At 64.3% G+C, this 55898-nt stretch carries 51 protein-coding genes; 28 read left to right on the top strand and 23 right to left on the bottom strand.

From position 1 onward, the window contains the following. Positions 1-449 precede the first annotated feature (449 nt). From V3596_RS20945 to V3596_RS20935, 3 genes are all read right to left on the bottom strand, one after another. Positions 450-1454: a zinc metalloprotease gene (locus V3596_RS20945; protein ID WP_334279782.1), complete on the bottom strand. Its 1005-nt coding sequence runs from the start codon at positions 1452-1454 to the stop codon at positions 450-452. A gap of 13 nt (positions 1455-1467) precedes the next feature. Continuing rightward, on the bottom strand, positions 1468-2136 hold the full coding sequence (locus V3596_RS20940; protein WP_334279781.1) for a cupin domain-containing protein: 669 nt from the start codon (positions 2134-2136) through the stop codon (positions 1468-1470). Between the two features lie 90 nt (positions 2137-2226). Next, complete coding sequence (locus V3596_RS20935) at positions 2227-4953, bottom strand: TonB-dependent receptor (protein WP_334279780.1); 2727 nt, start codon at positions 4951-4953, stop codon at positions 2227-2229. Between the two features lie 549 nt (positions 4954-5502). Here V3596_RS20935 and hutC point away from each other — a divergent pair. Next, a complete protein-coding gene (gene hutC / locus V3596_RS20930) occupies positions 5503-6243 on the top strand; it encodes a histidine utilization repressor (protein ID WP_334279779.1) in 741 nt (246 codons plus the stop codon). A gap of 295 nt (positions 6244-6538) precedes the next feature. Here hutC and V3596_RS20925 read toward each other — a convergent pair whose 3' ends face one another. The 12 genes from V3596_RS20925 to V3596_RS20870 all read right to left on the bottom strand — a co-directional run bounded on the left by V3596_RS20925 (position 6539) and on the right by V3596_RS20870 (position 19607). After that, complete coding sequence (locus V3596_RS20925) at positions 6539-7594, bottom strand: DMT family transporter (protein ID WP_334279778.1); 1056 nt, start codon at positions 7592-7594, stop codon at positions 6539-6541. Between the two features lie 11 nt (positions 7595-7605). Beyond that, a complete protein-coding gene (locus V3596_RS20920) occupies positions 7606-7986 on the bottom strand; it encodes a hypothetical protein (protein WP_334279777.1) in 381 nt (126 codons plus the stop codon). 68 nt (positions 7987-8054) lie between these two features. Then, positions 8055-11195 carry an efflux RND transporter permease subunit gene (locus tag V3596_RS20915; RefSeq protein WP_334279776.1) on the bottom strand — a complete coding sequence of 1047 codons (3141 nt, stop codon included), beginning with the start codon at positions 11193-11195 and terminating at the stop codon, positions 8055-8057. A gap of 10 nt (positions 11196-11205) precedes the next feature. Next, positions 11206-12348 carry an efflux RND transporter periplasmic adaptor subunit gene (locus V3596_RS20910; RefSeq protein ID WP_334279775.1) on the bottom strand — a complete coding sequence of 381 codons (1143 nt, stop codon included), beginning with the start codon at positions 12346-12348 and terminating at the stop codon, positions 11206-11208. Next, on the bottom strand, positions 12345-12989 hold the full coding sequence (locus V3596_RS20905) for a hypothetical protein (RefSeq protein ID WP_334279774.1): 645 nt from the start codon (positions 12987-12989) through the stop codon (positions 12345-12347). Before V3596_RS20905 ends, V3596_RS20910 begins: the two co-directional genes overlap by 4 nt. Then, positions 12986-14008, bottom strand: a complete 1023-nt coding sequence (locus V3596_RS20900; protein WP_465165654.1) for a TolC family protein — start codon at positions 14006-14008, stop codon at positions 12986-12988. The genes V3596_RS20905 and V3596_RS20900 overlap by 4 nt, the downstream gene beginning before the upstream one ends. A 355-nt stretch (positions 14009-14363) precedes the next feature. Then, a complete protein-coding gene (locus tag V3596_RS20895) occupies positions 14364-14837 on the bottom strand; it encodes a hypothetical protein (RefSeq protein WP_334279773.1) in 474 nt (157 codons plus the stop codon). 96 nt (positions 14838-14933) lie between these two features. After that, on the bottom strand, positions 14934-15965 hold the full coding sequence (locus tag V3596_RS20890) for a Cj0069 family protein (RefSeq protein ID WP_334279772.1): 1032 nt from the start codon (positions 15963-15965) through the stop codon (positions 14934-14936). 5 nt (positions 15966-15970) lie between these two features. Then, positions 15971-16882 carry a Fe-Mn family superoxide dismutase gene (locus tag V3596_RS20885; RefSeq protein WP_334279771.1) on the bottom strand — a complete coding sequence of 304 codons (912 nt, stop codon included), beginning with the start codon at positions 16880-16882 and terminating at the stop codon, positions 15971-15973. A gap of 17 nt (positions 16883-16899) precedes the next feature. Then, positions 16900-18087 (bottom strand): chromate transporter, encoded by a 1188-nt coding sequence (locus V3596_RS20880; protein WP_334279770.1) that lies wholly within the window; start codon positions 18085-18087, stop codon positions 16900-16902. Continuing rightward, complete coding sequence (locus V3596_RS20875) at positions 18084-19070, bottom strand: chromate resistance protein ChrB domain-containing protein (protein WP_334279769.1); 987 nt, start codon at positions 19068-19070, stop codon at positions 18084-18086. Before V3596_RS20875 ends, V3596_RS20880 begins: the two co-directional genes overlap by 4 nt. 105 nt (positions 19071-19175) lie before the next feature. Beyond that, the gene (locus tag V3596_RS20870; RefSeq protein ID WP_334279837.1) at positions 19176-19607 is read right to left on the bottom strand and encodes a c-type cytochrome; all 432 of its coding nucleotides are present in this window, start codon (positions 19605-19607) and stop codon (positions 19176-19178) included. 281 nt (positions 19608-19888) lie between these two features. On the opposite strand from V3596_RS20870, the gene V3596_RS20865 reads away from it, so the two are divergent. From V3596_RS20865 to V3596_RS20855, 3 genes are all read left to right on the top strand, one after another. Then, on the top strand, positions 19889-20512 hold the full coding sequence (locus tag V3596_RS20865) for a tyrosine-type recombinase/integrase (RefSeq protein ID WP_334279768.1): 624 nt from the start codon (positions 19889-19891) through the stop codon (positions 20510-20512). Between the two features lie 223 nt (positions 20513-20735). Continuing rightward, positions 20736-20999: a DUF1902 domain-containing protein gene (locus V3596_RS20860; protein ID WP_334279767.1), complete on the top strand. Its 264-nt coding sequence runs from the start codon at positions 20736-20738 to the stop codon at positions 20997-20999. 242 nt (positions 21000-21241) lie between these two features. After that, on the top strand, positions 21242-22015 hold the full coding sequence (locus V3596_RS20855) for a thermonuclease family protein (protein ID WP_334279766.1): 774 nt from the start codon (positions 21242-21244) through the stop codon (positions 22013-22015). A 246-nt stretch (positions 22016-22261) separates the two neighbouring features. Here the strand turns inward: V3596_RS20855 and V3596_RS20850 are convergent, their stop codons facing one another. Next, positions 22262-23143, bottom strand: a complete 882-nt coding sequence (locus V3596_RS20850; protein WP_334279765.1) for a hypothetical protein — start codon at positions 23141-23143, stop codon at positions 22262-22264. Between the two features lie 81 nt (positions 23144-23224). Here V3596_RS20850 and V3596_RS20845 point away from each other — a divergent pair, with 81 nt between their 5' ends. The 5 genes from V3596_RS20845 to V3596_RS20825 all read left to right on the top strand — a co-directional run bounded on the left by V3596_RS20845 (position 23225) and on the right by V3596_RS20825 (position 30246). Further along, positions 23225-25063: an ATP-dependent nuclease gene (locus V3596_RS20845; protein ID WP_334279764.1), complete on the top strand. Its 1839-nt coding sequence runs from the start codon at positions 23225-23227 to the stop codon at positions 25061-25063. Then, complete coding sequence (locus V3596_RS20840) at positions 25060-26844, top strand: ATP-dependent helicase (protein ID WP_334279763.1); 1785 nt, start codon at positions 25060-25062, stop codon at positions 26842-26844. Before V3596_RS20845 ends, V3596_RS20840 begins: the two co-directional genes overlap by 4 nt. Before the next feature lie 115 nt (positions 26845-26959). Then, complete coding sequence (locus V3596_RS20835; protein ID WP_334279836.1) at positions 26960-28078, top strand: TonB-dependent receptor plug domain-containing protein; 1119 nt, start codon at positions 26960-26962, stop codon at positions 28076-28078. A gap of 67 nt (positions 28079-28145) precedes the next feature. Beyond that, positions 28146-29147, top strand: a complete 1002-nt coding sequence (locus V3596_RS21770) for a TonB-dependent receptor plug domain-containing protein (protein WP_416384004.1) — start codon at positions 28146-28148, stop codon at positions 29145-29147. A gap of 724 nt (positions 29148-29871) precedes the next feature. Next, positions 29872-30246: a helix-turn-helix domain-containing protein gene (locus V3596_RS20825; RefSeq protein WP_334279762.1), complete on the top strand. Its 375-nt coding sequence runs from the start codon at positions 29872-29874 to the stop codon at positions 30244-30246. Here V3596_RS20825 and V3596_RS20820 read toward each other — a convergent pair. Continuing rightward, positions 30185-30496, bottom strand: a complete 312-nt coding sequence (locus tag V3596_RS20820; RefSeq protein ID WP_334279761.1) for a helix-turn-helix domain-containing protein — start codon at positions 30494-30496, stop codon at positions 30185-30187. The two genes, V3596_RS20825 and V3596_RS20820, sit on opposite strands and share 62 nt — an antisense overlap. A 265-nt stretch (positions 30497-30761) precedes the next feature. Here V3596_RS20820 and V3596_RS20815 point away from each other — a divergent pair, with 265 nt between their 5' ends. Next, entirely contained in the window at positions 30762-31268 is a 507-nt protein-coding gene (locus V3596_RS20815; RefSeq protein ID WP_334279760.1) for a M13-type metalloendopeptidase, read from the top strand. A 30-nt stretch (positions 31269-31298) separates the two neighbouring features. Here V3596_RS20815 and V3596_RS20810 read toward each other — a convergent pair whose 3' ends face one another. Next, positions 31299-31907 (bottom strand): protein phosphatase CheZ, encoded by a 609-nt coding sequence (locus V3596_RS20810; protein WP_334279759.1) that lies wholly within the window; start codon positions 31905-31907, stop codon positions 31299-31301. A 28-nt stretch (positions 31908-31935) separates the two neighbouring features. Further along, a complete protein-coding gene (locus tag V3596_RS20805) occupies positions 31936-32331 on the bottom strand; it encodes a response regulator (protein ID WP_334279758.1) in 396 nt (131 codons plus the stop codon). 189 nt (positions 32332-32520) lie between these two features. Between V3596_RS20805 and V3596_RS20800 the strand changes: the two genes are divergently transcribed. Beyond that, on the top strand, positions 32521-33633 hold the full coding sequence (locus V3596_RS20800) for an ABC transporter substrate-binding protein (protein ID WP_334279757.1): 1113 nt from the start codon (positions 32521-32523) through the stop codon (positions 33631-33633). Between the two features lie 399 nt (positions 33634-34032). Here the strand turns inward: V3596_RS20800 and V3596_RS20795 are convergent, their stop codons facing one another. After that, a complete protein-coding gene (locus V3596_RS20795; RefSeq protein WP_334279756.1) occupies positions 34033-35331 on the bottom strand; it encodes a DUF4397 domain-containing protein in 1299 nt (432 codons plus the stop codon). 155 nt (positions 35332-35486) lie between these two features. Between V3596_RS20795 and V3596_RS20790 the strand changes: the two genes are divergently transcribed. From V3596_RS20790 to V3596_RS20765, 6 genes are all read left to right on the top strand, one after another. After that, a complete protein-coding gene (locus V3596_RS20790; RefSeq protein WP_334279755.1) occupies positions 35487-37541 on the top strand; it encodes an NADPH-dependent 2,4-dienoyl-CoA reductase in 2055 nt (684 codons plus the stop codon). Between the two features lie 261 nt (positions 37542-37802). Next, the gene (locus tag V3596_RS20785; RefSeq protein ID WP_334279754.1) at positions 37803-40094 is read left to right on the top strand and encodes a putative bifunctional diguanylate cyclase/phosphodiesterase; all 2292 of its coding nucleotides are present in this window, start codon (positions 37803-37805) and stop codon (positions 40092-40094) included. Positions 40095-40134: 40 nt separating this feature from the next. Continuing rightward, positions 40135-40821, top strand: coding sequence for an ankyrin repeat domain-containing protein (locus V3596_RS20780; protein WP_334279753.1), 687 nt, complete (start codon positions 40135-40137; stop codon positions 40819-40821). Continuing rightward, the gene (locus V3596_RS20775; RefSeq protein WP_334279752.1) at positions 40821-41279 is read left to right on the top strand and encodes a CYTH domain-containing protein; all 459 of its coding nucleotides are present in this window, start codon (positions 40821-40823) and stop codon (positions 41277-41279) included. Before V3596_RS20780 ends, V3596_RS20775 begins: the two co-directional genes overlap by 1 nt. A gap of 64 nt (positions 41280-41343) precedes the next feature. Further along, positions 41344-42060 carry a protocatechuate 3,4-dioxygenase subunit beta gene (gene pcaH / locus V3596_RS20770; protein ID WP_334279751.1) on the top strand — a complete coding sequence of 239 codons (717 nt, stop codon included), beginning with the start codon at positions 41344-41346 and terminating at the stop codon, positions 42058-42060. Then, positions 42057-42584, top strand: a complete 528-nt coding sequence (locus V3596_RS20765) for a dioxygenase family protein (protein ID WP_334279750.1) — start codon at positions 42057-42059, stop codon at positions 42582-42584. The genes pcaH and V3596_RS20765 overlap by 4 nt, the downstream gene beginning before the upstream one ends. Positions 42585-42597: 13 nt before the next feature. Here V3596_RS20765 and V3596_RS20760 read toward each other — a convergent pair whose 3' ends face one another. Further along, positions 42598-42825: a hypothetical protein gene (locus tag V3596_RS20760; protein ID WP_334279749.1), complete on the bottom strand. Its 228-nt coding sequence runs from the start codon at positions 42823-42825 to the stop codon at positions 42598-42600. A 146-nt stretch (positions 42826-42971) separates the two neighbouring features. After that, positions 42972-43460: an Lrp/AsnC ligand binding domain-containing protein gene (locus V3596_RS20755; protein ID WP_334279748.1), complete on the bottom strand. Its 489-nt coding sequence runs from the start codon at positions 43458-43460 to the stop codon at positions 42972-42974. A gap of 100 nt (positions 43461-43560) precedes the next feature. On the opposite strand from V3596_RS20755, the gene V3596_RS20750 reads away from it, so the two are divergent. The 3 genes from V3596_RS20750 to V3596_RS20740 all read left to right on the top strand — a co-directional run bounded on the left by V3596_RS20750 (position 43561) and on the right by V3596_RS20740 (position 48724). After that, on the top strand, positions 43561-47157 hold the full coding sequence (locus V3596_RS20750; protein WP_416384003.1) for an L-glutamate gamma-semialdehyde dehydrogenase: 3597 nt from the start codon (positions 43561-43563) through the stop codon (positions 47155-47157). Between the two features lie 41 nt (positions 47158-47198). After that, positions 47199-48074: a pyrroline-5-carboxylate reductase gene (gene proC, locus V3596_RS20745; protein WP_334279747.1), complete on the top strand. Its 876-nt coding sequence runs from the start codon at positions 47199-47201 to the stop codon at positions 48072-48074. Between the two features lie 92 nt (positions 48075-48166). Next, positions 48167-48724, top strand: coding sequence for a chorismate--pyruvate lyase family protein (locus V3596_RS20740; protein WP_334279746.1), 558 nt, complete (start codon positions 48167-48169; stop codon positions 48722-48724). Positions 48725-48796: 72 nt separating this feature from the next. On the opposite strand, the gene V3596_RS20735 is transcribed toward V3596_RS20740, so the two are convergent. Then, on the bottom strand, positions 48797-49972 hold the full coding sequence (locus tag V3596_RS20735) for an integron integrase (RefSeq protein WP_465165653.1): 1176 nt from the start codon (positions 49970-49972) through the stop codon (positions 48797-48799). A gap of 237 nt (positions 49973-50209) precedes the next feature. On the opposite strand from V3596_RS20735, the gene V3596_RS20730 reads away from it, so the two are divergent. From V3596_RS20730 to V3596_RS20695, 8 genes are all read left to right on the top strand, one after another. Next, positions 50210-50692, top strand: a complete 483-nt coding sequence (locus V3596_RS20730; protein WP_334279745.1) for an SMI1/KNR4 family protein — start codon at positions 50210-50212, stop codon at positions 50690-50692. Positions 50693-50801: 109 nt separating this feature from the next. After that, on the top strand, positions 50802-51233 hold the full coding sequence (locus tag V3596_RS20725) for a hypothetical protein (RefSeq protein ID WP_334279744.1): 432 nt from the start codon (positions 50802-50804) through the stop codon (positions 51231-51233). Between the two features lie 96 nt (positions 51234-51329). Then, positions 51330-51608 carry a barstar family protein gene (locus V3596_RS20720; RefSeq protein WP_334279743.1) on the top strand — a complete coding sequence of 93 codons (279 nt, stop codon included), beginning with the start codon at positions 51330-51332 and terminating at the stop codon, positions 51606-51608. A gap of 142 nt (positions 51609-51750) precedes the next feature. Next, the gene (locus tag V3596_RS20715; protein ID WP_334279742.1) at positions 51751-52251 is read left to right on the top strand and encodes an HNH endonuclease; all 501 of its coding nucleotides are present in this window, start codon (positions 51751-51753) and stop codon (positions 52249-52251) included. A gap of 80 nt (positions 52252-52331) precedes the next feature. Next, on the top strand, positions 52332-52586 hold the full coding sequence (locus tag V3596_RS20710) for a hypothetical protein (RefSeq protein WP_334279741.1): 255 nt from the start codon (positions 52332-52334) through the stop codon (positions 52584-52586). A 131-nt stretch (positions 52587-52717) separates the two neighbouring features. Continuing rightward, positions 52718-53176, top strand: coding sequence for a DUF1801 domain-containing protein (locus V3596_RS20705; RefSeq protein ID WP_334279717.1), 459 nt, complete (start codon positions 52718-52720; stop codon positions 53174-53176). Between the two features lie 876 nt (positions 53177-54052). After that, positions 54053-54376 carry a hypothetical protein gene (locus V3596_RS20700; protein ID WP_334279740.1) on the top strand — a complete coding sequence of 108 codons (324 nt, stop codon included), beginning with the start codon at positions 54053-54055 and terminating at the stop codon, positions 54374-54376. An 85-nt stretch (positions 54377-54461) separates the two neighbouring features. Further along, positions 54462-54755, top strand: coding sequence for a hypothetical protein (locus tag V3596_RS20695; protein WP_334279739.1), 294 nt, complete (start codon positions 54462-54464; stop codon positions 54753-54755). Positions 54756-55898: the final 1143 nt, after the last annotated feature.

Below are 55898 nucleotides of genomic sequence, written 5' to 3'. Positions count from 1 at the left end.
CTCCCGAGACCCGGAACTGGGGTGGTTCTGTCGTCAGTGGCGGAGGCTTCCGCGAGGCCCTGGCTCTACATGCGAGTCGATAGACTGGCCGCGGCATCTCGGGGAGAACAACATGAAGAGGTCCTGGCAGATGGCCACGGCAGGCGAGTCCTTCGCGGCGGCGCAGTTCGCGCGCTGCGGGTGAGACGTGTCCATCCAGTACGACGCCAACCAGCCGGAGTACGACCTCGTCGCCGTCGATGGCTAGGCGGGCCAGAGCCCGGCAGTGGATTCGATTGGGGTTGGGCGTCGGCAGTCAAGCGAGCCACGCGCATAGCGTCGCGGCGGCACCTCGCACTACCAATGACTTCATATCGGATTCCCGTCGATGTCGTTGCTATTCAGGCTGGCCACCCCGCTCGAGGGCGTGGCCGACCGGGAAGGCCGCAGGCGGCCATCCCTCTTCTTCGTCACCAGTTCTCGCCGATCTTTGGCTGGCCTCCGAAGCGGATGACCTTGTCACCATAGAGCGCGTCGTAGTAGTGGCCCCCTTCCTTGTAGTCGGGGTTCCATTGCTTCTTGCCGTCGCTGCCCAGCCGATAGACGAATGGCGACATGTGCAGGCGCTCAAGATGCCAGCGCCCTTCGGCGCCGCCGGGAATGTCTTCCCCCTGACCGTAGAGCATCAGGCCGCCCTCGGCATAGACCTCGTGTGCGGGATCGGTCGTCTTGTACTCGTGGCTGACGTTCATCACCTTGTGCCCGATCTCGTGTGCCACCGTCCTTCGATAGCGATCCGGACGGGACAGGTTGGTGATGGTGATGACGCCACGCAGCGCCGCCGGCATGGTGTTGTGGTACGAGTAGGTCGGGAACGAGAGGCCGCCGGTCCGCACCATCTTGATCGTCCAGTTCCGCCCTTCCGAGACCTCGAGGAACGGAAAAAAAACATCCTGCAAGGCGACTAGGTAGATCGTGCGCGTGTTGTCCTTGTCCGGCTCCACGATGCTCTCGAAAGCATTGCGCGCCAGATCAGTCAGTTGCGACGGGTGACGCCGCATCGACTCGTAGGAATTGGCGTACTCGGTCTCTGGAACCCGGGGTATCTCGTTCGCCTGGATCGAGAGGAAGCTCGGGTTCACCGCACCCGTCTTGACCCAGAGCAGATTGAGCTGGACTCCTGCGGGCCTGAAGATCTCCTTGGCCGACTGGATGCTCTCCATCATGCGCGGCAAGGTCATCTTATTGAACGCCGGGTCGAAGTTCGAAGGGTAGTAAACCGCAACGTCGATGGTCGGCTTGCCCGGCACCAGATCCTTGTTGAAGGCGGCAATGTCGATCGCCTCGACACGCTTCCAGGCCACGGGCTTGGAAGCGGCCCCACCGGAGGGTGCTTGGGCCGCTCCCTGCGCACTGGCCAGGTCCAGCGCCAGGGCGGCGGCCAAGGCCGCAAGAAGGTGGTATGACTTCTTCATGAGCAGCTGCCCCTCACTTCTTGATGCTCTTCAGAACGGCGTCGAAATTCGGGTTGACGCTACGTGCAAAGACCACGGCCGGATGATCGGGCTTGAGCTCGCTGAAGTAGAACGGGATGCCGCTCTTGCGCTCCTTCTCGAGCTGGACCGCCATGGTCTTGAGGCCGCTGTTGAAGTTCTCATAGCTGGTGGTCTTGCCCTTGAGCTTCACGACGAGCAGCAAGGCACCTTCGCCGAACGGAGCCTCCCAGCCTGTAGGCATGTTGTCGCCGAAGCGGAACAGTGAACCCGCTTCCATGACCTGGCGCTTGCCCTCGCTGGCCAGAACCCACTTGCCGCGCACTGTGTAGATGATGCTGCCCAGATCGTGGGGATGCTCGCCCAGGAACATGCCGGGCTTCAGCTCGATGAAGAAGGCGCGCGTCTGCTCGGCGAACAGCAGCGGGCCGAACAGGCCTTCATGTGTCAAGACGCCTGAGGACTTGACCGCGTTTTCGATATTGGGAATGACCTCGACGTTCTTGGCCAGTTGAACGTATTCGGGGACAGCAGCCGTGGCCGGCACCGTCTTCTTCTCGAGAATGGCCGCCTTGTTTTTGTCGTCCTTGTGTTTGTGGTCGTCGCCGTGAGCGAGAGCGCCCAAGGGCAGAAGAAGTGCCAGGAGAGAGACTGCGAGCTTCATGGGTTGTCCTTTGGATGACAGGGTGTGATGAGTGGCGGCACCTGGTCGTCGACGCGCCGCCGCAGGGATGGAATCGGAGAGGTTCGACGCTTACCAGCGATAGCCGGCGCGGAGGTGCCAGCGACGGCCTTGCAGGTCGTAGGTCATGGTGTCGGTGTTGGCGTCGGTGTACGACTTGACGAACGGCGCCTTCTTGTCGAACAGGTTGTCGATACCGACTGACAGCTCGAGCTTCTTGTCGAACGCGTACTTCACTTGCGCCGAGTGGTACATGATGGCGGGGACCTTGGCACCGATGTCGGTGGGCGCAGCATTGATGTCGTCCGCGCTGCCGATGTACTGGACCGTGTAGGACCCTGACCAGGGGCCGAGCGCCGACGTCAGGGAGACTAGCGAGCGCCACTTCGCGTAACTGCCTCGGCCACCGGTGATCTTGCCCGTGTAGTCGATGGCGGCTGCGCCCGGGAACGGGACCACCTGATAGTTCTTCAGCCGAGAGACTTCGGCGTTCAGGGTGTTCGTGGCCGCACCGGTGCGGAACTCGTACAGCGCGCCGATGTCGAAGCCCGAGATCCGTTCGTCAGCCGCATTGACCGGCTGCGAAGACAGGAAGTCGATCTCGCCGGTCGTCTTGTTGCGGGTGAAGTTCGCCGGGGTGCAGAACAGGTGGCTCAGACCTTGAGAGTTGTAGCAGGTTGCCAGCTTGGTTGAGCCGGCCACGCTCTGGATCGCATTGCTGATCTTGATGCTGTAGTAGTCGAGAGTCAGCGTCAGCGACTTGAGCGGCGTCCAGACGATGCCAGCGGTGACCGTCTTGGCGTCCTCCGGTTCGAGCTTGGAATTGCCACCGGTCGTCGTCAGCACCGTGTTGCCCAACTGCTTGTAGCCGGCCGGAACGCCGGAGGCCTGGCAGTTCTGCGCCACGATAGAGGAAGCAGGTAGGTTGCTCCAGTTATTGCACGGATCGCTCGTCGTCAGGTTGCCCTGCGAGATGCCGCCGTAGAGCTCCGGGATGTTCGGAGCGCGGAATGCCGTCGAGAAGTTCGAGCGCATCTTCAGGCCCGGCATCACTTGCCAATCGAGGCCGGCCTTGTAGGTGCTCTTCGAGTCGAACTGACTGTAGTCGGAGAAACGCGCTGCGGTATTGAAGATCAGCGAGTCGACCATCGGCAGGCGCTTGAGCAGCGGCACCGAGAACTCTGCGTAGACTTCCTTCGCTTCGTACTTTCCTGCGATCGGGTCCTGGCGAATCGTGTTGGCCGCACCGATCACGGTGAGGTTGTCCGGATTGAGCCAGCCCGCCTCACGCCGAACCTCGACGCCAGAGGCAAAGCCGATCGGACCGGCCGGCAACTCGAACAGCTCGCCGCTGATGTTGGCGCTGACGCTCTTCTGGTCGTTGCCACCGCTGTCGACGGTGGTGGCCATGATGTACTTCAGCACGGCGGGCGTGATGTTGCCGTAGCCGAGGTAGTTGGCGCAGGGGATGGCTGCCCCGGCGGCTGTGCTGCATTTGGTTCGATCCAGCGTCAGGTCCACACGGTCGTTGTTGGCAACATTGGTCGTGTTCTGGCTGCCCTTGGTCCGGCCCCAGTTCACTGCCACCGACCAGTCCCACTGCTTGCCGATGTTGCCCTTCAGCCCCGACACGAAGCGGAAGGTATCCACCTCCTGCGACATGATCCGCGGTCCGGCCTCCTCAAGCCGCCGACGCTCGAGGGTCAAGTTCTGGCCCGTCGGGTTGGTGGGATGCGTGGCAGAGATGGTGATAGGCCGGTACTGACCCAGGGAGCCGGGAGTTGCAAGCTGGTCCGAGGCCCGGTGCGAGAACAGCACCTCCGTGAAGAGCTGCGTGTCCTGGCTGAGGTTCAAGGTACCGAAGGTGCTCAGGCCGATGCGCTTGATCGGATTCACGGCATTGAGCATCGGGTTGCCGTTGTACCCATGCTTGGCAGCCGAATAGAGCTCGTAGGTAGCGGGGTTGCTGGGTGGCAGGGCCTGGCTGAAGTTCACGCGCTGACCATTGGCCAGCAGCGCACGGCCGCCTATCGTTGCCGAGCTGCCCACGCAGTCGAGCTTGCCTGCCGTCTCGCCGAGGCCACACGGCGCGCGCGTCGCCATGTTGATGGCATCACCCTCTGCGTAGTTAACCGAGGTCATCAGCGAGCCGGCGCTGCCCTGGATGCCCCAGGCCAGGCTGGCCGAAGACTCGGCACCATCGCCGCGTGAGGTCTGGCCATAGCGCACAGAAGCCTCGCCGCCGCTCATTGCGTTCTTGGTGATGATGTTGACGACACCGGCGACAGCATCAGCGCCGTACACCGCTGAGGCGCCATCCTTGAGCACTTCGATGCGTTCGATCATCGCAACGGGGATCATGTTCAGGTCCACCGAGCTGTTGGCGCCATTGCCGCCGTTGACAACTCGACGACCATTCAGCAGCACGAGCGTGCGATTGACGCCAAGGCCGCGTAGATTGACTTGCGACGTGCCCCAGCCTCCATTCGTCCAATAGGCGCTTGTCTGGTTGCCCGCCGTGCCGGCGGAAGCTGGCAGGCGCTGCAGCAGGATCTCAGCGGAAATCGCACCTGTGCGTTGGATGGCCTCGGCATCGATGACCGTGACGGGACCAACTCCCGAGATCTGTGCCTGCCTGAGGCTGATGCGACTGCCCGTGATCTGGACTCGCTCCAGCGCCGATCCAGGTGCGGCGCCTGAATCTGTGGTCGCCCCTTGTTCGTTCTGCTGCGCCTGTGCACCTGCGCAAAGCAGGAACACTCCGGTGGCAATCGCGGTCTTGGTAATTCTTCTCGACATGATCGATCAACCTTCCAAAAATGTTGTCCACGGCCCGTCATCGCAACGATGGGCCACTGCTACCGAACACTTACCCGATCACCTGCACTTCGCCGCTTCGGCATGCGACGCGCGCCTGCTCCTGACTCATTAGCAATTCACATACCAGACTATCCAGAGGTACCCAGCAATCAAAGCCCGAGCGGCTTGATCGAGGCCCACGTGGGGACATGTCGGTTCGATCAGTACGACGCCTCGATGCCCTCCGGAATCGAAGACGAGTCGCGCGCAAAAACCATGCGGTACATGGTTCGAATGTCGCCGCTCTCGCATCCGCGCACCCGATGGCGCGGCGCCCTCAATCTGCAGGGGACAACGATTTGATGGACGTTGGCCGAGTGGGACATACATGCTTCTTGGAAGAAGCCTCTTGGAGTTACCAATCTACTTGACTAGACAGGTATATGCAAGCGTATACAAGTGGTTTTTTTGGACTTGTGGTAACCGCGCGCGATCGTTTGTTCGCATGGCGACTCGAAGCCACATGCCGTGCCGCACTAAGATCTGCCGATGCCGCGCAAAGACACCACTACAGCCGCCCGTACATCGCTTCCAACTGCGCCGTACGTTCGCGTAAAGAGGTTCCTCAAGGAAGGCCTCGCCGCCGGACGCTGGCCCACTGGAACACTGATGCCTTCCGAGTCTGAGCTGGTGGCGCAGTTCGAGGTCAGCCGAATGACGGTGACACGCGCAGTGCGCGAATTGCAGGCTGAGGGGCTGATTGATCGCGTTCAGGGAATTGGCACCTTCGCCGCTCAACTTTCCCGGGTGTCGTCGACATTGACGATCCGCGACCTCCACGAGGAAATCCTCTCGCGCGGTCATCGGCACAGGGCCGAAATTCACCTCGCAAAGAGGGAACGCGCCAGCGCTGCCGTAGCCACGCGGCTCGGCATCCAAACGGGATCGACTGTCTTCCATACGCTGATGGTGCATTTCGAGAACGACGTGCCCCTCCAATGCGAGGATCGGTACGTCAATCCGGCATGTGCACCTGACTACCTGAGTGTCGACTTCACGCAGGTCACGCCCACGAACTACCTTCTGCAGGTTGCACCACTCTGGGAGGCCCAGTACTCGATCGAGGCGGGTCTGCCCAGCGAGCAAGAGGCTCAGTTGCTGCGACTGAGGCATGACGAGCCTTGCCTCGTCATCGTGCGCAGCACGGAGCGGGGCGGCGTGCCGATCACGATTGCGCGCCTTGTGCATCCGGGCTCGCGCTACATGCTGAGCGGTCAATTCAAGCCTTGAAGGAGGCGCTGAGCGCGCTAGCGCTCGCGCGCACGGCGCTTGCGCTTCGGACGCCTTGCGGCCTCCCTTGAGACGCCGCGCCGACGCGCCCGCCGCCTCGCAAATTCGCTCCAAATGCCGATAGCAACTGCGACCACGAGCAGGCCTATCAGCACCCACCCCATGAAGGCTCGCAGCGTCGACACATCGTTTAGCAAGGTCGATGATTCGTACCCTTGCGGCATGGCTGAAACAGGCATCTCGCAAGCCTTTCAACGACGCATTGCATTGATCCATCGCGGGGTGAGCCATGGTGCTAGTGCCGGTGTGTATGGTGTGCGTCCGGCATATGGGCATGGGAATGCCGGACCGGTGCATGCCGATGCCGATGGCTGTGCGAGCCAGTCGGCATCGGGTCGTGGACATGGTCGTGATGTCCGTCGTCGTGACGGTGCGCATGCTCATGCTCGACGGCCTCATGCTCATGCTCGTGCGCATGGGATTCCGCCAGATGCAGCAGTACGCCCATCAGCATCAGGCTGCCGCCGATGACCATGCCCAGGGTCACCAAGCGGTCTCCCATCGGAATAGCGATCAACGCGCCCACGAACGGAGCAAACGCGAACACCGACCCGGTGCGCCCCGCACCGAATGCGCGCTGGGCAAGCAAGTACAAGCGCAGACTCAGCCCGTATCCGCTGGCGCCGATGGCCAGCAGCGCAGCCGCGGTGGCCGGCGAAGGCAGGGGCTCGCCCGCGAACAGCGCGAGGCAGAAGGTTGCCGCAGCACCAAGCGCCGATTTCGCCATCACGACCTGGGCAGGGTCCCGCTCAGCCAGCGCCCGCGAGAGGCTGTTGTCCATGCCCCAGGCGGCCGTTGCCAGTCCGACAGCTATCATTCCTTGGACGCGCGTTCCGCCGAGGGAGCCCTGATCCAGCACCAGGGTGACCCCGCCAACGAGCAATGCCAGCATGGCCAACCAAACCCGCCTGTCCATGACTTCGCCATAGAGGCGCCAGGCCAGCAAAGCGGTGAACAGCGCCTCCAGCGTCAGCATCAGCGAGGCGCCGGCACCACTGGTGCGCTGAAGCCCCCAGGCCAGGGCAACCGGTCCGACCACGGCACCGAAGGCGGCCACCCACATCAGGCGCGGCCAGTCACCTCGATGCAGCCGCGCCTCCTGCTCGACTGGTCGACGCAGGAGCAGGCCAATGACAGCAGCGCCGAAATACAGCAGCGAGGCGGTCGTGAACGCGCCCAGCCCACGGCCGAAGTACTGGACGAACGGCGTGCTCGCTCCGAAGAGCATGGCTGCCAGCAAGGCCAGCACCCCACCACGTACGGCGGGTGCACGGAGGCTGATGCTGCTCATGGCCTAGCCGATCACTTGAGGTTGAATCGCACCGTGACCGTCCTGCCTTCGACGTTGTTCAGTACGGCCACCACCTTCGAGCCTGCCGGAATCGACACACCGAGGGCGCGCAGCTTGTTGTCGTTGGCCGCCTTGACGTCGACTTCGGTCTTCTTGCTACCGCTCAGCACCGTCAGCTTGCCGGAGATGCCGGCCGAGGACATCGGCTGGTCGTGGTCCACCAGGTAGATCGTGGCGCCATCGGACTCGACGACGAATTCAAAATTCACGTCGTTGGCGACTTGCACGATGCCGCCGTGCAGTGGCTTGCCGGCGCCATGGGCCATCGCCTGGTTGAGGGTCAGCGCTCCGATGGTCAGGGCGGCGATCTGGATCAGTTGCTTCATCTTCATCGTTTCAGTCTCCATTCGAGGTGCGGTGCGCTTGGGGGCGGCACCGCCAGGCCCTTCGGTTCCGGGGATCAGAAGGCTTCGCGGGCTTGTGGTTCCGCGACGGCTTCGTCGGACTCGCGCAGCAGCCGTTCGGTCGGCTTGCGACCGAACAGCCAATACAGGAGCGGCGTCAAGAGCGTGTCGAGCAACGTCGAACTGACCAACCCGCCAAAGATGACCACCGCCACCGGATGCAGGATTTCCTTACCCGGCGCATCGCCGGCCAGCAACAACGGCGTCAGCGCGAAGGCCGCCACCAGCGCGGTCATCAGCACAGGCGTCAGGCGCTCCAAGGAGCCGCGCACCACCATCGCCTGGCTGAAGGTTTCTCCTTCGAACCGGCACAGGTTGATGTAGTGGCTGATCTTGAGGATGCCGTTGCGCGTGGCAATGCCTGCCAAGGTGATGAAGCCGACCATCGTGGCCACCGACAGCGTGACACCTGACAGCCACATCGCCACCACGCTGCCGATCAGAGCCAGCGGGATGTTGGCCATGATGACGCCGGCCAGCACCGCCGAGCGATAGCGCGAATACAGGACAAGGAACATCATGGCCAGCGAGATCAGCGACAAACCGATGATCTGGCTGGTGGCCTGCTCCTGAGCCTGGAACTGCCCCTCCAGACTGATGAAGCTACCTGTTGGCAAGGGCGTATCGGCAATGATCTTGCGGATGTCGGCGACGACCCGGCCCATGTCCGAGCCGTCGGTGTTGGCATAGACCACGATGCGCCGGCGCCCGTTCTCGCGCCCGATCTGATTCGGACCATCAGCCTCTTCGACGGTGGCAAAGCTAGACACCGGCAGGCGCCCCGCCGGCGTGTCCACCAGCGTGCGCGCCAGGTCCTGTGGGCTGCGCTGGTCATCAGGCAGGCGAAGCACCAGTTCGTAGCGGCGCGGGCCATCCACGATCTGCGCGCCGTGAGCTCCGTCCGTAAGGGCCTGCAGCATGCGGACGGCCTCCCCGGGCGGCAGGCCGGTCTGGGCAAGCCGATCCTGGTCGATGCGAACCATGATCTGCGGGATCAGGACCTGCTTCTCGACCGTCAGGTCCACCAGCCCATTCACGGCAGCCAGCTTGCCGCGCATTTGCTCGGCCAGACCGCGCAAGGTATCGGTGTCGTCGCCGTAGATCTTCAGCGCGATCTGCGCGCGCACGCCGGAAAGCAGATGATCCAAGCGGTGAGAGATCGGCTGGCCTATGGCCACCTGGGCTGGCAGCGAGGCGAGCTGCGCGCGGATCTGCGCCATCACGGCCTCGCGGTCGACCGGCTTGCCGTTACGGCGCAGGTCGACGTCGATCTCCGCCGAGTGCACGCCCTCGGCATGCTCATCCAGCTCGGCACGTCCGGTACGTCTGCCCACCTGCGTGACCTCAGGCACCTGTCCGATCAGTTGCTCGGCCAACGATCCCATCCGGTTCGCCTCGGACAACGAGGTACCCGGGTTAAACATCAGCGACAGCACCAGCGAGCCTTCGTTGAAGGCCGGAAGGAAGGCCCGAGCAAAGAAGGGAACGCTGACGGCAGCCAGGACCACCGCCACGACGGACGTGCCGATCAGCAGTCTGGCGCGCGGAAAGGACCAGGTCAGCAGGCGCGCGTCCCAGGCCTTGAGCTTTGCGACCAGCGGGCTGTCGCCATGGTCCAGTCGCTTCATTCCGGGAAGCAGGTAGGTACACAGCACCGGTGTGACTGTCATGGACACCAGCATCGAGGCCAGGATGGACACGATGTACGCGATGCCCAGCGGGGCGAACAGGCGTCCCTCGATGCCGGGCAAGGCAAATAGCGGCACGAACACCAGCACGACGATGACAGTTGCGTAGACGATGCCTGAGCGCACTTCAACGCTGGCCTGGCGCACGACTTCCAGCAGCGGTCGCGGTGCTGACAGCAGCCGGTTCTCCTTCAAGCGCCGCAAGATATTCTCGACGTCGACCACTGCGTCATCTACCAGCTCACCGATGGCGATGGCGAGACCGCCCAGGGTCATGACGTTGATCGACTGATCCAGCAGGCGGAACACCAGGGCCGTTACGGCCAGTGACAGAGGAATGGCCAGCAACGAGATCAGCGTGGTCCGAGCCGAGAGCAAGAAAGCGAATAGCACGATGGCCACCATGACGGCACCATCGCGCAAGGCTTCGGTGACGTTGCCGATCGAGGCCTGGATGAAGTCGGCCTGACGGAACAGCACCTTGGGGGCGGCCAGGCCTTTGGGCAGGCCGGCCTTGAGCTCGCCGAGCGCCTGCTCGATCTGCTGGGTCAGCTTGACCGTGTCTGCGGCCGGTTGCTTCTGCACGCTGACGATGACCGCAGGGGCTCCCTTGTAGCCGGCATCGCCACGTTTGAGCGCGGCGGCGAAACGTACCTGGGCGACTTGCTGCAACAGGACCGGACGACCATCCTTCCAGCCGACGGCCATACCCTGCAGGTGCTCAAGCCGGTTGGTCCGGCCAAGATGCCGAATCAGGTACTCGCGACTGTTGAGATCGATGAAGCCGCCGCCGGCATTGCCTGCGAAGCCGCGCAGCGCCTGTTCGACCTGGCTCAGCGTGATGCCCAGTTGCGCCATGCGGGCAGGGTCGGGTTCGACGCGCAGCTGACGCACCTCGCCACCGATAGGAATGACCTGCGACACGCCGGCGATGCCGAGGAGTCGCGGCCGCAGCACGAAATCGGCGTACTCGCGCGCCTGCATCGGCGAGGCAGCACCCTCACCCACTTGCAGGGGCAGCGCGATCAGCATCACCTCGCCCATGATCGATGAGACGGGCCCCATGACGGGCGTGATATCCCCTGGCAGCTGCCCACGAAGCTGAGCCAATCGCTCGCCGACCAGCTGGCGGTTGCGATAGATGTCGGTGCCCCAGTCGAATTCGGCGTAGACGACCGACAGGCCGACGCCGGAGGTGGAGCGGACACGGGTCACACCCGGCATGCCGTTGAGCGCCGTCTCGATCGGGAAGCTGACGAGCTGTTCGACCTCTTCGGGCGCCATGCCGCCGGCCTCGGTGAGGATGGTGACCAGCGGCTTGTTGAGGTCAGGGAAGACATCGACCGGTGTCCGCCACGCCGTGATGGCCCCGTAGGCCAGCAGTAGCGCCGCGAACGCCAGCACGAAGAGCCGGTTGTGCAGGCTGTATCTAACGATCCAGTTGAACATGCGGCACCTCTCAGCGGATCTGCGCCACGAGGGCTGCGCCCTGGACAACCACACGGTTGTCCGCGGCCAGGCCCTGCGTCACAAGAACCGTGGCACTGTCCAGTGCCTGGACCTGCACGGGTTGGGGCACGTATCGCTCGACGCCGGCCTTGATCCAGACCACCGGCTCGTTGGCCGGGCTGCGGACCACGGCGGCGGCCGGCAGCACAATGCCCTTGCGCCGCTCCTGCAGCGCGGCAATCAGCATCACCGGTTGGCCGAGGGCAAGTGGCGTTGCACCAAGCTCCACCGACACCTTGAAGCTGAGTGGCAACACGCCGTCGCGCAATGCACGCGCCGCGCCGACCAGCTTGAGCTTGACGCCGGCCATGCCAGCCAGCTTCGCATCGGTGAGCCGGCTACCCAGGGCCACGTCGGGCGTCGTGGCCTCGATCATCAGCCGCGTCGGATCGACGATCTCGACCAGCACGTCGCGGGGATCCACGATCTGGCCAGCCTTAAGATCAGACCGGGCAATTACGCCGGATATCGGTGCGCGCAGGGCCTCTCGTGCATCCAGGCTAGCAGTGATGCTCTGCTCACGGGTTGATAGCGACTGTAGATCGATGCGTGCGGCCTCGATGTCCTTGCGAGGCACCGTGCCCTCCAGCGATTCCAGGCGCCGCACACGCTGCTCAGCCAGCTCACGGGCGGCCTTCAGCTCGGCGCGCTGCGATTGCTGGCTGGCCATCGCATAGGGTTCTGCATGGTGACGCACCCAGGCCAGCACGTCGCCCTGACGCACAGCCTGGCCTGCCACCGGCAGGCCCTTGGGACCCGGTTCAATCCGGCCTCCGTGTGCGGACTGGATCTGGCCGCTGGCATTGGGATCGGCGACCACGCGTGCTGGCAGTTGCACGGTCGCGGCTGCCTCAGACTCGGGTACGAGCTGCGTGCGCAGTCCCATCCGGCGCTGCGCCAGCTTGGGTACGTTGACGCTGCCGTCCGGCAGACGCGCCAGGCCGCCTGCGCTGGGCGCGCTGGCCTGGTCCAGATGCTCACCGTTGGGCCCGTGGGCGCCTGGGCCGGCCCAGGTCGTGGAAACAGCGGTACAGGCAGCCAGCGTCAGCAACGCGGCGACCCAGCCGGGGGTACGAGTTGCCGCGGGCTTCATGCCAGGCCTCCATTGCTTTGATTGCCGAACGAGGACGTCGTCCTTCTGCGATGCCAGATCAGGCCGCCGAGCGCCGCCAGAGCTGCGCCAGCTCCGAGGGCCCAGCGCCCCCAGGGGCGGCCATGGTCCTCGGCGTGGTCATCGTGTTCGCCATGCCCATGCGCATGGGCCTCGGCACTGACCGGCTCGGTCACTCGAAGCACACCATCCAGTAGGTCGGTGTCCTCACCCGCCATCACGGTGATGACCAGCGCGTGTTCGCCTGGCGTCGACAGCTTCTTGAGAAAGGCCTCGTCATCGACGGAGAAGTCGCCGACGTCGGCATGGAACTTCGCCTTGGCTTTGGTGCCGCCGGTTTCGACCTCGACCTCGGCCTTGAGCAGCGGCTCATTGGTCGCAAAGCGGTCGATCAGGATGGACAGCTCGCCGCCCGCCAGCGTGCCGACCAGCTCGAACAGCTCGGACTTGGCTTCGATTCGAGGGCTTGCCTTGCCACCGGACAAGGTGGAGGACGGCGTATCGAGATGCTCCCCGTTGGGGCCATGGGCACCTGGGCCGGCCAGTGACGGCGCAACACTGATGACGAACGAACTCGCAAGCGCGAGCGGCAGAAGGATTTGATGCTTGGATTGGCGATTCATGGAATGAGTCCCAGAGCTTGTTGGAGTCGCGCCGCCGCCAGCTGCAGCCCAGCCTGCTGGCGTGCGCTGGCCGCCTCGGCATCTGCTGAAGCGCCTACCGCGCGCAGCAGGTCAGGCAAGGGCGTTTCGCCAGCCTCGAAGGACTTGGCGATGAGTCGGGCACGTTCAGCGAGAAGGGAGGCTCGCTCCCGTTCGAGCTTGGCTTGCATGTCGCTGGCCTGCTGATGTGCCGCCGCCAGCGAGAGTTCCGTTGCGAGCTGATCGCGCGTGCGCAGGGCCTGCCTGCGGGCGGTCTCGAGATCGGCCAAGGCCGCGGCGATCCGGGGCTGGCGGTGAGCCTCGCCGCCAAACGGCATGCGCAGCCCGACGACGACGCTGTTCTGCGCGCCCACGCCCTGACCCGGGCGTTCCTGTCGAACCCCGATCGACAACTCGGGCCCTTCCGTACGCTGGGCCTGTGCGAACTCGACCCGGCGCTGCCAGAGGTCGACCGCAGACTGAGCGAGTGACAGCTCCGGATGGACTTCGGGCACCTCAGGAGGCGCCTGGAGTACATCCTCTGCGCCGGGCAGTTGCTCCAGGCCGGTCAGCAGGCGCCAGGCCGCATGCTGAGCCGACGAGGATTGGCTCGCCGAGCGCAGCTGTGACTGTGCCGACAGGAGCTCGGCTTTGGCTGCCAGTGCATCGGCGGGAGCGAGATCGCCGGCCTTGACCCGGCGCTCCACATCCGCCGCAAGTTGCTGCAAGTTGGCGACATGCCGCTCCACCTGTTTGAGCTCGGCATCGGCCAGCTTGGCGGCGCCGGCCGCTTCACGAAGCTGTCCGGCCAGTCGCAGCAGCGCTGCTTGCTCAGCAGCCCGCGCCCAGCGCGATTCCGCCTCGGTAGCCTGGCCGCCTGCGGCGCGCGCCCCGAAATTCCAGAGCGGCAGCGCCACACCCAGTTCGGTCTCGCGCCTGCCCGAAGGCGAGCCGGACCGGCCTTCGCGTTGACTGAGCGATACCGACGCGGGCGCCGACAACCAGCTCTGCGCAAGCAATTGCTCGGCCCGGGCTCGGCCGTATCTGCCTTGCGATTCGGCTGCGGCTACGGACCGCTGCCAAGCCGCATCAAGGGCTTGTTTGATGGTGAAGCCCACAGCGGCGCTTGAGGCCGTTGCAGAGCCCTGTGCCAGCGCCATGGGGGCACTGAAAGCCAGGCACAGCGCGCCGGCCGCCACGCGGCGAACGACGTGCCATGGCCTTGGCCATGGAAAGTGACTCATGATGATCGAACGTTGGATGCGCCACGGCCGCTGGCTCAGATCAGCCAGCGCGGTCGGTGAGGCGCAGGGGCGACGACAAGCCAGGCGTCAAGGCGCCAGGCACACGGCAGGATCAGGCCGTGAGTCGAGGAGGTCGTTCGAGACCGTCCAGGAAGGGGAGCGGCAAAAAGGCCTGCAACACCGATTCAGGCTGCATGGACACAGGCGCCTGCAGTTCAATGGTCGGCAGGAATACCAGGGCCGGCGGGAAAACGCAGGCATCTGCGCTCAGGTGGCCGGTGGAAGCAGCTGATTCATCCTGATGCCAACCGTCGGCACCCCCATGTTCGTCATGGTGGTGAGAGGTGCCCTCGAAATGCATGAGGGCATGCTCATGGTCGTCGGTCTGCGCCATCACCACGCCAGCGCCAGCATAGGCGAGTGACTGCCAGCACATGCAAAGCGTGAGGATGAAGGCGACGAGCCGGCGAAACATAGTGATCGAGTGTATGCGAATACCCGCCTGTATAGACAAGTAAGAATAAACCCAGGGGGTGAATGCGCAATCGAGCACTGCTACCTCTAGCGTGCAGGGAGCGCCTTGCATGTGTCCCGCCGTCGATGTAATTGTTCTCACCGGTTTGCCGGCGGCACAGTGACGAAAGAGCACGCGCGGCGCCACGCAAAGAGGCCAGCATCGCGTTCAAATTCCGCCATGCGGGCTCGGTGTGGGTGCCAGATCCAGGAACTTCTTCACAGCGCCCACCAGTGGTTCGATCGCCGACGGCGGGAATGGAGACACGCTGCTCACGTTGATCTCGCAGAGCATGAAGCTATCGGCTTGCTCGCCGAACATGAAATCGCAGTCCCATAGCATGGGCAGCCGGTCGTGCGTCACGCTGGTCGCCAGCCGCAACTGATCAATCCAACCACCCTCGAGCAAGCCTTTCAGTGCCCCGAACCGAGGGAAGTCTGCCGGGTAGTACACGCGTGGCCCCGGCGCAGTGTGGGTGGGATGCAGTGCATTGATCGCTTGATAACCGAAGCCACCGACTCGGTCTTGCACGAGGTACGCGCGCACCATACCGTCGGCGATGCGCGGTTGCCAGACTTGGTCAATCATGTGGCCGCCTGCCTCGGGCTCGAAGTAAGGTGCCAGCCGCTGAAGCAACTCGGTCATGCCCAGCAACTCCTCGTCGCCACCGCGATGGGCGTGACGCACCTTGCACAGCGGCGAGCCGGCAACGGCCTCCACGCGCCAGATGCCGATGCCGCTGTGACCGCGGTACTGCTTGAGCACGCGCGGGCCTTCCTCGAGCCGCTGCGGAAGTTCCCGCTCAAGCTGGGCGAGGCTGTCCACGCGGTACACGTCGCTACCAAACGGCAGGTCGCGGACGCCCAAGAGGACGTCCTTGGTACCGAGCTTTGCGATGGTGTCCGGGTGGGTGCTGACCTGCACGCCGGCCGCGGCGACATCTCGCAGCATGGCATCCAGCCGGTCACGCCGCCGGCCGGCTTCGATGGGGTTGTTCCAGACCAGCACCAACTTGACGCGGCGCAGTTGCTCCGCCACCTCGTCGGCGAAGTCATCGTGATAGATCGCCGGTTCGGCATTCACCCCCGCCGCGGCGTAGGCCTCGAACAACGCAGCGAAGCGGCTCTCGGCTGGGTCGCTGCGGTCACGGGTGGCGCGGTCACCGGGGTAGAGCAAAGCGACGGTAGGCAGGCGTGCCATGACGTTCACCCGAGAGGCTTGTCAACGACGGCGCGGCCGGCTGCCACCCAGCCGTCGATGCCGCCCGCCAGGAAGCGAGCGTTGCGGCCGGCGGCCCGCAGTCGCATTGCTGTCGAGCGACCTACTTCATGGCCGTACAAGCAGTACACGACCACCGGCTCGCCTGCGGGAAGCTCAGCGGCCCAGTCGCTCACGCTCATCGGATCGCACCAGCGCGCGCCGGGAATCATGGACGCGGCCTGCGCGTAGACGCCTTGGCGCCGCACGTCGAGCACCGTCGCGCCCTGCAGTGCACCGGCATCCGCCGCCAGCGCCTCGCTGGCCCCATGCACCGCCAGCTGATAGCGCTCGTAGACGCCTTCCCAATTGATGTTGCCCATGAAGGCGTCCACATAGGCGCCAGCGGCGGCGCCGTGGTCGAGGTGATAGGCGTGCTCGTACATGTCCAGCGCCAGAATGGGGACGCCGCCGGCGACGGCATGCGTGTGGTCCGCCGCCCACTGGTTCACCAGCGTGCCTTCGCGCGGCTGGAACACCAGCAGCATCCAGCCTGAGCCACCGCCCAGTGCCTTGGCGCAGGCGACGAACTCCTCGCGCCAACGCTCGACGCTGCCGAAGTTGGCATCCAGTGCAAGCTTCATGGCCGGCGCCATCGTGACGCCATCGCCACCCAGGCCCGCGAAGTACAGCTCATGCAGCAGCACCGAGTTGGTGGCAATCAACTCCTCGCGCTTCAGCCCGTTGAGCTGGAACCCGGGAGCTTCACCGAAGGTCAGCTCGCCCAACTGCTTGCGAATGGCGTTCAGCCGTTTGGCAGCGCCGGTGTAATTGTTCTGATGGTGGCTGACGATCATCTTCTCCGACAGGCCATGCAAGCCGGCGGGGTCGAAAGGCAAGGGAATAGTCTGCAGGTCCATGGAAACTCCAGTGCGGTTCAGGTGTGCGCCAGCGGATAGAGAACCAAGCCGGCAACGGCGGCGACCGCCACCACGACGGGTTCGGGCAGCTTCTTGAAGCGCCACAGCACGGCGACCGTGACGAGCGCCAGCGCGGCTGTTGTCACGTCGGTGATGGAGCGCTGGCCGATGACGATGACGGCGCCGGTGATGGCGCCAATGGCGGCCGCCGTCACGCCGTCCACAAAGGCCACGATGCCGGGGCGCTTGCCATGCTTCTTGAAGTACGGCGCTGGCAGGATGGTGAAGAGGTAGCAGGGAATGAAGGTGCCTGCCGCGGCCACGACCGCACCCCAGAATCCGGACACCAGGAAGCCGATGAAGCCTGTTGTGATGACGACCGGCCCGGGCGTGATCATCGCGACGGCGACGGCGTCAACGAACTGCCGATCATTCAGCCAGTGGTACTCCTGTACGACACCGCCATACAGGAAGGGCACGATGGCCAGGCCGCTGCCGAAGACGAAGCTGCCGGCGTAGGCGAAGTAGGCACCGATCTGGCCGAGCTTGTGCCAGTCCAGGTGGTCCATCGCGAAGAAGGCGACCAAGGGAGCTGCCAGGCCATTGACCGTGCCCCTGGATGCCCATTTTGCCCACTTCGGCGGTGCACGCAGGAGCCAGACCAGCACACCGGCGCCAAGAAAGACCCAGATGACCTCGGACTTGGTGATGACCGTCACCGCCGCACTGGCTGCGAAGATGCCCCACAGCAGCTTGTCCTTGCCGATGTTCTTCGTCGTGAGCTTGTAGGCGCTCATCGCGATGATGCCGATGACCGAGGCGCCGACACCGTAGAACACGGCCTGCATCCAGCCGATGCCGCCGAACGCCACGTAGGCCGCGCCGATGGCGACGACCATGAAGAAGGACGGCAGCACGAAGGCAGCGCCCACCAGCGTGGCACCGAGCACGCGGTAGTGCACGTAGCCCAGGTAGATCGCGAGCTGCGCCGCCAACGGTCCCGGCATCAGCTGAGCCAAGGCCATGCCTTCCTTGTACTCGGCCTCGGCAATCCAGGCGCGCTTCTCCACGAGGTCCCGGTACATATAGCCCACCAGCGCCACAGGGCCGCCGAAGCCCCAGGTACCCAAGGCCAGCATGTAACGCACCATCTGCCACAGCGTGTAGCGCGGCAGCGCGGCGGGGGCGTTTTCGGTCTCGTTCATCGGGCCGTGCCCTTGTCTTTGCTGGCAGCGGCATCGCGCTGGAAATGGGCGTACAGCGAGTCGAGCACCTGGCTCATCTCAGCGAGCAAAGCGTCGTCGTCGCCCAGGCGTTCGCGAGCGCCCGACATCACGGCCTCGAAGCCCTTGGCCTCAGGCACCGGGTCGCCGCCCACATCCAGCGCGTGGACGATGGTGGCCAGGCGCATCAGCGCGGGATCCAGCTCCAAGCCGAAGCTGGCCATCAGCGTCTCGAAGCTCACGCGGTTGCCGACGTGCGTGAAGGTGGCGCCGTCGAAGTCAAAGCCCAGCGCTCGCTTGGGGCAGTCCGATGGCTTGGCCAGCCACTGGAAGCGAGCCGCCTTGTCGATGAAGCGCCGGATCAGCCAGGCGCTGGCGACGCGGTCCACCCACAGATGTCGGCGCGTAGCCCACACCCGGCCCTGATATGCGGAAACGTCCAGGCGAGGAATGCCGCCATCGATTTCATGGGGCTCGTCCGGCGACAGCAGGCTGTCGATGCGCTTGGTGAAGTCCGACCAGGCGGCTTCGGCTTCCACGGCGGCCTCGCTGGGGAAGAAGTCGATGGCACGCAGCGCATCGAATTCGCGCTGCAGCTTGCGCTGCAGCCGGGCCATTTCGGTCGCGCCCAGCGCAGCGAGCCCGGCATTCGCCTCTTTCCATGACTGGCGCAGCGCCGCGTAGTCCTCGTGCCGGTCAAAGAGCTGGCTGTAGGCGCTGGCCGCGTCGGCCGTGCGGGGCTGGACGGCCATCAGCCAGGCGCTGCCGCCTTCGCGCAGGCAATCGTCGGCAAGCGCTTGAAGTGCCTGTTCTCGCTCGGGTGAAGCCGGCAGCAGATAGGCACCGTCACGCATGGCTGCACATCCGAGCGCCTTGAGCCCGCGCCAGATTCGCATGCGGGCCGTGGCGCCCGAGCTGGGCAGCGACACGACCAGGAGTAACCAGGAAGCATTCGAATAGTTCATGTAGCGAATAATACATAAATGTATTTATCTCTACATATTGATGACCCTTCTAACCAGAGGGCTTCGGTACGACTCGCCCAGCAATACACGGCGGCCGTCGCAGGGTCAGTCCTTGCGGAAGACCTTGTGGCATCTGCTACAGACGTCGCGCAAGTCGTCGATGGTCGACCTCAGCCGCGGCAGGTTTCCAGACTCCGCGGCCTTGGTCATGGCCCCGGCCCGCGATTGCAATTCGGTTGCCAAGGTCTTGAACCGATCCTCCTCGAACCAGATGTCGTCCTTGGCTCGGGTGTCGCCGCGCTCGCTACCGGGAACAAAGCCTTCCCAAGGCAGGCGGCTGAGAAATTCGACGGCTCGGGCGTCTTCGAGCGACTGGGCTGCGTTGTATGGGCGCCCACCTTCGCTGGTCTGAACGAGTCGATTCACGTAGGTGCTCATCAACGTGAATGCAGACTTGCGATGTTTGATCGCAGATTCGATCTTGCGGTCCTGAGCTTGGGAGGCGACTGCCAGGCACGCGAGTGCGAATGCAAACATCCTTGCACGGCGCCCGGGAAGGCATGCGGATCGAGATCCATTTGTCATCTTTGTGCCCCAATCGAAGGTGGTCATGACTCAGTCGCCCGCCCGCTGGCGGCCGTGAGCTGAGAGTCCTCAGTGTCCACCTTCGGTGAATCGCCGACCCGCGGGTTTGCTGCTCATCCCCTTCATCTGCATTGTTGCCCCCGAGCGCGCGGCCGGCATCAATCCAAGAAAAGCTGGTACGTCAATGGCGATCAGCACATGCTTCGTGGCCCGCAACTCGATGGGAGACCATCATGGGAAACGCAAGCAACGCTGCTCATCGCGAGCCGTGGAACAAGGGAAAGATCGTCGGCCAAAAATTGCCATTCAAGCTCAAGGACATCTGGGCGCTGCGCGTGCGGCTCCAGATGGAGGGTCGGGTGCGCGAGCTCGCTCTATTCAATCTGGGAATCGACAGCAAGCTGCGCGGCTGCGATCTGGTCGCACTCAAGGTTCGGGACGTTTGTCATGGCGAACAGATGGCGACACGCACCGTCGTCATGCAGCACAAGACGCAGAGACCTGTCCAGTTCGAAATCACGCAGGCCACCCGGGATACCTTGCAGGCCTGGATCAAGCAGGCCGGCCTGAAGTCAGATGAGTTTCTGTTCCCGAGCCGACTTCACGGCTCACCTCATCTGGGGACCCGACAGTACGCCCGGATCCTCGGGCATTGGGTCAATGAGCTCGGTCTGGACCGCGCCGACTACGGAACGCACTCGATGCGCAGGACCAAGGCAACGCTGATCTACCGGCGCACAAAGAACCTGAGGGCAGTTCAACTGCTGCTCGGGCACGCCAAGCTGGAATCGACGGTGAGATACCTCGGCATCGAGGTTGATGACGCGCTGGAAATCTCCGAGCAGACAGAGATCTGAGGCAATCGACGGCGGCCTTGCTGGCACCTTGTCCCGGCGGTCGCCCCCGAATACCCCTTTATAGGGAACCGTCAAGCGACTGCTGACCGAGGTACAGCCTTCACTCGACGCCGCGCCATACGAATGACTGCTGAGCGACGATGCGGTCGCTCGGACGGCGGCGAGCGAGTGACTGAGATCAGCCTCAAGCCGCCCGACGCGTCAGCACCCATGAAGACCGCTGATGGCCGATATGAGCCCGCCGGAATTCCATCACGGAATGAACGAGCCGTACTGCATTCGAGCCAATTGGGATGCGGATGCAAGCGTCTGGGTTGCCACATCCGAAGATGTGCCCGGCCTGGTCACCGAAGCCGCTACCGTCGAGGCCTTGAATAGCAAACTCAAGAGTATGGTGCCGGAGTTGCTGTTGGCAAATGACTGCATGCCTGCCAATCGCCAAGTCACCATCGAGTTGCTCGCTCGACGGATTAGCGTCGTCGCGTAATCGGTGTTGGATGTGCTGCAGTCGGTCGAGCCCGCGGTCTGCAATTTGCCGCTTTGCGAGGTTGCCACCATTCGCTGTCAGCGGCCCAATTTCTCTGAACAGCCTGACGCGGCCATGATGCCGAGACCGATTGATGCGAAGTTGCCTCCAGCTGCAAAGGCCTATGAAGATCGGGGCAATGAGGTGCCGTAGCGTTAGCCTGTGCTGCCCAATGCCCTCAACTACCGTTCAGAGGAGATGTGATGTTTGAGCATGTTGCTCGGCGCGCGTTGAACTGCCTGCTGTGGCTTGCTTTGACCGCGCCGGCAGCGGCCGACACGACCCTGCGCGGCCAGGTCGTCAGCGTGGCGGGAGGAGATGTCGTCACAATAGTCGACGATCAGGATCGCGAGCACAAGCTGAGGTTGGCGTTCATCGACGCCCCTGAGCTGGGCCAGCCCTTCGGTGACGAAGCGCAGTCGGCGCTCGCGGCCATGGTGCTCGGCCGAGAGGTTGTCGCCCGGCTTGTCGACGAGGGCGCGGATGGAGCTGCTCAAGCTGAAGTGGTCGAGCCGCATGGTCACTCGGTCAACCTGGAACTGATCAAGCGTGGCCTGGCGTGGCATGACTACTTCGATACACAGGCCAAGTCGGACCGAGACCGGTATCAAGCCGCGTTATCAGCGGCTCAAACGGCGCGGCAGGGCATGTGGGCGCTTGATCGGGTCGAGCTGCCGCGCGACTTCCGCGCCCGAGTTGAACGGTTGCAGCGATGGTGGCTTTACGTCGCGGTCGGGCTCGCCGGCTTCACCATGCTGGGCCTCATCTTCACGAAATGGGACAAGAGAATCACAGGCTGGATTGAACGGCAGGAAGCGCAAACGAGGGCGGAGGGCGAGGCCTATCGTCTGGCGCGCATCCAAGCTGAAGCAGAGCAGGCCGAAAAGGACAGAACCCGCGAGATCGCCAACCGGGAGATGGATCGGCTTGCCGCGATTCGCCAGGCATCGTCTGAGCAAGGACCGCGGCGCAGATAGCTGTTCCGTGCTCGCGCTCGTCGACGTTGGCGGACCGTCTGGCAGGTAGTGACCAGGGCGCTGGTACTGACCTCGTGTAGGCGGCCGCTCTGCAGCGTTGTCGGTCGGCGCTGCGCGCGGCAAGGCCGGTTCGCCGCGCATCGCGGTCATCGCGGCGCCAGCCGGATCAATCCCCGACCGACCGGTTTAATGGCTAGATCCGCCCTGCGATGGTGTCGAAACGCCAGGGCATATGGTCGCTCAGGATCAGCGGACCTCCTGCCCCGCGCGAATGCCATCCATGCTGAAGATCTTTTCCATGGCTTGCTCGGACGACAAGTTGTTCTCGACGAAAGCGCGAAGGCCATCGACCGTCACGACGTCAAGATGGGACAAGCGAACGTACGCCTTCGCCACCTTGCTGCGCATCTCATAGAGGCGATCGATGAAGCACGAGACACGAATTGCCGGTGTTGGTTCAGAGGTTCGATTGCCATCGGCGTCGTACGTGACCATCCATAGGCGACCGTTGGGGACCACGACGAATGGGAAAGCTGCGGACATGAAGTGCGTCCCATAGTCATCGTCGCTTCCGTCCCAATACGCGTTCTCTACAAGCTCGACCATGGAACTCAAGCACTGGCCCCACTTCTCGTACAGCTCGCTGTCGTTACAGGTGATGGTGCCGTCTCCTGCCCGACCAACTTGCGCTGTGCTCTTGCCTACCGGCTGACCTTCCGGATACAAGGTCCAAGCCCCCCTTAGGCTATGACTACTGGCTCTGGGTTTGTCGAGACCTGGCACGTACAAGGAGTCTGAGGGCTTCTCTCTGGAAGTGAAAACGATCTGGTGGTACGCCTCCTGGGCGTGCCGCGGAACGCACGAGATCAGGATGGGGAAGTTCTCCCGGATGTTCTTGCATTCGACCGCCATCCGGACACGCCTGCGGTCGATGGTCTTCTCCGCACGGATGTCGAATTCTCGCGACTTTCCGGTCACCGGGTCCTCGTAGTGCCCTCCATGCTCGCAATCGACTCCCAGCGTGCGAAGCATCTTCAGGACGGACAGTTCGAAGCTGAAGTCCGACACCGAGTTCAGATACTCCAGCAGTTCGCTGGGGCCTACGGGCGCTGCCGAGAGTTTGGCCATGGCGGAATCGTGTAGTGCGACGGCCGACAGTGTCGACTATTAGTGCACCGGCATAGACTTAGCGACCAGGGAGAGAAAAAAATGCACTTGGCAAAGCTGGCGATCAAAAACTTCCGCAAGCTCGCGCACGCGGAGTTGACGTTTCAGTCCGGATTGAACGTCCTGGTCGGTGGCAACAACGTCGGTAAGACAGCTGTCGTCGATGCCCTGAGGGCCTTGTTGGCCGGGCATGACGAACCATTTCCTCGGCTCTGCGAAGACGACGTCCATCGCCCACCTGTCGGCAAGTCCTCTGGCGACATCGTCTTCGAATACGTCTTCAGTGGGCTCGACCTCGACGACGAAGCCGACTTCCTTGCGGCCCTTGTGCCTGATGCCAGTGGGAAGCTTCAGGCGCGCATCACCATCCGCTACTCCGAACCGGACAAAGCTGGCAGGCTGCGTGCAAAGCGCTGGTGCGGAGAGCATGAGGACGTCGGGCTGACGGCCGACATGATGGAGAACCTGCGGGGCGTTTACCTTCCGCCGCTTCGAGACGCATCGCAAGGGCTCAAGCCGGGAAGGACGAGCCAGTTGGCGCGGTTGCTGGAGCTTCTTGCCACTGAACCCGGCAAGGAAGGCATCAACCAGGTCTTGAAGGATCTCGATGTCGAACTCAAGAAGCACGCACCCATCGTCAGTACGCACGATGCGATCAATACGCGCCATCTTTCGATGCTCGGTCAGCAACTGGCACAGGCGCTTGAAGTTGGCCTGAGCGTCAGTGACTTCAGGAGCTTGAAGTCCAGGCTGTCGTTGCTGGTCGACGAGTTCGAGATCGAGCAGAACGGATTGGGCTTCAACAACCTAATTTACATGGCGGTGGTGCTCAGCGAACTCACGAAGAATCCCGAGTCCTGCTACCGCGGCCTCATCGTCGAGGAGCCCGAGGCGCACCTCCATCCGCAACTGCAGGCAGTCTTGCTTCAGTACCTTGAATCGATCAAGGCCGTCAACGGCGAGAAGCCAGTTCAGCTCTTCGTGACAAGCCATTCGCCCAACTTCGCCAGCATCGCGAAGCTGGACAGCCTGGTCTGCCTCGTCGACACGGGCAAGGCCATCGAGACGTTCTTTCCGCGCGACATCGTCTTCGAGAAGGGCAAGCGGGAGAAGCTGGAGCGCTACCTGGACGTGACGCGGGCCGAACTGTTCTTCGCGAGGCGGGTGATCTTCGTGGAGGGCGCTGCTGAACTGATGATGGTCAACACCCTGGCCAAGCGAATCGGGTATGACTTGCGCAAGCATGGGGTGAGCGTGCTCAGCGTGGAGGGGCTCAACTTCGACTCCTTCCTGCCGCTGTTCGGCGAAAAGGCATTGAAGATTCCAGTGTCTGTATTGACGGATGCTGATCCCAAAGCGCCCAAACAGGCGAAGGCCGACCCGGCTGCTCCGGCCGGCGGTGCGGCATCGGGTGCCACTGGAGCCCCGTCCACCTCCGCCCCATCGTCCGTTGAAGATGATGATGATGACGCCGAACCGCTCTACCCTACGCCGGGAGAAACCATCACTGTGTCCGCCAATACGGCCAAGATGAAGGCCCGTGAAGACGCGTTCGTCAAGGTGTTCCACGGCCTCAAGACCTTCGAGTACGACCTAGCACTCGATTCCGACAATCGCAGCGCGATGCTGGCTGCGCTGAAGGATCTGCATCCAAAGATCGCTGTGAGCCTGACCGCAGCCGTCGACGCGGCGGCCGACGACGCCAAGAAGGCTCGCGTGCTTTTCAGCGGCATGTTCGAGCGCAAACAGAACAACGTGCAGAAAGGCAGCTTCGCGCAGTCGTTGGCGCAGGTCATCTCGAAGTCCGAGGTGAAGTTCAACGTGCCGGCCTACTTTGAGGCCGCTATCAAGCACGCCTGCCAGGACGTTCCCAAGCCGTGAGCAAGCCGAAGCTCACGCCCGAACAGCAAGCGGTGGTCGATGCGCCGATGCAGCCGCTATGCGTCATCGCCTGCGCCGGTAGCGGCAAGACCAAGACAGCAGTTCATCGGCTGGTGCAGATGCGTCGCAACATGGGTGCCTCGCGCGGCCGTCTGGCCCTCTTGTCGTTTTCCAACGTGGCCGTTGATACGTTCCGCAAGGGCTACGAGACGCTTGCGGTTGACCTGCCTGCGGGTGTTGGGCGTGATCGGGTCGAGATCGCAACGCTGGATTCGTTCATCACCACCAACGTCCTCCGGTCCCACGGGCATCGGACGATGAAGTCCAAGCACGCCGCGTTCGTGGTGACGGGCAACGAGGCCTTTCTTGACGGCTTCACGTTCAACCCAGGCACATTTCCGATGTCGGTCACGAAGCTGAAAGTCGGACTCGTGGGCGGTGTCGAGCACTTCTTTTACACACAGAACGACACGGCTGTGGTCGTGCCAACGCATGTCGGTCACGCCCTGGCCAAGCGACTTGGCCAGACGGGGGCGTACACCCACGAGCTCGGGCGGTACTGGGCCTACAGGACCTTGAAGGAGCGCCCCGATCTACTCAAGGTGATCGCCCGCCGCTACCCACACCTTCTGATAGACGAAGCGCAGGACATCGGCTCCGTCCACCAAGCGATTGTGGAACTTCTGATTGGCGCTGGCTCCAGCGTCACGTTGATCGGCGACCCCAATCAGGGTATCTATGGCTTCGCGGGCGCTGATGGTGGTTTTCTTCGGGCCTACTTCAAGCGACCCGGCGTCCAACCTCACGAGCTGAAGAAGAACTTCCGTTCCGTTCCGAAAATCGTCAAGCTGGCGAACGGGCTTTGCGGTCGTGACGATGAGACAGATCGCACAGCGCTTGACCGGCCGCATGGCGCCTTCTTCACGGGGTACAAGCGATCCGAGGCCTCCCAATTGCTCACTGCCTTTCAGAGTGCGATGGTCGTCTCGGGCTCGCTGGTCAAGCAGTCTGCGGTGTTGTGCCGCGGGCGGGGTTTGGCAACTGAGGTCCGCGGCGACGACATGCCGGCTGGACAGGGGGCCGTCAAGACGCTGGCGGCTGCCGCGGTATCGCGCGACCGGAAGAAGGATTTTCAAGAAGCATTCCAACGAGTTGCTGTTGCAGTCGTGGCGCTGCTTGACAAGCCGCCTCACGGACTGGTCAGCTACGTCACCCAGGTCGGACCTGCGCCAGCCGCGTTCCCGCGGGCTCGCGAGCTGAGGCGCGTGATCTGGTCCTTCACGCGGGATGCGTCCGCCGGCCTGCCGTCAGCGTCGCTGCCGGCCGACACGCAGTGGCATTCGACGATGGTGAGCAGGACAAAGGCACTGCTGGTTCGCCTTCAGACCGATTTCGGCCTCAAGACGGTGGACAAGGTCGGCCTGAAGCTCAAGAAGACTGGACTACCTGCCACGCCGCTGATGAGCGCCGCCGACCTGGCCGACGAGGCCGCGCGGATCCGCGTGGACACCGTTCACAAGGCCAAAGGAGAAAGTCTCGATGCCGTCCTCTACATGACCTTGAAAGACCACGCCGGAGAGTTGCTCGCCGGCGTGGGCACCGAAGTCGGGCGCATTGGCTACGTCGCAGCTACCCGCGCCCGCGATCTCCTTTGGGTGGCAGTGCCGAAAACCGCCCTGAAGGAACTGCGCCCCTTGCTGCAAGCTAAAGGCTTCGAGGAAGTGGGCGTGGTTCAGTGTTCGACGTCGAATGCGCTTGCCACCCTGCTCGCCAAAGCCTAGGACTGAGGTCACCGGCGAACCCGCCATCCATTCTTTTTGTTGGTTAGCTCCGAATGATTGGGTGGCTGTGATCAGGGGTTTGGTGCCGTAGAGGTCACTCGACCGGTGTGAATGCATACGTCGGACCCAACGGCCGGTTCTGGGGGCGAACGGTCTCGGAACCAGCACTTCGAGCAAGACCTCGGACTATCAGCGGCGCACTTTCCGCTACTTCACCAACTACGACACCGCACTGGGCAGTGCCATCACTGGCCGATTCACGCTCGGCACCGACGTCGTGCTCTACGACTCCTACGAACTGGAGGGGCACAGCCACGACGACGGCACCGAGGATGCCCACGTCACCGCGGCCTCCTGGCGCAACTTCGGCTACTACGGTGTGGCCGAGTTCGGCTACCAGGACCGTCTGTACCTGACCCTGGCCGGCCGCGTGGACCAGAAGCTGCGCAACGTCAGCGCTGAGCATGCCCGTGCCTTCCAGCCTCGCGCCGGGCTTTCCTATGTCTTCGGCGACAGACCGACCACGGTGAAATTGAGGACCCAGTGGGGAACCAGCGCGCGCGTCCCGAACGGTGACCTGTTCGTTGACAGGCCGACCGGCAACACGCAATGGCGCGCTGCGACAAACCTCCAGCCCGAGCAGAAGGTGGGCTGGGACGCCGGCGTCGACGTGGTGTGGGAGAGCTACGGCTCGCTGTCGATTACACGCTTCGATGAAGAGGGGCGCGACCTCGTCATGCCGGTCATCGTCCAGACCGGGCGGCCGGAGATTCGCCAGTACCAGAACATCGGGCGCGTCGGAAACAAGGGCTGGGAAGTCGAGGCACGGTTTGTCCTGGGTCCCGTCGGCCTGCGCGTCAACGCGACCACGGCCGACAACCGCATTCTTGCCATCAGCAATGCCTATCGTCCGGGTCCCATGCAAGTCAATCAGGTCGGCGCACGACGCGCCGATGTGCCTCGGCACGCGGGCGGCATCTCCGCCACCGTGAATGCCTGGCGCGGCACCGTCAGCGTCGTTGGCACTTGGATTGGCCCGCGCAACCCGTCAATCTCCACTCAGGTCCTGCCAACGATGTGGCGGTTGAACCTGCGCGCGGAGCAGGCGTTCAACGAGCAATTCACCCTGTTTGGCCGGATCGACAACGTTCTGAACGACCAAGGTTCAGAGCGCTACTCCTTCGCCATCATGCGCGGCCGCTCGATGGTCATTGGCGTGCGCGCGACCTTCTGATTCCCGTCATCACTTTGCGGCGGGGCCAGCAGGCCCAGCCTCACCCAACATCCTCTTGAAAGCATCTATGAACACCAAGCCAACCCTCTTGAGCTGCGCCATCCAGCTCGCCCTCGCATCGGCCTTCGTCGCTCCGGCAGCCCAGGCACAGAGCACGGATTCCTCCTCGCGCCTGCGCAAGCTGGACAGCGTCACCATCATGGGTCTGCGCAAGCCGCTTGCGGAAGTCGCTGCGCCCGTTGACGTCCTTGACCGTGATGCGCTGCTCGAAGGCGGCGCCACGACGCTGGGAGAGGCGCTGAACGGCCTTCCTGGCGTGCATTCGGACACCTTCGGCGCCGGTGCGAGTCGTCCGGTCATTCGCGGCCAGACTGCGCCGCGCGTGAAGGTGCTGACCGACGGCGTTGCCGTGCTGGATGCATCCGACGTGTCGCCGGATCACGCGGTCACCGTCGATCCGCTGCTGAGCGAGCGCGTCGAAGTGCTGCGAGGTCCCGCGACCCTGCTGTACGGCGGCGGCGCCATCGGCGGCGTGGTCAATGTGCTCGACAACAAGGTGCCTTCGTTCTCCGTCATCGACGGCGAGCAGCTTTCCAGGCTGCTCGCAGTGCCAGTGCGTCGGCCAGCGCGTGGTGACGCTGGAGACCCCGATATAGAGAGGACTCTAGCCAGCTTGCCTCAGCGGCTGTCTGCCCTTCGATGGAACCGGACAGTCGGTCGATATTTTCTGGAAGGACCAGGGGCTGAACGCGATGCCAGATGTTTGCTGCCGACATTGCGTCTTGCAACAACGCGAAGTCGTCGTCGTAGTCGTACGCTACGGTCGTCTGCGGTGCCGATGCTGTCGCCCGGCTTATCAGCCACTCCCCAGCTCGGGTGCCTAACTCCCATGTTGAGCATTTGGATTTTGGTATCTGGCCAAATTGAGCAATCACGGCTTTATGCGCAAAGGCGCTCGCGGCACTATGCCGTTGCATTCCTATTGCGTCATTCGCCAGATCGAGCTCCAGGTATATCTCAGCGCCATCAAGCGAGACCATCGACAGGCTCAGCAGAGCGGGAGAAGTGAGACTGGTGAATTCGGTGTCAAGGAAGACCATCGGAAGCGGGACTCAGGTCGATCTAGTTCAGGTTGGCTGGTGTTACAGCAAGTGGATGATTCAGCTGAGGATCCTGAGCTCAATCAGAGATGGATCCGAGCATTTCAGGTTGCAGTATTTGCGGTTCATGCCCTTCCACGAAATGGGGAAAAAAGTCCGCTCCGTACAGGTCTTCGAGCACAAAGACCTCTTGACCATTGGCTTTTCCGCGCCAGAGAGAGCGCACTGAGCGCGCCGTCCATCGCCTTGACCCGGTCCGCCAGGGCGGCAGCATGCAGATCAAGTCGGTCAGCACTGACGAATGCCGTGACCGAATGCAATCCGCGAGGTCGGAAGCTCTCGAAAAGCACAAAGTGTCCCGCCCGCGGTATGGGTCGGCTTGAGATTCAAACGTTGCAATGAACCAAGGCAACTGAGCGCAAAGGTTGAATTCGCGCCACGCAAGCTTGGGTTGAAACTGTGTTGTGGACTGCACTTTCATGCAAGGCGTGGATCCTGTGAGGAACATGTTCGATGCAGTGTTGGGCGAGTTGAAATGAGTGCGGGCTATAAACGGTATATATGCCGTCTACATTCTTCACCGTGAGACTTCGTGTGTCACAGCTATCGTGCATACACCAGCAGAACTGATGCCTTCAGATGCACTGTTTGCATATCTGAAGCCTTGAGCTACGGTGGAGTCGAAGGTTTCACATGCAAAAGTTCATCCACAGCCGACAGAACGACTTGTTTCTTCAACTTCTGCGAGAACGCCGTACGAGCCTGCGCCTTCGTCAAGCTGATCTTGCTGATCGCCTTGGCCGTGGGCAGGCAGTCGTAAGTCGTGTCGAGCGCGGAGCGCGGCGCTTGGATGTGCTCGAGCTATGGGCCTGGCTGGCGGCGCTGGACTGTGACTTCCTTGCTTTCGTAAGGGAACTCGATCAGCGGCTAAAGACTTGTCCTCTGCCGGACACCAGGTTCAGCGCCGTCCGGCAGAAAGCTGCATTGGCGCGGTCGGTTTCAAGGACTAACGTCGTCGAGCCGTTTGACGTACCTTCTTCGCCATCAGCTGCTCAGCGGCAGCCATGATCTCTGCGCCGCTCACTCCAAGAGCTTTGGATATGCGCAGTAGCAATCCCACCGTAGGTTGGCGCTCTCCGCGCTCAAGCTTGCCGTAGTACGACCGATCAATCCCGGCGATAAGCGCAAATGCGTCCTGAGCATAGGACCGCTCCAATCGCATTGACTGAAACACGGTGCCAAACGCGAGAGCGACCTCTGGGTCGAACGAGGTGGAGCGTTTGGCCGGAATCGCCGTCTTTTCTTTGCGGGCAGTCACGGGCCGCAGAGTGGCTACATTGCAAGCAACTGGCCACGGCATATATGCCTCGCATCGCCAGTTCAAGCCACCCAATGTTGCCAAGTAGTTGGATCGAGACCGCTCAATGTCTCTGGGCGACGCCGTGGAGCCGTGAACGTGGCCCTCACGTTGACCGTCGACCTACGAGACAGCTACTGGGCGGTGTCCATTTCGTCGCGGGCTCGATGGACACAGAGGCTTTCTATTCACCATTTGAAATCAATCACTTAGGGTGTCCATTTTCATGTCACTTGCGTGGGAAATGGTGCACGGCTTCGACGACGAGGGCCGGCAGTTCGATGCCAAGGGCAATCTGAAGGACTGGTGGGGCAAGAAGGACGCCCAGGCCTTCGAGAAGCGGGCCGCCTGCGTGGCCGACCAGTACGCCAGCTACACGGTGGTGGACGACATCAAGATCAACAGCCGGCTGACCCTCGGCGAAGACCTGGCCGACCTCGGCGGCCTGGTGCTGGCCTGGGCCGCCTGGCAGGCGCAGATCGCCGACATGAAGCCCGCCTCACGTGACGGCCTGACGCCGGAGCAGCGCTTCTTCGTCGGCTACGCGCAGTGGGACTGCAACGATGCGCGGCCCGAGGCCTTGCGCGTCAAGGCCAAGACCGACCCGCATTCGCCCGGCCGCTACCGCATCAACGGCGTGGTGGTGAACATGGCCGAGTACGAGCGTGCATTCAACTGCAAGCCGGGCCAGAAGATGGTCAAGCCCGACGCGCAGCGCTGCAAGGTCTGGTGATCCAGGCAGGCTGCGCCGCCCGGCGCAGCCTCAGAACCCCATGCTGGCCAGCAGGTCGTCCACGTCGTCCTGCTTGAAGGCCTTGTCTGGCACCTGCGGGCCGGCCAGGTGTTCGACCTCGGGCGGATGCTCGGGGTCGGCCTTGGACGTTTCGATGAGGATGGCCAGCAGCTGGGCCTCGGTGCGGGTGATGATGTCCACGACCTTCTTGATCACCTGGCCGGAGAGGTCCTGGTAGGTCTGGGTCATCATGATGTCGCTGAGCAGCGTGCTCTGGCCATCGGCGAAATTGGCAGCGCGCTCGGCATAGTCGCCACACTGCTTCAGCATGGCCCGCGCCATGACTTCGCTGATCTCGCCTTCGGAGCGGCGGCGCAAGGTCTCGGCCAGCTCGCGGCCGCGGGCGGCCACGCTGTCGCATTCGGGCATGCCCTTCTCGACGGCTTCCAGCACCTTGTGCGCCGCTTCCTCGGTCAGCTTGCCCACGTAGACCAGGCGGTCGCGGGCATCCGGGATCTCGCGCGTCACCTGCGTCAAGCTGCGGTCGTAGCCCAACTCGCGCAGGGCCTCGTGAAGGGTGCGAGCGAGATGACCGAGCTGTTCAAAGGCGATGGGTTGGAGCGGGATGGGTTGACTCACGACGACCTCGGAAGTGGATGGGATCGGCTCAGCTGGCCAGGCCGCGCTTGAGCATGATGTTGCGCAGCTTCTCGTTCAGCGTTGCGGCGGTGAAGGGCTTGACGATATAGCCATCGGCGCCGGCCTGGGCCGCTTCGACGATGTTTTCCTTGCGTGCCTCGGCCGTGATCAACAGCACCGGTGTCTTGGCGAGCTCGGTATTGGCACGCACCGCCTTGAGCAGCTCCAGCCCGTTCATATTGGGCATGTTCCAGTCGCTGACGATGAAATCGACACGGTTGCTTTCGACCAGCTTGAGCGCCTGCGCGCCATCTTCGGCCTCGAGCACCTGGGTGTGGCCACATTCTTTGAGCAGGCCACTGACGATGCGGCGCATCGTCGAAAAATCGTCGGCAACCAGAAAGGTGAGGGACTGTTGCTGCATGGTGTCTCCTGCGCCTGATTTTCTGCACCCGAGCTTTTGGATTGCTGACGAAACTCAAGTGCTGTCGAACAGCACACGTCTGAAAGGCAGCGTGCGTGAATTTTGCGCGGTTCCGGCGCGCCAGATGCGCAGCGGGCCGGCGGCCGCAGCGCATAGACTCCCTGGATCACCGGCTGATGGGCTTGATCGATGTCACGCAAGTCTCGCTTTGCTCGCCGACTGCTCGCCGCGCTGCTATGCGCTGCCGCCGCACTGGCGGTTTCGGCGCATGAGATCCGCATCGGCAGCTCGGCGGCGCTCAGCGGCCCGGCCGCCGGCCTGGGCCAGCGCTTCCATGCCGGTGCCGCCGCCTATTTCACTCACCTGAACCAGCAAGGCGGCATCGCCGGCTCGCGGCTGGTCGTCGACCTGCTCGACGATGCCTACGAAGCCGACCGCGCCAACGCCAACAGCCGCAAGCTGGTCGAAGACCCGCGCGTGCTGGCCCTGTTCGGCTATGTCGGCACGCCCACCAGCAATATGGCCCTGCCGTACGTGCGGCGCTGGAAGCTGCCCCTCGTTGGCGCATACACCGGCGCCGACGTGCTGCGCGAGCCCTACAACCCGCTGATCTTCAATGTGCGGGCCAGCTATCAGGAAGAAGCCCGGCAGCTGGCCGTGGCCATGAAGGCTTCCGGCGTGCGCACGCTCAACGTCTTCTACCAGGCCGATCTGTTCGGCCGTGCCGGCCTGGAGGCCATGCGTTCGGCGGCCACGGCCGTGGGCATCAAGATCCTCGCCACGGCCACCGTCAAGCGCAATACCGCCCAGGTGGATGCCGAAGCGGCAGCGCTGAGCACGGGCACGCCGGCCGATGCGATCTTCATGGTCAGCACCTATGCCAGCACGGCCGCCTTCGTCCGTGGTGCCCGCGAGAACGGCTTTGGCGGGCGCTTCTACACGTTGTCCTTTGCCGGCCTGGAGCAGCTGCGCAGCGCGCTGGGCAAGGTCCATTCCAAGGGCCTGACCATTGCCCAGGTGGTTCCAGATCCGGAGGACCGCAGCATTCCCGTGGTCGCCGAGTACCAGCAGGCGATGCGGGACGTTGGCGACAAGCAGTTCGACTCGATCAGCCTGGAGGGCTATCTGGCCGCGCGCGTCATGGCCGAGGGCCTGCGCCGGGCCCGACAGCCCCTCAGCCGCGAGAGCGTCGAGCAGGGCCTTGAAGCCATCGGCAGCCTCGACCTGGGCGGCTTCCACGTCCAGTTCGGGCCCGGGCTGCGCAATGGCTCGAGCCTCGTGGAGCTGCGTGTGCTGCCCTGATCGGTGGCTGCGCCCCGGCGCACACAGCCGGGCAAAAAGCTTGCTCGCCGATCTGCGTGGAAGTCGCCAAGCGGCACGTAGCCGTCTTTCATGATGGCTCGAAGATCAGGCCGCTTGGGCACTCTGTTGCGTTCGTGTCCCCCGGCCTTCGGCCTCCTCCTCTACCTCACTCCACAGAGCGCCCAACCGTCCTGATCCGCACCGCCCGTCGCCTGTGTCGAGGCACATGCCCGCTGGCGGCCTGCTCTTCGACCAATCCAAACACCAGAACACGAACGGCCGCAACTTGCCGCAAAGGGACATCCCCGGGAATCGGTGAAGAATCAAAAAAAGCCCCGGGCTTCAGGAGCACGGGGCTTTGTTCTGTGTTGTCGGGGCAGCACGCCCCGAGGTGTCAGATCAGCGTTCGCGACGCAGCGCGCCTTGCGGCTTGGTGGTGCCGCCACCCATCACGAAGACGGTGTAGACGCCGCCTTGCAGCACGGTCAGGCCGGTGACGGAGTAGACCGGGTCGGCCGCGATCGGCGAGGTGACCGCCAGCTGCGAGCTGGTGCTGGCCGGCACGCTCAGCACGCTGGACGTGGCACCCGGCAGGATGTTGCTGGCGATGGCGCTGAAGTCCAGCGTCATGGTCAGGCCGGCAGCCGAAGTGGCCAGGCCGTTGACCAGGCGCATCTTGGCCGTGCCAGCGGTCGTCGGCAGGCGGTTGTCGTCGCTCAGGTTGATCAGCTGGGGTGCAGCCGCGTCGCCGTAGACCATCAGCGTGTAGTCGCCGCCAGCCGCCAGGTTCACGTTGGACACCGGCATGGCCACGCCATTCACCGTGACGTTGATGCCATTGGCACCGGCGGTCAGGGCCTGGTAGTCACCGATGGTCGGTGCCACCGAGCTTTGCAGCAGGGTCTTGGCGCCGGTGGTGGCAGACACGGTGGCATTGTTGCCAACCGCTGCGACGACACGAGCGCGTGCGATCGTGCTGGCGTAGTTGGTCGGGTTGCCTTGCTGCTGCATGAAGATGCCGTTGACCAGCACGCCGCCTTGCGTCGGGGTGAGGACCAGGCTGTGCACCTTGAGCGCTTCCAGGGTGATGGCCGGGATGTCCAGGCGCACGTCGTTGCGGTTGCCCGCGCCGGTGACGCGCACGCGGAAGGTGCCGCTGTTCAGCGACACATAGCCGCTGCTGGCACCGCCGTTGACCGTGCTGGCGGTGGGCGAGGCGTTGTCCAGGCTGTCGGCGGCTGCCGTCAGGTAGACGTCCACGGAGCCAGCGTCAGCGGCCAGGTTCAGCACCAGCAGCTTGGCGGTGCCGGCGGCCGTCGGGGCCTCGACTTCTTCTTCCAGCAGGGTTGTGCGCAGAGCGCCCGACCAGCCGTAGGCGATGATGCTGTACTTCTTGCCACCGGTCAGGGTGGGGGTGAGCGACGCGAGCGTGGTGCCGGTGCCATTGGCTTGCACCTGGCTGGCCGTGTCGCCCGTGTTGATGTCGCCGTAGCTGCCGGCTGCGGCATAGGCCACGCCGGTGTTGAGCTTGCTGCTGCTGCTGGTGATCGCGTAGTCCAGCGAGCTGTAGCCCACGCTGGCGTTGAGCAAACGGACCTGCGCCGTGCTGCTGCTGCTGCCGCCGCCACCGCCACCGCAGGCGGCCAGCAGGCTGCTGCCGATAAGGGCCACGAGTGTGGCCAAACTTCCAAAGCGCATCGCACTCTCTCCTGAAAAATATGGTCGCGATTGGACACGGCCACCGTGTCTGGCCCGCGTCGCAATTTGTGGGACTGTAAAGCATAGAGCGGTCTCCCCAGGTTTCGGCAGGTAAAGCCGAGCTAGCATGGCCGGCGCATATTTGGGAGTCCGCGATGTCCTTTCCCCGCTTGCTCGAGCCCCTGGATCTGGGATTCACCACCCTGAAGAACCGGGTGCTGATGGGCAGCATGCACACCGGCCTGGAAGACGGCCGCAAGCATTTCGAGCGCATGGCGGTGTTCTTCGCCGAACGCGCCCGGGGCGAGGTGGGGCTGATCGTCACCGGCGGCTTCGCGCCGAATATCGAGGGCTGGGCCAAGCCCTTTGCCGGCACGCTGGCCACCTCCGGGGCGGCCCGGCGGCACAAGATCATCACCGACGCGGTGCATGCCGAGGGCGGCAAGATCGCCCTGCAGATCCTGCACACCGGCCGCTACGGCTACCACCCCTTCTGCGTCGCGCCCTCGCGCATCCAGTCGCCGATCTCGCCGTTCACGCCCCGGGAACTGTCCGAGCGCGGCATCGAGCGCCAGATCCGGGCCTTCATCCGCTGTGCCAGGCTGGCCCGTGAGGCCGGCTATGACGGCGTGGAGGTGATGGGCTCAGAGGGCTACTTCATCAACCAGTTCCTGGTGAACCACACCAACCAGCGTACCGATGGCTGGGGCGGCTCCTACGAGAACCGGATGCGCCTGCCGCTGGAAATCCTCGCGCGCATGCGTGAGGCGGTGGGGCCGGATTTCATCATCATCTACCGCCTCTCCATGCTGGACCTGCTGCCCGACGGCAGCAGCTGGGACGAGGTTGTCGAGCTGGCGCGCCGCGTGGCCAAGGGCGGCGCCACCCTCATCAATACCGGCATCGGCTGGCACGAAGCCCGGGTGCCCACGATTGCCACCTCGGTGCCGCGCGCCGGCTTTGCCTGGGTGACGCAGAAACTGCGCACGCAATTGCGGGCCGAGGGCATCAACATCCCGCTGATCACCAGCAATCGCATCAACATGCCCGAGGTCGCCGAGAACGTGCTGGCCGAGGGCGCGGCCGACATGGTCAGCATGGCTCGGCCTTTCCTGGCCGACCCCGACTTCGTGCGCAAGGCGCGCGAGAACCGGGTCGACGAGATCAACACCTGCATCGCCTGCAACCAGGCCTGCCTGGACCACACCTTTGCGCAAAAGATCTCGACCTGCCTGGTGAACCCTCGGGCGGCCTATGAGCGCGAGCTCGCCATCGTGCCGATTGCCGCCACGCGCACGCCGCGCAAGAAGATCGCCGTGGTCGGCGCCGGGCCGGCCGGGCTGGCCGCGTCCACGTTGCTGGCCGAGCGTGGCCATGAGGTACATCTGTTCGACTCGGCGGCCGAGATCGGCGGCCAGTTCAACCTGGCCCGGCGCATTCCCGGCAAGGAAGAATTCAGCGAGACGCTGCGCTACTTCCGCCGCCGCATCGAGGTGACCGGCGTGCAGCTGCAGCTCAATCGCCGTGTCGGTGTGGAAGACCTGAAGGGCTTCGACGAGGTGCTGCTGGCCACCGGCGTGAGCCCGCGCAACCCGCGCATCCCGGGCCAGGACGATCACCCGGACCTGGTGCTCAGCTATATCGACGTGCTGCTCAAGCGCAAGCCGGTGGGCCGCCGCGTGGCCATCGTCGGCGCCGGCGGCATCGGCTTCGACGTGGCCGAGTTCCTGGTCGATGAAGGCCATTCACTGGCGCTGGATGCACAGGCCTGGCGGCGCGAATGGGGCGTGGCGGACCCGGCCGAAGTGCGCGGCGGCGTGGTGCGCCCGGCGCCGTCAGACCCGGCGCGGCAGATCACGCTGCTGCAGCGCAAGAGCGGCAAGCTCGGCGCCGGCCTGGGCAAGACGACCGGGTGGATCCATCGGGCCGCACTGAAGATGAAGCGGGTCGAGATGGTGGGCGGCGTCAACTACGAGCGCATCACGGCCGAAGGCCTGTGGGTCAGCCAGGGCGAGCAGCGCCGGGACCTGGAGCTGATCCCGGCCGACAGCATCGTGCTGTGCGCCGGCCAGGAGCCGCTGCGCGAGCTGGAAGAGCCGCTGCGCGCGGCGGGCCTGCGGGTGCACCTGATCGGCGGCGCGCTGGAGGCCGGCGAGCTCGACGCCAAGCGCGCCATCCTGCAGGGCAGCAAGCTGGCGCTGGCCCTTTGAACCTGCGGCACAAAGCCGGGCGCTGATCGCCCATGGGCTGGCGCTGGCCAGCCCTGCCGCACGCTTTCCGGCAAACCGTGAGGTATTGCTGACCCTGGTTGTTGCACCTCATGGGAAAACCCGTGGGCGCTGGAGAGCCGTGCCGCCACACTCCGGCCAAGTCGTAGAAAACAACGAGGGACGCCCCGCCGTACCAGGGCGCTGACCACCAACCGCCGGGTCACTACCAGGACCCTGGTGCCGATATAGGTCGCCAAACCGATGAACTTGACCAAGAGTCACCCGGGCCGCTGGGCCCTGCTGAGCTGGCTGGCATGGATGCCCGCCTGCGTGCAGGCGCATGCCAACAAGGCCGCCGGGCCGTTCGCGCTGCTGGGTCGCCCGGAAACCTGGCTTGTGGTGTTCGGCCTGCTGGGACTGCTGGGCATGGTGCTGGGCCTGGGCCTGGTGCGCTGGCAGCGTGTGCGCCTGAAGGCGCGCCGCGACGCGCTGCGCCGGGTGCGCAGCGAGCGCACCCGCCTGGCCGCCCTGCTCAATGCAATCCCCGATCCGGTCTTCTTCAAGGATGCCGCCGACGCCTATGACGGCAACAACCCCGCGTTTGCCAGCCTCACCGGCCTGAGCCATGCCCAGCTGCACGGTCGCCGTGATGAGGAGCTGCCGCTGCAGCCGGGTTGGACCCGCGCGATGAGCGGCAGCCGCGAGAGCGTGCAGCGCTCGCTGAGCTGGGTCGAGCGTCCGGACGGCAGCCGCGCCTGCCTGGACGTGCTGCAGGCGCCGGTGTTCGACGACCATGAATACCTGGGCCTGGTCGGCGTGGCCCGCGACGTGACCGTGCAGCAGGAGGCAATGGAAAGCGCCCGCCGTGCCGCCACCGTCTTCGAGCATTGCGGCGAGGGCATCCTCGTCATGGATGCCGAGTTGAACGTGATCGACCTGAACCCGGCGGCCTGCCGCATCAGCGGTCGTGCCCGTGAGCAACTGCTGGGCCGCGCGCCCGAGATGCTGCGCGCCATCGCGCTGGATGCCGATCTGCAGGACGAGCTCTGGACCAAGGTCGACACCGAAGGCAAGTGGAGCGGCGAGCTGCTGGACCGCCGCGACGACGGCATCACCGTGCCGCTGTGGGCCACGCTGGTGAAGGTGCCCGCCAGCGAGACCAATGCCCAGCAGTACCTGATGGTGCTGACCGATATTTCGCGCATCAAGGCCACCGAGGCCGAGCTGCTGCACCAATCCCTGCATGACCGGCTGACCGGCCTGCCCAACCTCGCGCTGCTGCGCGACCGCATCGAGCGCCAGGTCCATATCGCCCAGCGCGACCACACCAGCGTGGCGGTTCTCTATATCGACCTGGACGGCTTCCGCGAGGTCAACGACATTTCCGGCCACCGCGCCGGCGACGCCGTGCTGCGCGAGACGGCCGAGCGCTTCGTCAACGTGGTGCGGGCCAGCGATTCGGTGGCGCGCGTCGGTGCCGACGAATTCGTCATCGTCCTCTCTGGCCTGGTGGATGAAGAAACCGCGATGCGCCTGGGCGACCGCCTGATCCAGTCCATGGGCGAGCCGATCACGGTCGGCAACCAGAACTTCAACCTGGGCGCCAGCATCGGCCTGGCCCTGTTCCCGACCGACGGTGAAACGGTCGACTCGCTGCTGCGCAATGCCGAGGCCGCCATGTGCCGCGCCAAGGCCAATGCCCGCAACACGGTGCAGGCCTACCGGCCCGAGCTGACCCGCGTCGTCCAGCAACGCTTCGAACTGACGCATGCGCTGCGCCAGGCCAACGAGGCCGCGCAGTTCCGCCTCGAATACCAGCCGCAGGTGCGCCTCTCCGATGGCGCGCTGATCGGTGCGGAAGCGCTGCTGCGCTGGCGCCACCCGACCCGCGGCCCGATCTCGCCGGCCGAGTTCATTCCGCTGGCCGAAGACACCGGCTTGATCATCCCGATCGGCCGCTGGGTGCTCGAGCAGGCTTGCGCACAGGCCGCTCGCTGGCAAGGCCAGCCCGGCAAGCCGCAGCAGGTGGCGGTGAACGTCTCGGCGCGCCAGATGCGCCAGAGCGACTTTGCCGACACGGTGGAGCAGATCCTGCTGGACACCGGCTGCCCGCCGCAGGCCCTGGAGCTGGAAGTGACCGAAAGCCTGCTGCTGGAAGACGCGGAAGGCGCCATCGAACTGATGACCCGCCTCACCCAGCGCGGCGTGCGCGTGGCCATCGACGACTTCGGCACCGGCTACTCCTCGCTCAGCTACCTCAAGCGCATGCCGATCCAGACCTTGAAGATCGACCGCAGCTTCGTTTCCGAGCTGAGCAGCGATGCCAACGTGGCGGCCATTGCGCGCACTGTCATCGTGCTGGCGCGCAGCCTGGGCCTGGACGTGCTGGCCGAGGGCGTGGAAACCGCCGAGCAGGCCGAATGGCTGCGCCGCGAAGGTTGCGACTGGGCCCAGGGATGGTTCTACGGCCGCCCGGCGCCGGCGGAAGACTTCATGGCACCGGCCGTCGAGCTGCCGCGCAGCGAAACAAGGCGCCGCCTGCAGCTGGCCTGAACTGCTGGCTTGAAGGCCGGGGCGCGGCCACAATCGCGCCATGGACCCGACCCGACTGCTGCAGCGCATTGCCAACGGCCGCACCGACCTGATCCTGGACCGGCTGGCCGATGGCGGCTCGGCCGATGCCCGGATCGATGGCGCGAGCCTGCTGCAATGGTGTGCCTACTACGGCGATGTGAGCGCGCTGCGAATCCTGATGGACCGCGGCCAGGCCCTCTCGGAACTGGGCGATGACCTCGGTCTCAATGGCGCGGCCTTTCATGGCCATTGGCGCCTGGTCCAGTTCCTCCTGGAGCAAGGCGCGCCGGTTCAGCACGCCTTGCCAGATACCGGCGAGACCGCCTTGCATGCTGCGCTCTGCCATGACGAACGCATCGGCCGCGACCGGGTCCTGCAAGTCCTGCTCGAAGCAGGCGCCGATGTGCGCGCCGTGACGATGCCCGACCAGCCGACCGGCGGCTTCATGCGCGATGCCCGCACGCGCGGCGAGACCGCCCTGCACCGCGCTGCCCTGGTCGGCACGCCGGACACGCTGCAATTGCTGCTCGATGCCGGCGCCCATGTCGAGGCACGAGACGCCCACGGCGACACGCCTCTGGCCTGGGCCAGCTGGGCTCGCCGCCCGCCTGCCGTCTTGCACCTGCTCTGTTACGGCGAGCATCGCGTGCGACCTGACTACCCGGGCATGGCCGTCCACCTGTCCGGGCAACCCTTGACGCGCTGATGGCTATCGAGATCGAACGCAAATTCCTGGTCACCGGCGAGGGCTGGCGGCAAACGGACGCCCGGCGCTACAGCCAGGGCTATCTCTCCCGCGACCCCGCCCGCACGGTGCGCGTGCGCTGCGTCGGCGCGCAGGCCTGGCTGACGATCAAGGGGCGCTCGGTGGGCGCGAGCCGGGCCGAGTTCGAGTACGAGATTGCGTTCGCCGATGGCGAGCAATTGCTCAAGCTCTGCGATGGCCCGCTGGTGGACAAGTTCCGCCACCGGGTGCGCCATGCCGGCATGCTGTGGGAGGTCGACGAATTCCTTGGCGACAACGCCGGCCTCGTCGTGGCCGAAATCGAACTGAGCGATGAGGCGCAGGCCTTCGAGCGGCCCCCCTGGCTGGGCGAGGAAGTGACGCAAGACGCACGCTATTTCAATTCCAATCTGGCCGCCCATCCTTTCAAGCATTGGTAGGCATTGTTAGGCACTGGTAGTCCACCGCCTTGCTGGCGGCCGCGCGGCTTGGCATGCTGGGCCCATGGATGAATGCCCGCCCTTCCTGCCACGCGACCTGGATGCGCATCCGCCGGCCCTGGCGCCGGGCTATCGGTCCAGCATCTTGCGTTCGCCCCAGCAGGCGCTGGTCCCGTTGAACTGCCAGCTGGCTGCCCCGCGCTTTCGCCGCGAAGACCTGGGGGCGCTGGACCACGACCTGATACTCAACAGCGCGCAGGCCGGCCCGGCCATTGGCGAGCGGCTGCTGGTCCACGGCCATGTGCGCGATGAACTGGGCCGGCCGGTGCCCAACGCCTTGATCGAGGTCTGGCAGGCCAATGCCGGCGGCCACTACCGCCACCCGCGCGACCAGTACAAGGCGCCGCTGGACCCGAACTTCAGCGGCTGCGGCCGCCTGATGACGGACGCCCAGGGCTACTACTTCTTCCGCACCATCCGCCCCGGCGCCTATCCCTGGCCCAACCACCGTGCCGAATGGCGGCCGGCCCACATCCATTTCGCCCTGAATGGCGAGGGCTGGGCGCAGCGCCTGGTGACGCAGATGTATTTCGAGGGCGACCCGCTGATCGCGCGCTGCCCGATCGTCCACAGCATTGCGGACGAGGAGCAGATCCGCGGCCTGATCGCCCATGCCGACTTCGGTGCCGACGAGGCCATGGACAGCCGCGCCTACCGCTGGGACATCACCCTGCGCGGCCGACGTGCCACCTTGTTCGAAGCGCCGGGAGCGCATGCATGACGCGCCGCGAAACCGCCTCCCAGACCGCCGGCCCCTTCGTCCACATCGGCCTGCTGCCCGAGGCGGCCGGCCTGGCCAGCCCATTCGGACGCGCGACAGCCGGGCCCCGGCTCTGGACCGACGACACGCCGGGTGAGCGCATCGTCATCGAAGGTCAGGTGCTCGACGGCGAGGGCGCACCCCTGACCGATGTGCTGGTGGAAATCTGGCAGACCGACCTGGCCTTCAGCGCCTGGGGCCGCAGTGCGGCGGCGACTGACACGGGGCTGTTCCGCTTCGAGACGATCAAGCCGCAGATGGCCTTCATCAGCGTTTTCATCCTGGCGCGCGGCATCAACCTGGGCCTGCACACCCGCCTCTACTTCGAGGATGAGGTGGCGGCCAATGCCGCCGACCCGGTCTTGAATCGCATCGAGCCGGCTGTCCGCCGCTCGACCCTGATCGCCCGCCTCCAGGGCCCTGGCAGCTACCGCTTCGACATCCGGCTGCAGGGCGAGGGAGAGACCGTCTTCTTCGACCTCTGAGCGAACGCCAGGCTCAGTGCGCCTTGGCCGAGGCCACGTCAAAGGCCAGCAGCCAGAGGTCGAAATCCACGCCCGCTGGCGCGTCACTCACCTCCAGCCCCCGGCTCAGCTCGAACGAGGAGTCGAACCAGCCGCAGCCGGCGCGGTCGTCCTTCGCAGCGTCCAGCGCATCAGGCTTGGCGATCACGGCCACCGGCGCGGCGATGGCTGCGGGAGGCTGGCGGCGGGCGGTGAAGAACATGGCGGCTCCTGGGTGCAAGGGGTGGATGAGGACGACGGACGCATGTTCGGCGCGCCCGCTCTTTCGCCCCATCATCACTCGGAGGCCCCCCACCGGGAGGCATCCCCCCTCTCCCCACCGATGGGGGAAGGGCTTGCTGCAGGCCGTCAGATCGGCAAGGCGGTGGTGTTCTTGACCTCCTCCATCACCGCATAAGTACGGGTTTCCCGGACACCGGGCAGCGTCCAGATCACGCTGCCAATGAACTCGCGGTAATGCGCCATGTCGCCCACCCGGGTCTTCAGCAGGTAGTCAAAGCCACCGGCCACCAGATGGCATTCCAGGATCTCGGGCCGGGCCTGGACCGCGGCCTTGAAGTTGTCCATCACGTCCTGCACCGTGCGGTCCAGCAGGATCTCGATGAAGACCAGCATGGCCGCGCCGAGCTTGGCCGGGTTGAGCCGGGCCTCGTAGCCGAGGATGTAGCCGTCGCGGGTCAGGCGCTTGACCCGCTCCAGCACGGCCGTCGGCGAGAGGTGGACGCTTTCAGCGAGCTTCAGGTTGGAAATCCGCCCATCGGCCTGCAGCACGCGCAGAATGCGGGCGTCGATCTTGTCCAGCCCGCGCTGGCCGGTGTCGTCGTCTGAAGGGGTCATGCTGGATTTTCGGCTAGATCATTGGCAAGACTCGGAATTTAATTCATCAGAAGCGCTTTTAAAGTGCTGCTCTTCGCTAGCCTGCCGCCAGGAGCCCATGATGACCAGCTTCAACCTTCCGATCGAACGCGCCCGCCTGCCTTTCCCGTACCGGCCGGAGCGCCCTGTCGTCGAAGCGCTGGCAGCGCAGTTGCACGAACAGCTGGACTGGCCGGCCGTGATCCGCACCGCAGCGCCCTGGGTGGAGCAGGTGCGCGCCAACCCGGCGCCCTTCTGGGCCATGGAGTCGCTGCTGCGCGAATACCCGATCACCAGCAGCGAGGGCCTGGCCCTGATGCGACTGGCCGAAGCCCTGCTGCGCGTGCCCGATGCACCCACCGCCATCGCCCTGACGGCCGACCAGCTCGGCCGGGCGGACTTCGACGGCAACTCCGAAGGCCCGCACAAGATGCTGGCCAGCCTGTCGGCCTCGGCGATCTCCTTGTCGAAGAAATTCCTGCCCGAGGCCGAAAGCTCGGGCGGCCTCCTGACCCGCCTGGGCGCGCAGACCGTCGTGGCCGCCACCGTGCGCGCCATCCAACTGCTGGGCCGCCAGTTCGTGCTCGGCCGCAATATCCGTGAAGCGATGAGCGAGGCCGACTCGGCCCGCAAGCAGCAGGCTCAATTGCGCTTCTCCTACGACATGCTGGGCGAAGGCGCCCGCACCGAGCATGACGCGGCCCGCTACCAGGCCAGCTACCTGGCCGCCATCGAGGCCATCGCCTCGGGCCGCAAGGCCGAGTCCCCGGAGGGCTCGGACGGCATCTCGATCAAGCTCAGCGCCCTGTTCTCCCGCTACGAGATCCTGCAGCGCGAGCGCGTCTATGCCGAGCTGCTGCCACGCGTCTGGCAGCTGGTCGAGCGCGCCGCCAGCGCCAACATCAACCTGACCATCGATGCCGAAGAGGTGGACCGCCTCGAGCTCTCGCTGGAACTCCTGGACTCGCTGGCCGAGCGCATCGCTGCCAGCTTCCCGCGCTGGCGTGGCTTTGGCCTGGCGGTGCAGGCCTACCAGACCCGTTCGCTGCAGGTGGTCCACGAAGTGGCGGCCATTGCCCGCAAGCACGGCCTGCGCTTCATGGTGCGCCTGGTGAAGGGCGCGTACTGGGACGGCGAGATCAAGCGTGCCCAGGAGCAGGGCTTGCCGGCCTATCCGGTGTTCACGCACAAGCAGCACACCGACGTGAGCTATCTGGCCTGCGCGCAGGCGCTGATTGCGCATGCCGACGTGATCTATCCGCAGTTCGCCAGCCACAACGCCGGCACCATCGCCGCCATCGTGCAGATGGCCCGCGCGGCGGGCGCCGAGTTCGAGATGCAGCGCCTGCACGGCATGGGCGAGGGTGTGTACCGCGAGGTCCTGAAGGACGGCACGATTCCCTGCCGCGTCTACGCACCGGTGGGCGAGCACCGCGACCTGCTGGCCTATCTGGTGCGCCGGCTGCTGGAGAACGGCGCGAACTCGTCCTTCGTCCATCAACTGGCTGATCCGCAGGTGCGCCCCGAGGAGCTGCTGGCCTCGCCGCTGGAGCTGATCCAGCAGCACACGGCCCTGCCGCTGCCGGTGGACCTCTACCGCGACCGCGTCGGCCATGGCCGCGCCAACTCCACCGGTGCAGACCTCACCTGCCTGCAGCAGCGCGAGCCGCTGATGAACGCACTGGCCGAGGGCCAGGTCTTGCCCGTGACCGAGGCCACCCCGGAGCAGGTCAGCGCCGCGATGCAGCTCTTGCAAGGGGGCTTTGCCGGCTGGAACGCCAAACCGGTGGCCGAGCGCGCTGCGATCCTGCGCCGTGCCGCCGATGCGCTCGACGCCCGCCTGGCCGAGTTCTGCGCGCTGCTGGTCAAGGAGGCGCACAAGACCCAGGGCGACTGCATCGCGGAAGTGCGCGAGGCGGTCGACTTCCTGCGCTATTACGCGGACGAAGCCGAATCTCATGGCATTGCGATGCAAGGCCGCGGCGTCTTCGTCTGCATCAGCCCCTGGAACTTCCCGCTGGCGATCTTTGCCGGCCAGGTGGTGGCGGCCCTGGTGGCCGGCAACACGGTCGCGGCCAAGCCGGCCGAGCAGACGCCTTTTGTGGCGCTGAAGATGGTCGAGCTCCTACATGCCGCCGGCGTGCCTGCCGATGCGCTGGCGCTGCTGCACGGCCCCGGCGAAACCGTGGGTGCCGGCCTCGTGGCTGCCGAGCAGACGGCCGGTGTCTGCTTCACCGGCTCCACCCAGGTGGCGCAAATCATCAACCGCACGCTGTCAAAGAAGGACGGCGAGATCGTCCCGCTGATCGCCGAAACCGGCGGCATCAACGCCATGGTGGTGGACTCCACCGCGCTGCCCGAGCAGGTGGTGGACGCCGTGGTGCAGAGCGCCTTCCGCTCGGCCGGCCAGCGCTGCTCGGCGCTGCGCCTGCTGTGCGTGCATGAGAGCATTGCCGACAACCTGATCGAGATGATCAAGGGCGCCGTGCAGGAGCTGTGGGTGGGCCAGCCGGCCGAGCTGGCCACCGACGTCGGCCCGGTAATCGACGACGAGGCTTTTGAGAACATCCAGCGCCATGTGGCGCGCCTGAAGAAGGAGGCTCGGCTGATCGTCGAGGCGCGCGCGCACGACGCCGTGCCGCGCCTGGTGATGCCCGTGGCCTTCGAGCTGCAGAGCATCAAGGAGCTGGGCGCCGAGATCTTCGGCCCGGTGCTGCACGTGGTGCGCTGGGGTGGCGATGTGGACGCCGTGGTGCAGGAGATCAACGCACTGGGCTACGGCCTGACGCTGGGCATCCAGACCCGCATCGACAGCCGCGCGCTGCGCCTGGCGGAGGCCGCCAAGATCGGCAATGTCTACGTGAACCGCAACATCATCGGCGCGGTGGTGGGCGTGCAGCCCTTCGGCGGCGAAGGCCTGAGCGGCACCGGCCCCAAGGCCGGCGGCCCGAACTATCTGTGGCGCTTCTGCGCGCCGACGCAGGCAGCGCCTGCAGCCGCAGCCACAGCGCTGGCTGACGGAGCCGCCAGCGCCGAACTCGGCGCGCTCGCCCAGGCGCAGGCCGTCTGGGGCGATGTGGCCCTGGAAGCGCGCGCCGCCTTGCTGGGCCGCACCGCCGAAGCGCTGGGCGCCGCCGGCGAAGCTGCCGCGCTGCGCCGCCTGGCGCAAGACGCGCCGGCCGTGCTGGCGAGCCGAGAACTGCCCGGCCCCACCGGCGAAAGCAACGAGCTACGCCTGCATGGCCGCGGCGTGATCGCGGTGCTGGCAGCCGGGGCCAGCCCGGCCGAGATCGGCGCCGCGGTGGGCGCGGCCCTGGTGGCCGGCAACAGCGTGGCCCTGCTGGGCGCCGACGATGCGGACGCCGCGCAAGGCCTGCGCAAGGCTCTGCAGCAAGCGGGCCTGCCGGGCGCGGCCCTGCAGCTCTTTGCCATCGATGCCGAGCGCGCCTTGCTGCAATCGCCCCTGCTCGCGGGTGTCTGCGTGGCCGCCGCGAACAGCGGCCAGCGCCGCGCCGTGCAGCGGGCCCTGTCCGAGCGCTCGGGCGCTATCCTGCCCCTGATCAGCGCTGGCGAAGCCGCCGACCCGCGCCAGCTCTACCGCTTCGCGGCCGAGCAGACGCTGACGATCAACACGGCAGCGGCGGGCGGCAATGCGGCGCTGCTGGCAGGCGTGCACTGAAGGCGGGCACGGGGCTGGCGGCGATTAGACTTCCGCCCATCATGAGCAGCAGCCCTCAACAGACGCCCGCGTCTTCGCCCGCACTTCGCATTGCCTTCATCGGCGGTGGCAACATGGCCAGCGCCATCATCGGAGGCCTGCTGCGCAGCGGCCATGAGGCGGCCCGGCTGGCCGTGGTCGAGCCCTATGCGCCGCAGCGCGACAAGCTGCGGCAGGATTTCCCCGGCGTGGCGGTTGTGGCGCAGGCGGACAGCAGCCTTGGCGAGGCCGACCTGGTGGTCTGGGCCGTCAAGCCGCAGATGTTTGGCGAAGCGGCGGCGCCAGTGCAGGGCTCGGATACCTCGCTGCACCTGTCGGTGATGGCTGGCATCCGCAGCGAAGCCATCAGCCAGGCCACCGGCAGCGCACGCGTGGTGCGCGCCATGCCCAACACGCCGGCCCTGATCGGCCAGGGTATCGCCGGCCTGTTTGCCAGCGCAGCGGTCAGTGCGGCGGACCGGCAGCTGGTCGAAGCCGTGCTGGCCCCCACCGGCCGCAGCCTCTGGGTGGCGGCAGAAGCCGACCTGGACGCGGTGACCGCGCTGTCGGGTTCGGGCCCGGCGTATTTCTTCTACATGGTCGAAGCCATGATGGCGGCCGGCGTCGAGATGGGCTTGCCGGCCGGGCAGGCCCGCGAGCTGGCACTGGCCACTTGTGGCGGTGCCGCCGCGCTGGGCATGCAGTCCCAGGAAACGCCGACGGTGCTGCGCGAGCGCGTGACCTCCAAGGGCGGCACGACGTACGCGGCCATCACCAGCATGGAGACTGACGGTGTGGGTGCCGCGATCCAGCGCGCAGTGAAGGCGGCGCAGCGACGGGCCGTGGAGTTGGGTGACGAGTTCGGAGGAGCTGCGGCAAGCGGCACGGGCAAGCATTGACTGCCCGTCCGGCCAGTCCAGACCAGGTTGGTCGAAGCTCCGCTTCTCCCTCCCTCCCTCCCTCCCGCGGACCTACTAACTAGACAATCACCATGGGCATTGCAAGCCGTGCGAGCCTGCGCGACTGGTTGCGTGCGCCGGGCTCCTTGAGCAGGCGCCTGGCCCGCCTGGGCCAACAAGGCTTCGAGGTCCAGGTCTTGAGCCAGCGCATTGCGCCCTTGCGCCAGCTGGAACGGCGTGCGCTGGGATTGCCGCGCCGCGGGCTGACGCTGGTGCGCGAAGTGATCCTGCGCGTCGATGGGCGGCCCTTGATATGGGCTCGTTCAGCCTTGCATCAAGTCGCACTGGCAGGGCCCTGGCGTGCGCTCAAGGGCTTGGGGCATCGCCCCTTGGCTGACCTGCTGTATCACGACAAGCGCGTGCGCCGCAGTGAGCTGCAGCCGCGCAGGCTGTCTCGCTCAGGGCACACGAGAAGGCATATGCAACGGCAATGGTTGGTGGCCACCGGCACGCAAGCGTCCTCTCAAATGCTCTGGTCGCGCAACTCGGTGTTCAGCCGCTGCGGGGCGGAGCTGCGGGTGATGGAGTTGTTTGCGCCGGAGCTGGAAGGCCAGAGGCCCGGTAGTTTACGGCGACGCATGAGGCGTTGATGGCCTCTCTGGGTGCCGCCACCATCTGTCGCCCAGCCCAGCCCAGCCCAGCCCAGCCCGGCCCGGCCCGGTTCAGCTCTGCGCTGCCCACGGAGGGCGGCGCACCGCCATTGCCAACGTCTCCCGGTCTGGACTCCGAGCTTCATCTCGGCCCCGATCTCGACCCCGATCTCGACCTCGGGGCTGAAGGTTCGTGTTCATGTCCAAGTTCATGTTCATGTTCAAGCTCAGCAAATCCACCGGGCTCTTGACCGCTCCACCGCCCAGCTTCAGCACGTGCGTGTAGATCATGGTCGTGGCAACGTCTGCATGGCCGAGCAGGTCTTGCACGGTTCGAATGTCATAGCCGGCCTGCAGCAGATGAGTTGCGAACGAATGGCGCAGCGTGTGAGGGGTTGCTGGCTTGCCAATATTGGAGCGCTCAAGTGCTCGCTTGAACGCCCGTTGAAAACCCTGGTCAAACATGTGGTGCCGGCGTACGACGCCACTGCGCGGGTCAACCGAGTGCTTGTCCTGCGGAAACACCCAGAACCAGTTCCATGACGATCCGGCGCGTGGGTACTTTCTTTCGAGCGCATCGGGCATGTAGACCCCAGCCTTGCCATCGGTCTGATCGGCAAGCCAGAGCTCGCGGGCATGTTGCAGCTGAAGCTTCAGCGGCTGGACCAGGCTGGCAGGCAGCATCACCACGCGGTCCTTCCCGCCTTTGCCCTCGCGAACAATGATGGCGCCGTGGTCGAAGTCCAGGTCTTTCACCCGGAGCTGCAGGCCCTCGGTCAGCCGCAGGCCTGTTCCGTACAGCAGCTGTGCAAACAAGCGGTAGTCTTCGTCCAGCCAGCGCAGCACCTGAACGATGTCACCCGGGGTCAAGACCATTGGCAGCTTGCGTTTTGACTGTGGCCGCCCGATCTTTGCGAGCCACGGCAGCTGAAGGCCCAGCACCTTGCAATAGAGGAAGACAAGCGCCGACAAGGCCTGCTTGTGCGTGGACGGCGCGACGTGCCTGTCTGACGCGAGCCATGACAGGAACGCCTCCACTTCAGCCTGCCCGAGGTCTCTTGGATGCTTCAGGCCATGAAAGCGCACGAATGTCTTGCACCAGTGCACGTACGCCTGCTCGGTACGGGGGCTGTAGTGCAGGAACCGTATGCGCTCACGAAGCTGGTCAAGAAGCCGCTCAGACTGCAGGGGCGGTAGCCGCGCTGGAGCGCTAGCAGGGCGGGTTCTCGTTGTTGACGAATCCTGCATCCGAAGCTCCAATCCCCAGCAATTACTAACATCCAAAGGAGTAGACAGCGCCTTACACCCCATTCCGGTACCAAGCCGCTTCCCACCCCACGGATACACTGTATATGAATACAGCATACGCAAGCCATCAGCAACATACAAGCCAGTCTCGCCAGAACACGAACCAAAGAGTTAGGGCGCACGCGCACGAGTTACGCCGCGTTGGTGTCGCCCGATAACAAGGTTAGGCCTCAGCCTATGCCAGTCGATCTTCGCGATTTTTGGGGAACCAATTACTACAACCATCCGCCGCTGACGGACGAAATGGTTGCTTTCGCAGAGGCCATGCTGGGTGTGAAACTCCCGGTCCTTCTTGTGGACCTACTTCGAATACAGAACGGCGGGTACACAAAGGGCTTTGCGCATCCAATGACCGAGCGAACGACTTGGTCTGACGATCATGTCCCGCTTGACGACCTTGCCGGGATAGTTATAGGCGCTGCGGCAGGGACGCCCCAGAATCTGCTGCACTCAGAAGCCATGAGAGCTGAGTGGGGCTTACCGCCGAAGCAGGTATTGCTATCTGGCGACGGGCACTACTGGATTACGTTAGATTACCGATCAGGTTCTGCCCCTGCAGTTTCATGGATCGACGTTGAGTGCGGCGAAGATCTGCGGGTTGCAGATTCGTTTGAAGAATTCATCATTGGGCTAGTGCCAGCGGAGAGCTATGAGGTCTAACCGGTCGCTCAACCGGACCCGCAACGGCATGCCGCCTGCGGGCCTGATTTCATTCTGGCCCTTCGGTGTCCTGCCGTCGCGGGCCGGTTAGCTCGAACGTTAGGTGCTCATGAAGTACATGCGAACGCTGCTCGTCTTGGCTGCATCCATGCTGTCGTCTGCTGCCTTGTTCGCGGACTCATTCACCGTTCGTCTCTATGATTCTTGCAAGCACCAAAACGACTATTTTGAAAGAGGTGTTCGCGTGGCGCAGCATCAAATCCGAGAGGGAAAGCTTCACGTCAACGTCTATTACGAGTACGCACCACTTCCGGCAACATTGACTCAGCTTGAAGAAGCTAAGGCGCGCGTCCAGGTCCTTCGAAACCACGGAATTGAAGCGGAATTGAAATCCTCTGGAAGCGACATGGTCGACTGCATATGGACACCTTATTGGAGCGCCTACGACCAGGAAATGAAGAAGGCAATCGATGCCAAGTTCGGTGCTCAGTTTTGGACCAAAGTCGATCGTGAAGTTAAGAAGCGTCAAAGGCGGCATTAAACGAATGTCACCAATGCGAGCACCTAACCTGTCGCTCGAGCCGACTCGCGTCGGCAAGCCGCCGCTCGCGGCTCAGCTTCAACGTTAGGCGTACCTATGAGAGACAAGGCGGAGTTCATCGTTGAGCTTGGTGGAATCGAAGACATCGCGGCCTTCGCCAGCGCCTTTAATTCATCATTCATCCGCCTTGCTGGCGGTGAGTGGAACGGGCGAAGCTGGGATGCGTTCAACGACTATCTATCTTGGCCAGACGAAGACGAGTTCCGCCTGGTGCTCCGTGGATGGAAGTCCTGCCAAGCATTGGCCGAGACAGATCGGGAGATCTTCGAAGAGATCATTCGAGACAATCCACATGTTGAGGCTGTCTATGCATAGTGGGCGGTCGACTTTGGTGCGCCGTAGCTGCAAGGCCATGAGGTCGCTTCTCGGCGCGGGTACGCCTAACCAGTCGCTCGAGCCGACTCGCGTCGGCAAGCCGCCGCTCGCGGCTCAGCTTCAACGTTAGGCGTCTCACCGAATGAAACAACTTCAACGGCTACTCTTTTTGCAGGGGAATCGGTGCTTCTTCTGCGATCTTCAAATTCCCGAGGGTGAAGCTAGCGTCGAGCATCTGGACGCACTATCAAACGGCGGCGAGAAGCTAGACGAGAACTGTGTCGTTTGCTGCAAGACGGTGAATGCTGCACTAGGAAATCTGTCCGTGAAGGAAAAGTTTCGCGCTGTCCTTCGCCACAAGGGCGGCTTCACCTGCCCGCGCCAGGCTGGAACTGTGGCGCCTGCTGCAGGAGGGGCGAGTGCCGAGGCGTCAGACTATGCGGCGGAGCACCTCGGCACAGTACTTGAGAATCTGCAGAAGCGTGGGAACAAGCGGCCGAAGGGAATCGCGACTCTTCGCAACGTAATAGCGGCACTCTTGCCAGAAGCCGCACCGGAGGGCATTGATGCAATTCTCGATCTGCTTCGCGAGGGGACGTATATCGCCGAAGAGGGCAAGTCAGTTTGCTACCCTCGCCTTTAATCCGACGCCTAACCAGTCGCTCGAGCCGACTCACGTCGGCAAGCCGCCGTTCGCTGCTCAGCTTCAACGTTAGAGCGCAAATGCAGAATGCCGCCGACCTCCTGAGACAGGCACTTCGTCGTGGCGAAAGCCTCGAAGGCGCGCTATCTGCTTTGCGCTTGCACGCTGTGACCCCGGTTGAGGCGATTAAGGCAATTCACGAAGTGCAGAAGGTCGGGCTCGGCGAGGCCAAGGAAGTCTTCTCGAGCTCTCCGGCGTGGCGTGCCGAGAACGAGGCGGCCGATCGAATGCACGCGGAAATTTTGGCCGAACTAGGCAGGGAACAGGAGCCATGAATCTCGCGAGAATGCGCCCTAACCAGTCGCTCGAGCCGACTCGCGTCGGCAGGCCGCCGCTCGCGGCTCAGCTTCAACGTTAGGCCGCAAAGCCGTCACGCCATGAAAAGCACAATCTACGGGAGCCACACATGACAGCGCCCAAGAACTCTTCCGCTCCGGCTAAGAGATTTCCTAAGACCACACCGGTTGAAGACGCTGCAAAGCCAGCATCCGAGCTGATTGACGCCCGAATCGGGGAACTTCAAGATTGGCGAGGCGAACTGCTGTCTCGCCTGAGGCGCGTGATTAGGAGCGCCGATGCAGGAATTACGGAGGAGTGGAAGTGGAACACTCCCGTTTGGGCCTGCCACGGCATCATTTGCACTGGCGAAAGCTACAAGAATGCTGTCAAGCTCACCTTTCCGAAAGGCGCTTCTGTCAGAGATCCTGCGAACTTGTTCAACTCGAGTCTCGATGGGAACGTGCGGCGGGCAATCGACTTCCCCGCAGGTTGTAGTCTTGACGAGGATGCATTGAAGGCACTCATTCAGGCCGCCATAGCAGTGAACAAGTCGACCGCTGCTAGCAAAGCGAAGAATGCGGCCTAACCAGTCGCTCGAGCCGACTCGCGTCGGCATGCCGCCGCTCGCGGCTCAGCTTCAACGTTGTGCATCAGGCAGCTTGGAGAGCAAGTGAGGATGGTCCGTCGTTCGCGCCAGAGCCAGTGGGCCGTTTGCGGAGGCACAAATTCTCCTGGTGGCGCGGTTTGGCGCTCCTCGATCGCCGTCGCTGCGCCGCGTAGCGCCAGCACTCGTGGCCGTGTGGCCAAGTCGGGCGTTCATCGCTTCTCTTGGCGCGGGCGGCCCGCATGTTCAAGAACCAGCCTGTCGCCTCAGCCGTCTGCCACGTGGGTGTGGCTCCGGCTAGCATCTGGCGCTCGCAGCGGCCGATGCTTCGAAGTGGCTCTGCACAACCTGCCGGTCAAGTGGGACGTCCCACGGCGGGCGCCGGTTGTCCGTCTCGCGCAGGCCGTGCCGCCGTGGGCCGCCCCTTACCTTCACCGTTGTGCATCTGGCTGCCGGGAGGCCAAGTGAGGATGGTTCGTCTTGCGCGTGGGAGCCGTTCAGCCGATTGCGAAGGCAGCAGTTCTCTTTGTGGCGCGGCCTCGCGCAGCTCGATCGCCGCGGCTGGTCCAAGTGGCGCCAGTCGTCGTGGCCTTGTGGCCAAGGTCGGTCGGCAGTCCTTTCTCATGGCGCGGCGGTTCGTATGTTCGGCAGCCAGCCAGCCGCCTCGGGCGTTCGCCACGTGGGTGTTGCTTCGTCTAGCGCTTGGCGCTTGCAGCGGCCGTGCCTTCGACCTGGCTATGCACAACCTGCCGGTCAAGTGGGACGTCCCACGGCGGGCGCCGGTGGTCCGCCTTGCGCGGGCCGTGCCGCCGTGGGCCGCCCCTTACCTTCATCGTTAGACATCAGGAGAGTAAATCTGTGCCGCTGCGACGGATCGAAGAAGTCACGCTCGAGCAACCTTGGCGACTCCTTGTGCGGCCTGAGTTGGTCGGCGATGAAGGCTACGAGCTGATCTATCGCTCGGCCAATGGTCTCCGATGGGATCCGGGCCAGAAGGTGTTTTATGCATCCGAGCCAGAGCGTTGGGCGCATGCAGAACTTCTGCAGCACCTGGTGCGCACGCTAGCGGATGAGTTCGGTACAACTCTGCAGGTCACCAGTTCGACGCGGTGGGTGAACACTTCTGGTGAACTTCTGGCCGAGCTTGGCGCCTCTGTCAGTGGAGGCGCGCCCGATGTCTAACCTGTCGCTCGAGCCGACTCGCGTCGGCAAGCCTCCGCTCGCGGCTCAGCTTCAACGTTAGAAGTCCTGGATTTACATCGCGCCAATGATCCGTACCGCAATAAAAATTCTCATCGGTCTCATCGGCCTTATTCTTATCGTCGGTCTCGCCGTCTCTGCGTATCGTCACGGTAGCTGGGTTGGAGCCCTGAAAGCACTTGTGGCGCTCGCGGTGACATACCAATTGATCGCTCTTGTGGGGCGGAAAGAATCAAGCCTGAGTGGCGCCGGTTCTCCACGCGGGCTAACTCCGCGTCAAACACTGATCGGCGTTGCTGTTGGACTTGGCATCCCGTTCGCACTCTTGGTCGTCTACTGGTGGTTTCGCCCCGCGCAATGAATCTGCCTTTTGCAACCGGGACTTCTAACCAGTCGCTCGAGCCGACTCGCGTCGGCAAGCCGCCGCTCGCGGCTCAGCTTCAACGTTAGGCGTCATGAAGAAACTGGCCCTTGCTTGCATGATTGCTGTCCACTCAATGCCCTGCGTTGCGAGTCTTCCCGACCCGCCCCTTACGGTCTTGTATGGATGCCACCCCAAGAACGACGTGATCGCAATAGACGTCGACGAGTACAGCAGCCCGAGGCGACGAATCTCGGAAATGAACGCCATTGACTGGCTCCAGCTAGAAAAGACATCGAGGGCGGGGTCAATGGCCACTATCGAGAAGGTTTGTCGCCTTCGGAGCGCCACGTATAGGGTTGTCTTCTCGATTCATTTGAAGAATCGGTGCGGCGGGCTTAGCCAAGTGCCGACGGCCGCGATCTTCCGAAACGGGGTCGCCATTGCTTCCATGTTCAAGCTAGCTCCGTGCGTCGACGAGAAGTGGAAGCTGGATGCAAGCTACATCGTGAGCATGCGTTTGTGGGATGCAATTGGGCCAAACGAATACCATTTCGAGCTCACCCACGCAGCGAATAGCGGTATCGCGCCGACGCCTAACCTGTCGCTCGAGCCGACTCGCGTCGGCAGGCCGCCGCTCGCGGCTCAGCTTCAACGTTGTGCAGCAGGCTGCCGGTAGAGCAAGTGAGGATGGTTCGTCGTTCGCGTCAGAAGCAGTGGGCTGCTTGCGGAGGTACGAGTTCTCCTCGTGGCACGGACGGGCGCAGTTCGTTGCCCGCCGCAGCTCCGCGTGGCGCCAAGCGTCGTGGCCGTGTGGCCGAGGTCGGGCGGCATTCGCTTCTTTTGGCGCGGCGGTCCGCATGGTCAAGAACCAGCCTGTCGCCTCAGCCTTCTTCCACGTGGGTGTTGCTCCGTTTAGCATCTGGCGTTCGCAGGGGCCGATGCTTCGAAGTGGCTCTGCACAACCAGCCGCTCAACCGGACCCGCGGCGGCAGGCCGCCTCGGTCCGGTTAGCTTCATCGTTGTGCATCAGGCTGCCGGGAGTCCAAGTGAGGATGGTTCGTTTTGCGCGTGAGCAGCGCTCAGCTGATTGCCAAGGCCGCAGTTCTCTTTGCGGCGCGGCTTGGTGCAGCTCGGTTGCCG

The organism is Roseateles microcysteis (assembly GCF_036880965.1).
GTDB lineage: Bacteria > Pseudomonadota > Gammaproteobacteria > Burkholderiales > Burkholderiaceae_C > JAUASW01.
This window is presented reverse-complemented; position numbering and strand designations above follow the sequence as displayed.

What these genes read in the sequence shown, in the direction of transcription:
- V3596_RS20915 (WP_334279776.1), bottom strand. Translation starts at nt 11,195, where the DNA reads ATGTTCAACTGGATCGTTAGATACAGCCTGCACAACCGGCTCTTCGTG.
- V3596_RS20860 (WP_334279767.1), top strand. Translation starts at nt 20,736, where the DNA reads ATGGCCGATATGAGCCCGCCGGAATTCCATCACGGAATGAACGAGCCG.
- V3596_RS20800 (WP_334279757.1), top strand. Translation starts at nt 32,521, where the DNA reads ATGTCACGCAAGTCTCGCTTTGCTCGCCGACTGCTCGCCGCGCTGCTA.
- V3596_RS20740 (WP_334279746.1), top strand. Translation starts at nt 48,167, where the DNA reads ATGGGCATTGCAAGCCGTGCGAGCCTGCGCGACTGGTTGCGTGCGCCG.
- pcaH (WP_334279751.1), top strand. Translation starts at nt 41,344, where the DNA reads ATGGATGAATGCCCGCCCTTCCTGCCACGCGACCTGGATGCGCATCCG.
- V3596_RS20925 (WP_334279778.1), bottom strand. Translation starts at nt 7,594, where the DNA reads ATGAGCAGCATCAGCCTCCGTGCACCCGCCGTACGTGGTGGGGTGCTG.
- V3596_RS20695 (WP_334279739.1), top strand. Translation starts at nt 54,462, where the DNA reads ATGATCCGTACCGCAATAAAAATTCTCATCGGTCTCATCGGCCTTATT.
- V3596_RS20720 (WP_334279743.1), top strand. Translation starts at nt 51,330, where the DNA reads ATGAGAGACAAGGCGGAGTTCATCGTTGAGCTTGGTGGAATCGAAGAC.
- V3596_RS20855 (WP_334279766.1), top strand. Translation starts at nt 21,242, where the DNA reads ATGTTTGAGCATGTTGCTCGGCGCGCGTTGAACTGCCTGCTGTGGCTT.
- hutC (WP_334279779.1), top strand. Translation starts at nt 5,503, where the DNA reads ATGCCGCGCAAAGACACCACTACAGCCGCCCGTACATCGCTTCCAACT.
- V3596_RS20790 (WP_334279755.1), top strand. Translation starts at nt 35,487, where the DNA reads ATGTCCTTTCCCCGCTTGCTCGAGCCCCTGGATCTGGGATTCACCACC.
- V3596_RS20805 (WP_334279758.1), bottom strand. Translation starts at nt 32,331, where the DNA reads ATGCAGCAACAGTCCCTCACCTTTCTGGTTGCCGACGATTTTTCGACG.
- V3596_RS20865 (WP_334279768.1), top strand. Translation starts at nt 19,889, where the DNA reads ATGGGAAACGCAAGCAACGCTGCTCATCGCGAGCCGTGGAACAAGGGA.
- V3596_RS20775 (WP_334279752.1), top strand. Translation starts at nt 40,821, where the DNA reads ATGGCTATCGAGATCGAACGCAAATTCCTGGTCACCGGCGAGGGCTGG.
- V3596_RS21770 (WP_416384004.1), top strand. Translation starts at nt 28,146, where the DNA reads ATGAACACCAAGCCAACCCTCTTGAGCTGCGCCATCCAGCTCGCCCTC.
- V3596_RS20920 (WP_334279777.1), bottom strand. Translation starts at nt 7,986, where the DNA reads ATGAAGATGAAGCAACTGATCCAGATCGCCGCCCTGACCATCGGAGCG.
- proC (WP_334279747.1), top strand. Translation starts at nt 47,199, where the DNA reads ATGAGCAGCAGCCCTCAACAGACGCCCGCGTCTTCGCCCGCACTTCGC.
- V3596_RS20890 (WP_334279772.1), bottom strand. Translation starts at nt 15,965, where the DNA reads ATGGCACGCCTGCCTACCGTCGCTTTGCTCTACCCCGGTGACCGCGCC.
- V3596_RS20905 (WP_334279774.1), bottom strand. Translation starts at nt 12,989, where the DNA reads ATGAATCGCCAATCCAAGCATCAAATCCTTCTGCCGCTCGCGCTTGCG.
- V3596_RS20765 (WP_334279750.1), top strand. Translation starts at nt 42,057, where the DNA reads ATGACGCGCCGCGAAACCGCCTCCCAGACCGCCGGCCCCTTCGTCCAC.
- V3596_RS20705 (WP_334279717.1), top strand. Translation starts at nt 52,718, where the DNA reads ATGACAGCGCCCAAGAACTCTTCCGCTCCGGCTAAGAGATTTCCTAAG.
- V3596_RS20850 (WP_334279765.1), bottom strand. Translation starts at nt 23,143, where the DNA reads ATGGCCAAACTCTCGGCAGCGCCCGTAGGCCCCAGCGAACTGCTGGAG.
- V3596_RS20910 (WP_334279775.1), bottom strand. Translation starts at nt 12,348, where the DNA reads ATGAAGCCCGCGGCAACTCGTACCCCCGGCTGGGTCGCCGCGTTGCTG.
- V3596_RS20870 (WP_334279837.1), bottom strand. Translation starts at nt 19,607, where the DNA reads ATGTTTGCATTCGCACTCGCGTGCCTGGCAGTCGCCTCCCAAGCTCAG.
- V3596_RS20785 (WP_334279754.1), top strand. Translation starts at nt 37,803, where the DNA reads ATGAACTTGACCAAGAGTCACCCGGGCCGCTGGGCCCTGCTGAGCTGG.
- V3596_RS20945 (WP_334279782.1), bottom strand. Translation starts at nt 1,454, where the DNA reads ATGAAGAAGTCATACCACCTTCTTGCGGCCTTGGCCGCCGCCCTGGCG.
- V3596_RS20730 (WP_334279745.1), top strand. Translation starts at nt 50,210, where the DNA reads ATGCCAGTCGATCTTCGCGATTTTTGGGGAACCAATTACTACAACCAT.
- V3596_RS20845 (WP_334279764.1), top strand. Translation starts at nt 23,225, where the DNA reads ATGCACTTGGCAAAGCTGGCGATCAAAAACTTCCGCAAGCTCGCGCAC.
- V3596_RS20880 (WP_334279770.1), bottom strand. Translation starts at nt 18,087, where the DNA reads ATGAACGAGACCGAAAACGCCCCCGCCGCGCTGCCGCGCTACACGCTG.
- V3596_RS20795 (WP_334279756.1), bottom strand. Translation starts at nt 35,331, where the DNA reads ATGCGCTTTGGAAGTTTGGCCACACTCGTGGCCCTTATCGGCAGCAGC.
- V3596_RS20875 (WP_334279769.1), bottom strand. Translation starts at nt 19,070, where the DNA reads ATGAACTATTCGAATGCTTCCTGGTTACTCCTGGTCGTGTCGCTGCCC.
- V3596_RS20760 (WP_334279749.1), bottom strand. Translation starts at nt 42,825, where the DNA reads ATGTTCTTCACCGCCCGCCGCCAGCCTCCCGCAGCCATCGCCGCGCCG.
- V3596_RS20715 (WP_334279742.1), top strand. Translation starts at nt 51,751, where the DNA reads ATGAAACAACTTCAACGGCTACTCTTTTTGCAGGGGAATCGGTGCTTC.
- V3596_RS20815 (WP_334279760.1), top strand. Translation starts at nt 30,762, where the DNA reads ATGTCACTTGCGTGGGAAATGGTGCACGGCTTCGACGACGAGGGCCGG.
- V3596_RS20755 (WP_334279748.1), bottom strand. Translation starts at nt 43,460, where the DNA reads ATGACCCCTTCAGACGACGACACCGGCCAGCGCGGGCTGGACAAGATC.
- V3596_RS20750 (WP_416384003.1), top strand. Translation starts at nt 43,561, where the DNA reads ATGACCAGCTTCAACCTTCCGATCGAACGCGCCCGCCTGCCTTTCCCG.
- V3596_RS20895 (WP_334279773.1), bottom strand. Translation starts at nt 14,837, where the DNA reads ATGCAAGGCGCTCCCTGCACGCTAGAGGTAGCAGTGCTCGATTGCGCA.
- V3596_RS20885 (WP_334279771.1), bottom strand. Translation starts at nt 16,882, where the DNA reads ATGGACCTGCAGACTATTCCCTTGCCTTTCGACCCCGCCGGCTTGCAT.
- V3596_RS20825 (WP_334279762.1), top strand. Translation starts at nt 29,872, where the DNA reads ATGCAAAAGTTCATCCACAGCCGACAGAACGACTTGTTTCTTCAACTT.
- V3596_RS20735 (WP_465165653.1), bottom strand. Translation starts at nt 49,972, where the DNA reads ATGCAGGATTCGTCAACAACGAGAACCCGCCCTGCTAGCGCTCCAGCG.
- V3596_RS20710 (WP_334279741.1), top strand. Translation starts at nt 52,332, where the DNA reads ATGCAGAATGCCGCCGACCTCCTGAGACAGGCACTTCGTCGTGGCGAA.
- V3596_RS20935 (WP_334279780.1), bottom strand. Translation starts at nt 4,953, where the DNA reads ATGTCGAGAAGAATTACCAAGACCGCGATTGCCACCGGAGTGTTCCTG.
- V3596_RS20940 (WP_334279781.1), bottom strand. Translation starts at nt 2,136, where the DNA reads ATGAAGCTCGCAGTCTCTCTCCTGGCACTTCTTCTGCCCTTGGGCGCT.
- V3596_RS20725 (WP_334279744.1), top strand. Translation starts at nt 50,802, where the DNA reads ATGAAGTACATGCGAACGCTGCTCGTCTTGGCTGCATCCATGCTGTCG.
- V3596_RS20780 (WP_334279753.1), top strand. Translation starts at nt 40,135, where the DNA reads ATGGACCCGACCCGACTGCTGCAGCGCATTGCCAACGGCCGCACCGAC.